The following is a 48,093-nucleotide window of genomic DNA, read 5'->3' on the forward strand; positions in this document are numbered from 1 at the left end:
CGGTCGCCCTGAGCGTCTCGGTCGCGGTGCTCGTCCGGGCGACCGGAGGAGCGGGCCGGGCGGCCGGAGCCGTCCGGCCGCCAACGGCCGGCACGGCGGCCACTCCGGCGGCCGCCCCGGGCCCGGACGTCGGGCGACGCATCCACACCGGCGGCTACGACCTCCAGCTGATCGTCCCGGCGGCGCCCCGCTGCGGCCTCACGTCGTACGGCGCCATGACGGCGCGGGAGGGCGGCCTCTGCGTGGTCACGTGGACGCTCCTGAACCTGGGCGGGGACGAGGCAGCGTTCGCGGCCGCCTCCCCGCGCCTCGTGGACGACCGGGGCGCGGACCACCCGGCCGGCGCCGCGTCGACCGCCTTCCCCGACGCCGTCCCCCCGGGCGCCCGGGCCGACGGCGTGCTGGTCTTCGACCTCCCTCCGGGCCGGCGGCCCGCGACCCTGGTGGTCGCCCGGGGCGTGGAGGTGCGGCTGTGAGACCGCCGTCCGTGCTGGCCGCCGTCGCCGCCCTGATCCTGCTCGCCGCCCTCCCGCCCGCAGCGGCGTCCCCGGCCCTCGCCCGTACGGACGGCTGCGCGGGGGCGGGCGCCGCCGACTTCGACGGCGACGGCACCGACGACGCCGTCGCCGGGGACCCGTTCGCCGGGGTGGGCGGCCTGGCGGGGGCGGGCGCCGTCCACGTGCTCCTCGACGCGGGACGCGGGGGCGTGCTGGCGCTGCACGCCCCCGTCCCCTCCGCCGGAGCCGCCTTCGGCTGGTCGGTGCGGACCGCCCATGTGGACGCCGACCGGTGCCTGGACGTCGTCGTCGGCGCGCCGTACGCCGACCAGGACGGCACGCGGGACGCGGGAGCGGCGTACGTCGTCTTCGGCACCCCCTCGGGCACGCCCCGGGTGGCCGTCCTGCGCCCCGATCCCGAGCGGGACGCGCACTTCGGCTGGTCGGTCGCCGCGGCCGAGCTCGGCGAGGGCGGCGCGCTCGTGGCCGTAGGGGTCCCGCACGCCGACAGCGACGGAGAGCGGGACTCGGGGGCCATCGACCTGTTCCGGGTGCGGGAGACCCCGGAACGGCTCGCGAGGATCACCCAGGACTCCGACGGCGTCATCGGCAACAGCGAGGCCGGCGACATGTACGGCTGGGCGGTCGCCCTCGGCCATCTCGGCGGCAGACCGGACGACCTCGACCTCGCCGTGGGCGTGCCGTACGAGAACGACGACGGCGCGGGCAGGCAGGTCGACACCGGCAGGATCGACGCGGGCATGGTGGGCGTCGTCTTCGACGTGGCCACGGCACGCGGGCACTACGGAAGCGTCAAGTGGGACCTGCGCCAGGCCACCGACGCGGTCCGGGAGAGCTCGGGCGACCGGTTCGGCTACGCGCTCGACTACGCGGAGTGGAAGGGCGACGGCTACCTGGCCGCGACCGCGCCGCTGACGGACGGCGGCACGAAGGACTCCGGCCTCGTGCAGGTGTTCGTCCGCAGGGGCGCCGGGCGGCTGGCGCCGCTGCGCGCCCTCGGCCCGGTGTCGGCCTGGAGCCTCGCCTGGTGGGACGCGGGCGGCGTCCTGTCGCTCGCCGCCGGCGCCCCCTACGCGCCGTCCGGGCCGGCGCGGGAGGCCGGCGTGGTGCGCGCGTTCGCCGACGCCGGTCAGAGCGCCGGGAACCGCCAGATCGTCGAGGGAAGCGGCAGGCAGCTCGCCGCGGGGAGCGCCGCGTACGAGCACCTGGGCGCGGCCGTCACGGACGTGGGCGGCGCCACGCCCTTCACGCCGGGCCGCACGCTGCTCGCGGGCGCCCCCGACCACGGGCCGACCGGCGCCGTCGCCCTCCTGGACGGCGGCCGCGCGACCTACCGGCCGCCGGGGACGGGCGTGTCGTCAGCCGATCTCGGCGCCGCCGTCGCGGGCTGACGCCGGGCCGATCGTCACCAGGCGCCGAAGGCCCGTTCGCCGTTGGCGCTGACGGCGGCGGCGAGCGCCGCCACGTCCATCCCCTTGACCTCGGCCAGGCAGCGGAGCGTCAGCGGGATCAGGTACGGCGCGTTCGGCCTGCCCCGGTGGGGGGTCGGCGGCAGGTAGGGCGCGTCGGTCTCGACCAGCATCAACTCGGGCGGCGCCACCGCCGCCGCCTCACGCAGATATCCGGCGTTCTTGTACGTCACCGGGCCCGAGAACGACATGTAGTAGCCGGCCTCGGCGCACTGCTTGGCCAGCTCGGCGTCGCCGGAGAAGCTGTGGAACACCACGACGTCGGGAGCGCCCTGATCGGCCAGCACGGCGATCACGTCGTCGTGCGCGTCACGGTCGTGGATCACCAGCGCCCTGCCGGTGCGCTTGGCGATCTCGATGTGCGCGCGGAAGCTCGCGTGCTGGTCCTCCCGCGACGCCCAGTCGCGGAAGTAGTCGAGCCCGGTCTCCCCCACCGCCCGTACGTGGGGCAGGCGGGCGAGCTCCTCGATCTCCGCGAGCACCTCCGGCGTCGCCGCGTGCGCCTCGTTGGGGTGGATGGCCACGCCCGCGTAGACGTCGCGGTGGTCGCCGGCCGTCTCGGCGTTCCACCGGGACGAGGGCAGGTCGTACCCGACGGTGACGAGCCGCGTCACGCCGACCGCCCGCGCCTCGTCGAGGATCGACTCGACCGTGGCGGCGGCCGCCTGGGCGGCCAGCGCCACGGGGTCGCCGGACGAGGCCTGCCGTCTAGCGACCATGATGTCCAGGTGGCAGTGGCTGTCGAACACCTCGCCCGGCAGCGGCTCGGGCGGCGGCGGGAGCTCGCTCACGACCGGCCCGTCAGGCGCTCTCGAGGCGCGGGAAGAGGATCTCGCCCTTGACGATCTCGGCCCCGGCGGGCAGCCGGCCCCAGGTGGCGGCGTCCGCGATGCGCTGGGCCGCGAGGGCGCCGAGATGCGGCTCGGCTCCCAGCGACGCCCAGAGCTTGGCGCTCGTCGTGGGCATGACCGGGTTGAGCAGGACCGCGATCGCGCGCAGCGACTCCGCCGCCGTGTAGAGGATCGTCGCCAGGCGCGCCCGGCCCTCGGGCGAGTCGTCCTTGGCGACCTTCCACGGGGCCTGCTCGCTCAGGTAGCCGTTGACCTGCTTCACGAAGTCGAAGACGGCGCCGAGGCCGCCCGCGAAGTCGAGGTGGTCGCCGATCATGACGTCCGCCCGGGCGACCGCCGCGGCCAGCCCGTCCGCGACCGCCTGCTCGGCGGGACCGGCGTCCGTGGCCTCGGGCAGTGTGCCGTCGAAGTACTTGCCCACCATCGCGGCCACCCGCGAGGCGAGGTTGCCGAAGTCGTTGGCCAGCTCGGAGGTGTAGCGGGCGGTGAAGTCCTCCCAGGAGAACGAGCCGTCCTGCCCGAACGGGATCGCCCGCAGGAAGTAGTAGCGGTAGGCGTCGACGCCGAAGTGGCCGGTCAGCTCGCGGGGCGAGATGCCGGTGAGGTTCGACTTGCTCATCTTCTCGCCGCCGACCATGAGCCAGCCGTTGGCGAAGACCCGCCCCGGCAGCGGCAGCCCGTTCGCCATGAGCATGGCCGGCCAGATGACCGCGTGGAACCTGAGGATGTCCTTGCCCACCAGGTGGACGTCGGCCGGCCAGGTGGTGTCGAACTTGGCCTGGTCCGCGCCGTACCCGACGGCGGTCGCGTAGTTGAGCAACGCGTCGATCCACACGTAGATGACGTGCTTGGGGTCCCACGGGATCGGGATGCCCCAGTCGAACGTGGAACGGGAGATCGACAGGTCCTGCAGGCCCTGCCGGACGAACTGGACGACCTCGTTGCGCGCCGAGGCCGGCTGGATGAAGTCCGGGTTGGCCTCGTAGAACTCCAGCAGGCGGGGGCCGTACTCGGAGAGCCGGAAGAAGTAGTTCTCCTCCTTCAGCCACTCGACCGGCCGCTTGTGGATGGGGCACAGGTCGCCCTCGAGCAGCTCGCCCGGCGACTTGTACTCCTCGCAGGGCACGCAGTAGGGCCCCTCGTAGCCGCCCTTGTAGATCTCGCCCTTGTCGTACAGGTCCTGCACGAACTCCTGCACGCGCTCGGTGTGCCGCGGCTCGGTGGTGCGGATGAAGTCGTCGTTGGCGATCTGGAGGTGCTCCCAGAGCGGCTTCCAGGACTCCTCGACGAGCTTGTCGCACCACTCCTGGGGAGTCACGCCGTTCGCCTCGGCCGTACGCATGATCTTCTGACCGTGCTCGTCCGTGCCGGTGAGGTACCACACCTTCTCGCCACGCTGGCGGTGCCAGCGGGTGAGCACGTCGCCCGCGACGGTCGTGTAGGCGTGGCCCAGGTGCGGGGCGTCGTTGACGTAGTAGATCGGCGTCGTCACGTAGAACGCCGACTCCCCGGATGCAGTCGTTCCTGTAGCCGCCATGTGCGAATCCTATCGGCCCACGGGAGATGACTCCTCGGGTTAAGACGCCGCGCGCCGCACACGCGGGCGACATCTCCCGGAAGGTCAGCCCGCGCGGCGGACGGCGGCCGGGGTCGTGCCCAGCCGGGCGCGCATCACCCGGGTGAGGTGTTCCCGGTGGGAGAAGCCGCAGCCGACCGCCACCTCGCCGATGGAGGAGCTCCCGGTGCGGAGCAGGCGGCATGCCCGCTGCAGGCGCAACCGCAGCAGGTACTGGTGTGGCGACTCGCCCGTGCTCACCTTGAACTGCCGGGTGAACTGGCTGACGCTCAACGAGGCCGCGGCGGCGAGATCCGCGACCGGCAGCGGTTCGGCGAGCCGCTGCTCCATCAGCTCCCTCACTCTGGACATCTGCCGCGGCGAAAGGCCGCTCGGGGTTCCGCGCCCCGGGCGCTCACGGCCCGCGCCATGCCGGTGCGCGAGCTGGGCGGCGAGCATCCCGGTCAGATGGTCCACATAGGTGCGGGCGGAGGGCTCCCAACGCCGCACGACACCGTGCAGCGCGAGCATGAGCTGCTCGACCATCGCGTCCTTGGTGCCCAGCTCCTCCCGCAGCTCCACCGGGCGGCCGTCGTCGGCCTCACGCAACGCCTCATCCGTGAGGTACGCGTGGACCGTGTCGAGCCCGCCCCCGAGCTCCACCGAGAGACTGCGGCGGGCCGGGTGGAGGAAGAGCCCTCCGGCCGGAACCTGCCGGGAGTACCAGGACCTCCCCTGGCCACGGCTCACGGTGACAGGGCCGTCGAGGTGCAGGATCAGCAGATGGGTGGGGGCGGGGGCGAACTCGGCGCGGTACGGCCGTTCCTGCTGGGCGGAGACGTACAGGTGCTCCCAGCCGAGGCCCGAACTGTCGCGCCGGGAGGTGATCCAGGGCTGCCGGAGTATGCCGCAGGTATCGACCAGGCCCAACTCCGCCATCTGCCGGACTCCTCATGCCCACATCTCCGGCGGCGGCCCACCGCCGGTCGTATCCGTGTCGCCGTCGGGAGCGTAGCGGGGCCACGTAACGGGCCTCCGCACCGCCGGCGGACAGGTCGGTCCCCGGGTGCCTGGCCGGTGTTTCCCCGGTTCTTTCTGCACGTTCGACGCGTTTGTCTGCCGGAAAACCGCACTGTTCCCGGCGAAGACGGCAGTGGGGTTCAGTAGATCGCTACGGTCGGCTCGTCACTCACCATTTATCCGGGGATAAATGCGTTTCCGTAGATCTTCCTGGCTGGGCCGCACCGGCTCCGCCGCACTGCTCACCGCCGCCGGCCTCGCCGTCACCGGGACTCCGGCGCACGCCGAGGACCAGGCGTACGTGGCCGTCATGCCGGAGAGCAGCCTGCTCGCACAGGGCGTCACACAGGCCCATGCCAAGCCGTTCCAGTTCGAGATCGTCAACTTCGTCGACTCCGGCACGACGGCGAAGAACGTCACCGTCACCGTCGATGTCAGCAAGCTCAACAGGACCCGTGTGGGCTACCTCGTTCCGAGCGGCTGAACGGCCACACGGCCGGATACACCTGCCGTCTGGGCGACATGTCTGGCTACTCCCGCGACTTCGGACTTCCGCTGTACAGCCTGGGCGAGCAGGGCGCGGCGGGCACGCTGTCGGTGAAGGTGTCCAGCACGACTCCCGACCCCTATCCGGACGACAACGGCGTCGAGGTGCCGGTCACCGTCGCTCCGCCGGGCTACGACCTGGTCACCTGGGCCCAGGACGTCTACGCCGACGTCGTGGTCGACGGCGACGACGCCGGGGAGACCGGCCTGACCCCGGTCAGGCGGGGCCACAGCGTCGTCTTCGACTGGGCGATCCGCAACCACGGCAGCCGCCCCGCCAAGGGTCTCAGGTACGGGATCAGCCTGCCGCCCGGCCTCACCTTCGCCAAGCAGCCCATGGGCTGCCGCGTCCAGCAGTCGGACGGCTTCACCGTGGCGGCCTGCGAGCAGCCGAACGTCACGCTGCAGCCCGGCCAGTCCTTCACCACGGATGTGAACCTGAAGGTCGGCGCGAACGCGCCCGTCGGCCAGCTCCACGGCCAGTCGTTCTACGTCGTGGACTACACCAGCGACGAGGTCGACCAGGGCGACGCGAACACCGATGTCCAGGTGTTCACCAGGCCCTGACGGGGCCCTGAGCCGGACCGGCTCCGCCCGTCGGCGGAGGTCGTCCACCGCCTGCCGGCCGGGCCGTTCACCTGACGCGAGAAGACGCGGCGGGGTGCGGAGCACCCCGCCGCGTCTTCGTCGTGTGGCTCACCTGAGGTGCGACGACGCACAGCGCGCGGCGAGGCGCGCTGCGGCGGGCGGCAGGAAGATCCAGCGGAGGTCTAGGCCACGGACTCGCGACCGGCGGCGGTCTCCGGCTCGCGGTTGACGGCCTGCGCGGCCTCCTCGGCGGCGGACGCCGCGATGTCCGCCGGGGTCTCCCGGGAACGGCGGATGCCGAGGATGCTGATGAACAGCGACGCGAAGATCGTCTGGAAGCTCATGACGAACGCGGTGGCCGACGGCACGACCAGGCGCAGCGACTCGGCCGGGATCAGCTCGCCGAAGTTGCGGCCACCCCAGTGGGCGAGCGAGGCGCCGAGACCGGCGAGACCGGCGATGGCCAGGGCGCCGCCCGCGAGCAGGCCCTTCTCCAGCGTGACGATGTCGACGAGCTTGCGGATGCGCCGGTCCTCGGGCAGGAAGCCCTCCTCGGCCGCGTACACCTTGGTGAACAGCGCGAACAGCACGGCCTGGAAGCCGATCACCACCATCGCCGACGCGCCGACGAGGGTGTCGACGTCGAAGGCGAGCTTGCCGATGTAGACCGGGCCGAACGTCAGCGCCGCGCCGGCCAGCAGGCCGAGGCTCATCAGCACCAGGCCCGGGATGAAGAACAGCCAGCGGGGGCTGTACAGCAGCAGGAAGCGCAGGTGACGCCAGCCGTCCCGCCAGGAGCGCAGGTGCGGCGGGCGGGAGCGGCCGTCGGGCGACAGCGTGGTCGGCACCTCGCGGACGTCCAGGCCCTGCAGCGTGGCCTTGACGACCATCTCGGAGGCGAACTCCATGCCGCCGGTCTGCAGGCCGAGCCGCAGGATCGAGTCGCGGCGGAAGCCCCGCAGGCCGCAGTGGAAGTCGCCGATCTCGCTCGGGAAGAACAGCCGGCCGATGAACGACAGGACCGGGTTGCCGAGGTAGCGGTGGAGCGGGGGCATGGCGCCCGGCGCGATGCCGCCGCGGAACCGGTTGCCCATCACCAGCTCCGCGCCGTCGCGCAGCTGCTCGACGAACGGCAGCAGGTTCGTGAAGTCATAGGAGTCGTCGGCGTCGCCCATGATGACGTACCTGCCACGGGCGGCCCGGACACCGCCGATCAGGGCATTTCCGTACCCCTTCTCGTCAACGTGGACGACACGGGCGCCCGCGTCGCGCGCGAGCTGCTGCGACCCATCGGTGCTGCCGTTGTCGGCGATCACCACCTCGCCGTCGATCCCGTGCTCGCGCATGCTGGTGAGGGCCTTGCGCACACAGATCTCAACGGTCTCGGCCTCATTGAGGCATGGCATGACAACGGTAAGTTCCACGTCGCAACTCCTCGCATATGACGGCAGGACACCAATGATGCCCGCTTCCCCGTAGGGCCCGAGTCAAGTCCACAAAACGGCTGGCATTCTGTAACCATGGTCGCGGTCGCGGATCCTCCTTCAGTGGACGCCTCCCCGGTCGGCCGTTGGAAGCGCGCGGTCGCGCTCCTGCGCCGTCACCGGGTCTTCGCGCTGACCTGCGCGGCAGCGGCCGTGCTCAGGGTCGTCACCATGCTCGGGTTCGGCCCGGCCATGTGGTTCAACGACTCCTACGACTACGTGTCGGTCGCGCTGCGCCCGCGGCCGCACCCGATCAGGCCCGACGGGTACAGCTTCTGGCTGTTGATCCTCAAGCCATTCCACAGTTTCGGGCTCGTCGTCTTCACTCAGCACGTCATGGGTCTCGCGGCGGCCGTGATGATCTATGCGTTGCTGACCAAGAGATTTGGCATCCCAGCTTGGGGGGCGACGCTCGCGGCCGCCCCCGTCCTGTTCGACGCGTACCAGATCGAGCTGGAACAGCTGGTCATGTCGGACACGATGTTCATCCTGCTGGTGGTGGGCGTCGTCACGCTCGTCCTGTGGCACCGGACGATGTCGTGGAAGACCGGGGCCGTCGTCGGGCTGCTGCTCGCGCTGACCGCCTTGACCCGGAGCATCGGCCTGCCGATCCTCGTGCTGATCGCGGCCTACCTGGTGGTGAAGCGGGCCGGCTGGCGGCCCGTCGTCGCGATGGTCGTGGCCTGCGCCGTCCCGGTCCTGGGGTACATGAGCTGGTTCAAGGCGGTGAACGGCCAGTTCGCGATGACCAACAGCGACGGCGTCATCCTCTACATGCGCACCGCGCTGTTCGCCGACTGCCACAAGATGAACATCGACTCCCGCAAGGAGCTCGAGCTCGCGCTGCTGTGCATCAACACGCCGCCCGACAAGCGGGCCCCGTCGGCCCAGGCGTACCTGTGGTGGGACGAGCAGAACCAGCTCCACGTCTTCGGCTCAGGCATGAAGTTCACGCCGCAGATCAACGCCGACGCGAGCACGTTCGCGAAGAGGGCCATCCTCTCCCAGCCCGGCGACTACGTCGCGGGGGTCGCCAAGGACTTCTTCCGCGCCTTCCGCTGGGACCGCCCGCAGTTCCCGGACGCCAAGACGTTCCTGCAGTACGAGTTCCGCAACGAGTACACGCGGAAGCTGCCGGCGTGGAGCTCCTACCACAGCACGACGGACCGGGACGCCGAGGCGTACGAGAACGGGCCGGCCGCCACCCACGTCGTCTCTCCCTGGTACGACATCATGGTCGGCTACCAGAAGGTGGTGCGCCTGCCCGGCATCGTGCTGGGGCTGCTGCTGCTCGTCGGCCTGTACGGCGTGGCCGTGCGGTGGCGCGAGCTCGGCGGGCCGGCGCTGCTGCCGTGGCTCGGCGCGGTGGGGCTCGTCCTCGCCCCGGCCGCGACGGCCGAGTTCGACTACCGCTACCTGCTCCCGGCCGTGCCGCTGGCGTGCATGGCCGCCGCCATCGCGCTCGCCGGCCTGCGGCGCCCGCGTCCCGAGGCGGTCGAGCCGCCCGCCGCCGCCGTCCCCGAGCCCGCCTGACCCGCCGTACGTCCGCCGTACGTCTGGCCTTGCCCGCGCGGCGGCGGGCCGTGTGCGGGTGGGCCGTGTGCGGCGGGCGTGGGCCGTGTGCGGCGGGCCGTGTGCGGGGGATCAGACGGCGTGGACGGCGTTGTACAGGTCGCGTTTGGGGACGCCGGCCGCCCTGGCCACGTCGGCGATCGCGTTCTTGCGCGGCACGCCCGACGCCTCCAGGCGGGCCACCTCGCCGACCAGGTCGTCGAGACTCGGCGGCGTGAGATCCGGCTCGCGCCCGCCCACGACCAGCGTGATCTCGCCCCTGACCTCGCCCGCCGCCCACGCGGCCAGCTCGCCGAGGCCGCCGCGCCGCACCTCCTCGTACGTCTTGGTCAGCTCGCGGCAGACGGCGGCGGGCCGGTCAGGCCCGAACGCCTCCGCCATCGCCTCCAGGCAGGCGTGCAGCCGGTGCGGCGCCTCGAAGAACACCATCGTCCGCTCCTCGGCGGCCAGGGCGGCGAACCGGCGGGCGCGCTCCCCCGCCTTGCGCGGCGGGAAGCCCTCGAAGCAGAACCGGTCGCTCGGCAGGCCCGACACGGCGAGGGCGGTCGTGACGGCCGACGGGCCGGGCAGTGCGGTGACCGGAATCCCCGCCTCGACGGCGAGGCGGGTCAGGCGGTAGCCGGGGTCGGACACGCCCGGCATCCCGGCGTCGGTGATCACCACCACGTCCTGCCCCTGGATCAGGGCCTCCACCAGCTCCTCGGCGCGGGCGGACTCGTTCGCGTCGTAGTAGGAGACGATGCGGCCGGTGAGGGCCACGTCGAGGTCGGACGCGAGCCTGCGCAGCCTGCGGGTGTCCTCGGCCGCGATCACGTCGGCCGCTCCGAGCACCTCGCGGAGCCGCGGCGACGCGTCCCCTGGCCTGCCGATCGGGGCCCCGGCGAGAATCAGCACCCGTCCACCCTATGGCTGTGTGAAACGTTCATCGGCGAAAGGCCGGATATCCACAATCGGCGCGTAGGCCGTGTTCGGGCGGGTGCCTCGCCAGTACTCTGTCCGGGTGGCCGTGACCGACTTCTCACACAAGCCGTTCGAGCAGCCCGAGGAGGGCCCGGAGGACGCGCCTCCGCCGTCCGTGCGGGACAGGCTCGTCCCCGCGCTGCCCGGCAGTGGCATGTGGGGGTGGATCGGCCCGATCGCCGTCGCCCTGTTCGGCGCCGTCCTGCGGTTCATCCACCTGGGCACGCCCGACTCGGTGGTCTTCGACGAGACCTACTACGCGAAGGACGCCTTCGCCACGATCAGGTACGGCGTCGAGCGGCAGTTCGTCGAGGGCGCCGACAAGCTGATGCTGGCCGGCAACCAGAACATCTTCAAGCAGTGCGCCCAGGTCGACCAGTGCGCCTCCTACGTGGTGCATCCGCCGCTCGGCAAGTGGCTGATCGGCGTCGGCGAGATGATCTTCGGCCTCAACCCGTACGGCTGGCGCTTCGCCGCCGCGCTGCTCGGCTCGCTGTCGATCCTCATCCTGGCGAGGACGGCCCGCCGGATGACCCGGTCCACGCTGCTCGGGTGCGCGGCCGGGTTCCTGCTGGCCCTCGACGGCCTCCACTTCGTGCTCTCCCGCACGGCGCTGCTCGACATCTTCCTGATGTTCTGGGTGCTCGCCGCGTTCGCCTGCCTGGTCGCCGACCGCGACTGGGCGCGGCGTCGGATGGCCGACTGGTACGAGAGCACGGCCGCGTCGGCCGACGGGTGGGGCCCGTCGCTCGGCTGGCGGCCCTGGCGGCTCGCGGCGGGCCTGTGCCTCGGCGCGGCGACGGCCACCAAGTGGACCGGCGTGCTCTACATCATCGCCTTCGCGATCATGTCGCTCGCGTGGGACATCGGCGCCCGACGGGCGGCCGGCATCAGCCGTCCGTACCTGGCGGTGCTCCGCCGCGACCTCCCACTGGCCGCCGTCTGGACCGCCGTGGTGCCCGTGGTCACCTACGTGGTGTCGTTCACCGGGTGGTTCGTCACCGACAAGGGATACGGCCGCAACTGGGCCGACGCCACCTCCGGCGGCCCGCTGCACTTCCTCAGCAGTTCCGTCGCGTCGTGGATCGACTACCAGCGGCAGGTCCTCAGCTTCCACACCGGCCTGGAGTCCACCCACCCGTACCAGTCGAGGCCCTGGCAGTGGCCGCTGCTGCTGCGCCCTGTGGCCTTCTTCTACGAGTCGCCCAAGACCTGCGGCGCGCCCTCCTGCTCGTCGGCCGTGCTCGGCGTGGGCACGCCGGTCATCTGGTTCGGCGGCCTGATCGCGCTGATCGCCATGATCGCGTGGTACGTGGCCACCCGGGACTGGCGCGCCGGCGCGGTGCTCGTCGGCTACGCCTTCGGCTGGCTGCCCTGGTTCTACTTCTCGCTCGCCGACAACCGGACGATGTTCCTGTTCTACGCCATGCCGATGGTGCCGTTCATGGTGCTCGCGATCGTGCTGGCGTTCGGGCTCATCATGGGGCCGGTGGACGCAGCCCGGCCTGGCCGGCGCGTCCTGGGGACGGTCGTGGTGGGCGCGTTCGTCCTGCTGGCCCTGGTCAACTTCGGCTGGCTCTACCCCATCCTCTCCGCCCAGGTCATCCCGTACGACGCCTGGCATGCGCGCATGCTCTTCCCGTCGTGGATCTGACCACCCGTAAGGTGGGGCGCGGGGGTGGTCGCCGGTGATACGCGGTCGTCGTCAACGATGGGTTCCATACGGCAGACTGCGGGTCATGCCTGCACCTGACGTCGCCGCGCTGCTGGCCCAGCTGGAGCGCTCCGAGCCGGACATCGCCGAGCCCGCGCGCGTGGCCGTCGAATGGCTGGCCGGCGGCGAGGCCCTGGAGACGATCAGCCAGCTCGACGTGTGCGAGTTCCTCTGGTACACGCTGCCGATCAAGGTGCCGGGCGACCAGACGACCATCGCGCGGGCGCTCGGCGAGCTGCTCAGGCTCGGCGGGATGGACCGCTACGCCGCCCTGTGCGACTCCCCCTCGACCGCCCGCATCCTGCGGACGTACGCGCGGGAGGGCGAGGAGGCCGGAGCCGCCGCCTACCAGGCCGCGCTCGAGGCCACCGGCGTGCTGCCCCCGGACATCCCCGAGCTGTCGTGGAGCTCGATCATGGGCCCGGAGGAGATGGGCGCCCACGTCGCCTGCGCCGCCGCCCTGGAGCTGGCCATCGTGTCGCGTGAGACCGTCGACCGCGAGGAGCTGACCCGGCGCTGGCTCACCGCCTCCCGCACGGAGCTCGGCGGCGACTGCTGGCTGCACCGGGTGCACGGGGAGCGGCTCAACCGGTGGGTGCTCGGGCGCGGCACCGCGCGGCGCGAGCTGGCCCAGCCGTTCGAGGTGCGGCTGCACGCCCCCGTCCCGGCGCCCGCCGAGCCGTCCCTGGAGCCGGTGCGCTGGCTGCTCGGGCTGGCCCGCGGCGGGCTGCGCCTCACCGAACGGCTCAACCTCGCCCGCGCCGTGGCCGTCGACGCCGCCGACCGGTTCGGCTGGGACACCACGGCGGGCCGGGCCGTACGCGGAGAGGCCGACGTCGCCCCGCTGGGCGCCCTCAAGGAGATCGCGGTCGAGGAGCTCAAGGCGTTGCGCCGCAGCGGCAGGAGGCTCGTGCTCACCCCCACGGGGCGCGCCCTGCTGGACGACCCCGAGCGGCTGTGGGACGCGGTCACTCCCGCGCTGCTCACCCCCGCGCCCGGCGAGCACGACTTCGAGGTCTCCATCCGGGAGTGCGCGCTGATGTTCCTCGTCGACAACGGCTCACTGCCGTACGCCGAGCTGGGCGACCGGGTCGCACGGGTGGTGAACGGCGAGGGCTGGCGCACGGCCGCGGGCGGCCAGGTGACGGCCGTCGACCTGGCGGGGCCGCTGGGCGAGCTGCGCCGCCGGCTCGACGCCCTCGGCCTGCGGGAGAGCTCGTCGTGGGACGCCCCGTGGCGGCTCACCTCTCCCGGCCGCTCCGCCGCCCTGGCCGCGCTGCGCGCCCAGGCCCTGCGCCCCCGCCAGTACGCCGGCCTCGGCTGAGGTCGGCGTTCCGGCCAGCGGTTGCGCGGGACCCCCGAGCGTGGGCCCGCCCCTCGGCTGAGATCGGCGCGGGACTTCAGGGGCGCCGGACGGAGCTCAGCCCTCGGCTCCGGTCGGCGTACCGGCCTGAGGTCGGCGCGAAAACCCGAGGCGCCGGGCGGAGCTCAGCCCTCGGCTCCAGTCGGCGTGGGACCTCCGGGGCGCCGGGGGTCAGCCCTCGGCGGAGACGGAGGTGTCGAGGCGCTGGACCTTGAGCTCGCCGGTGGCCTTGTCGACCTCCAGCCGCGCCTCGAACGGCCGGTCCTTGCCCGGCTCCGCGTCGGCGGTGGACCAGCCCTCGTCCCCCTGCGTGGCCGTGAACTGCCAGGACGGCCCGTCCTCGGACTCCACGACGATCTCCATCTGGACGTCGCCGGCGTCCTCCTTGTAGAGCGGGTCGATCGACGCCGGGTCGAGCCGCAACCGGAACCTGCCGCCGGCGTCCGTCCTGCCCTGGGCGACGACCTTCGTGGGGACGTCGGCGCCCTCCTGGATCTTGTCGAGCTCGCCGCTCTTCGGCCAGGCCACGGCGAACACCGGGATGTCCGGGCGGGGCTGCCCGCCGGCCACGAGCGTGCCGAGGGCCACCGTGTCGGCCGACGTCACCGGTTTCGCGGAAGCGGCCGGCGCGCCGGCGGACGTGGCGGGCTTCGCCGCCCCTGACGGCTCCGCGGGCGTGTCCGCGCCACACGCCGTCACGGCGAGCGCGACCGCCGCCCCCATCAGCACCGTGGCAACCCGCATGCCTCCGCCTCTCCGCTCAGATCGTCTCCGCACGGCGACACAGACTACTGGTCCTGTTGATCTCCTCGTCCGGAAATCTCACTTCATGTCCTGATGAACCGCACCGGCGCGCGCCGCCCAGTCGGCCCTGACCAGCTCGTACTCCACCTCGCCATGCTCGGAGCCCTCGATGGGATCGGGCCACGTCTCGTGGAAGGTCCGGACGTACCGCAGCCCGCACTTCTCCATGACCCGGCGGGACGCGGTGTTGACCGCCATCGTCATCGCGACGACCCGGAGCACGCCCAGGTCCGCGAAGCCCTTGTCGATCAGCGCTCGGGAGCCCTCGGTGGCGTAGCCCTTCCCCCAGGCCGCCCGGTTGAGGCGGTAGCCGAGTTCGACCACGGCCGGGTCGTCCTCGTCCAGGGGCCGGAACTCGAACCAGCCGAGGAACGCCCCCGTGGCCCTCTCCTCGGCCGCCCAGTAGCCCAGTCCGCTGAAGCGCTCGTAGTAGCCGAGGAAGCGGGGCAGGATCCGTCGCTCGACCTCCTCCCGGGGGATGGGCCGTCCCCCGGTCAGGAAGCGCATGACGGCGGGGTCGGCGTCCAGGGCGGCGAGGTCGTCCAGATCGGTCTCGGCGAACCGGCGCAGCCTCAGCCGGTCCGTCTCCAGAAAGCTCGGCACCGTCCGATGCTCACGTAACCCCGCCCTCGGGGCCAACAGGTTTTGCGGGAACCTCGTAGGCGGCGAGGACCGTGTCGAGCAGGCCGGGGAAGCGGCCGTCGAGGTCCTCCAGGCGCAGGGTCGTCCAGCGCCGGTTGCCGTCCTCGCGCTGGCGGATGAGCCCGGCCTCGCGCAGCACCCGGAAGTGGTGGGTCAGCGTCGAGGGCGCCACGTCCACGGGGAAGGTGCCGCAGGCCCGCTCGGGCTCGGCCCGCAGCGTGCGGACGATGGTCATCCGGGTCGGGTCGGACAGCGCGTGCAGTACGTCGAGCAGGTCGATCTCCTCGGCCTCCGGATGGACCAGCGCCGCTCGCCGCCGTTGCGTTCGGGGCATCCCGCACCTCTCTTTCGACATCCATAGTACATATGTGGTACGACTTTCGTCGTACGACGAACATCGAACAAGGAAGGCCGCCATGCGCGCGCTCGTGATGACCGGACCGTCCCAGGGCTCCCATCGCACCGAGATCCGGGAGATCGCCGAGCCCACGCCCGGGCCGGGAGAGGTGACCGTCGACGTCGCCCACGCCGGGATCAACTTCCTGGACGTGATGGCGCGCAGAGGCGACCCGGGGTACGTCGCCGCCTGGCCGTACGTCCCGGGCAAGGAGATCGCGGGCACGGTGCGGGAGGTCGGCCCGGGCGTCACGGACCTGTTCCCGGGACAGCGGGTGGCGGCGTTCATCCCCGGCGGCGGCCTGGCCGAGGTGGCGCTCGCACGGGCCGCGCTCACGGTCTCGGTGCCGGACGGCGTCCCGTCCGAGGTCGCCGCCTCGGCCCCGCTGATGCTGGCGAGCGCGCTGCTCCTGCTCACGGACGCCGGCCGCTTCAGGGCCGGGGAGACCGTGCTCGTGCACTCGGCCAGCGGCGGCGTCGGCTCGGCGGTCGCCCGGCTCGTCCCTGCCCTCGGCGGCGGACGGCTGATCGGCACGGTCGGCCGTCCCGGCAAGGTCTCCGCGGCCCTCTCGTCCGGCTACGACGCGGCGATCGCCCGGCAAGAGGCCGGGGTACGGCCGGAGACGCGAGGCGCGGCCGCCCCCGGCGCCCGCATCGTGCCGTTCGGCGACGCGGGCGGGGGCGCGAGCAGCGTCGATCCGGCGCATCGCGTCGATGGGGATGTCACGTGCGCGGACGGCGACCTGGCGGGGGCGATCCGGGCGGCGGCGGGCGGCGGGGTCGACCTGGTGCTCGACCCGCTCGGGACGGCCACCCTCGACCTCGACCTCGACGTGGCCGCCCCCGGCGCCCGCATCGTGCTGTTCGGCAACGCGGGCGGGGGCGCGATGGCCCCGCTCCCGTCGCAGGCGAGGCTGAGGAGCGGCAACATCGGCGTCGTCGGATTCAGCATCAGCAGCCTGTCGGCCACGGCGCCGCACCGCGTGGCCGCCGCCCTCCGCCGGGTGCTGGACCTGATCGCCGAGGGACGGCTGGACGTACCGGTTACCGAGGTCGGCTCGCTCGCCGAGGTGCCGGCCGTCCACCAGCTGTTGGCCGAGGGCCGGGGCGAGGGCAAGTACGCGGCCAGGGTCGGCCGTCCCTTCTCCTGACCCCTGCCGTACGGACGCGCCTGTGCGCGTCGGCCGGAAATCGGTTGCGGCCCTGTTCGGCCAGGTGGTGGAGTGCCCGCGTGACGGACACCGCGGCCGGCGAGGAGTTCTCCGCCCTGGTCGCCCGCATCAGGGCGGATCCGGCCGTCGCCGGCGCCGTTCTCAGCGGCTCGCGGGCACGGCGCGGCATGGCCACCCACCGCTCCGACTACGACGTCTACGTCATCACCGGCGGCGACGGCACCGTGGCCGAGGAGCGCCGTGACTCCCGGCTGGACGTCGTCGTGATGCCCCTGAAGGAGTTCCGCACGCACGCGATGCCGGAGTCGGGCTCGGAGTGGAACAGATACGCCTTCGCCCATGCCCACGTGCTGAAGGATCGGCCGGACGGCCTCATCGGCGAGCTCGTCGCCCGCAAGGCGACGCTGTCCGCCGAGGAGGCCGGCCAAACGGCCGCACACGCCGTGGACGGCTTCGCCAACGCCGTCTACCGATGGCTGAAGAACCACCGCGACGGGCGGGCCGTCGAAGCCCGCCTGGACGCCGCGGAGAGCATCCCTCCCCTGCTGACCTGTCTCTTCGCCCTCGAAGGCCGGGTCCGTCCCTACAACAAGTACCTGGCGTGGGAGCTGCGCACCCATCCCCTCGGCGCGCCCGCGTGGCGGCACGAGCGACTGCTGCCCCTCCTGGAGGCCGTCCTGTCGGACGCCGACCCGCGGACCGCCCGGCGGCTCTTCCTCGACCTGGAGCCACTGGCCCGCGCCGCCGGTCACGGCCCGGTGCTGGACGCCTGGGGCGACGACCTCAACGTCCTCCGCCACGGCCCGAACTGACCTCTACCAGGGCCTATACCTCGCCTATACCGGCCTGTCCGATGCTCTGGGCGAGGGTGGTGCGCCACTGCCACGCACAGGGGAGGTGGCAGTGATCGCCGGCCTCCGGCCCCCCGATCGTCGATCCGTGAGCCGTGACTCGCGGCCAGGGAGAGGAAAGCAATGACGACAGTGAAGAGACGTGCCGGCGCCGCCACCGCGGTGGCCGTGATGGCGATGACGGCCTCGGTGTTCATCATCGCCGAACCGGCCAGCGCGGTCACCTGCTCCGTCACTCCCGCGCCGGGAGTGAGCGCCGTCTCCATCCGGTCGCAGAAGAGCACGTCAACCGGCTACGTGACCGGCACGCTCTATGCGGGCCAGTACCTCCCTTCGCTGTGCCAGAGCGAGAGCGGCGGCTACTACAACTCGTGCGGCGGGTCCAGCTACTGGATCTACATCCCGGGGGAGCTCAACTTCCCGAGATGGGTCGCGGCGGCGTGCGTGCGGCTCGTGAAGGACCGGGTCGGCACCTGACCCGGCGGCGTGCGGCTCTTTCCCGGGCCTGAGGCATAAGATCCATTCCCTCGGCTGAGCACAGAGGCCGGTCCCGCGGCGCGGTACCGGCCTCGCCGGCTTCAAGGCGCGGGCACCAGGTCGGCCGACTGGTGTCTCCATCGCTCCTGGATGAGGGGAATTATGGATGAGCGGCTGTTAAAGGCACTCCTCGAAGACCTGGCCAGGGCGGTCGACGACTGGACGGCTACGGCGAGCACGATCCTGACGGATCCCGAGGCAGACCTCTCCTGGGCGGGCGACGAATCCACCCTCGGTCGAGTGCGGGGAGCCCTTTCTGCGCTAGATCGCAACGACGTCACCGCAGCTGTGTTCGAACTGATGCAAGGCCTGATGGCAATCAAGCCCAGTCGGCGCAAGGCAACGTGTGACCACGCCCAGCCGTACTCAGGCTGCCCTGTTCCGAACCTTGTAATGGCTTGCCCATCCACACCCGAATGAAGGGTGTGAAGCGAATCAAGTTCACAGCCTGGCGTGGGCCGTTTCGGCGCCGCTCCTCGATTCCGGCATTGACGGCCGAAGAAGTGGCCGCCCTGACGGCGAAGGACCGCGCGGAGCTACGGCATCAGCAAGTCCAGGGGCGCTTACAGATGGTGACTACGCTTACTGTGGTGCTCGGGGTCGCGTTCACGGCGCTGGGATTGATTTATACGGCGAGAACTCTCGAAGCCACACAACAAGCACAGGTCACCGACCGATACGCGAAATCCGTCGAGCAATTGGGAAACAAGGATTCCCTTGATTCTCGTATCGGCGCGATCTACGCGTTGGGACGGCTGGCGACAGACTCCGCGCGGGATGGAGAGACGATCGCCGAGGTCTTGTCTGCCTTCGTTCGTGAGCACGTTCGCAGGTACGCCCAGGGAAAGCGCCAGGCCGCACCCGTTCCCGACGGCGACGTCCTCGCTGCGCTCAGCGTCCTCGCGCGTCGTCTGAATCCGGACCACAAGTGGTCCATGGACTTGCAGGGGCTCGATGCGCACGGGCTCGATCTGAACGGTCTCGATCTGCGCAGGGCTGACCTGAACCACGCGCGCATGTCCGACGTTCATCTGGAGGGCGCACGCCTGGAGCAAGCCCGACTTGAACAGGCGGACCTCACGAAATCACATCTCGGAGACGTTCACCTGGACGGCGCTGACCTGCGCGGCGCCCGACTCATCGAGGCCTACTCGGGAGGCGGCGCACTGCCAGGCGCGGACCTGCGCGACGCCTACCTGAGTAAGGCGCACATTAAAGGGGCGGACATGCGACGTGTGCGGCTCGACGGCGCCGACCTGAACGGCGCCGTGCTAAGTGGCTCCGATCTTACCGGCGCCACCCTGACGGGCGCCGACCTCACCGACGCCGACCTCACCAACGTGAAGCTCACCAACGCCCGCCTGGATGACGCCAACCTGATTGGCGCCTCCTTATACGGAACCGATCTCCACGGCGTGACGGGAATCGACCCGGCCGAGGTGCGCCGGATCGCTAAGACCAATGCCACGACCAAGTTCTGATGCTCACCGGGCATTTGCTCCGGGCGGGGCCGGCGCGTAACGGTGCACGGACCACCCAACGGGTGACCCGATCGGCGCAGGCGAACAACCTGATCGCGTGGTGCCCGGCGCAGGGCGGTGCGGGCCGGGACCGGCACAGGCCGCATGTGCCTCAGACAGGCAGGAGCCTGCTGGTGAACCCGGCGTCTACGAGGCGCTGGTAGGCGGCTTCGACCTCGTCAGCCATCTCGTGGTGGATCGCGAAACCTTGTTCGGGGTATTCGATGTTCCGTTGCGTGCCGCCGACGATCATGTTGATGACACGGGCGCGACAAGGCCGGCCTGCCGGGTACGGCCGGCAACTCGACACGCTCACCGCTACACCCACCCCTCACGGGAGCGGAACAGCCGGGCTCGAACAGCGAAAAAGGCCCGCCAGGTGGATCACCTGACGGACCTTCATCGTGGTGGAGCTATGGGGATTTGAACCCCAGACCCCTTCGATGCGAACCCTGGTGGGACGTGCCGAGCCTGATGCCCGGATGGCATCCGGTGCCGTCAGATACCAGGACGATGCCATCTGCTGATCTCGGCTGCGCTCCCGTGTCAGCAGGTTCGCTGACTTTTCGCTGACTCCGCTCAGCTGTCCAACCACCGACGCGGGGAGCGCCCTGTTGCCGCGCTTCTCTCGGCCCTCCTGAACGTGTCAAAGCTACGGGGCACGGCTTCGCTAAGGGCAGCGAAGCCACATGACCAGGGGATAGGAGCCTCCGCTGGGGATCTCAACCCACCTGTATCCCGCCTCCACGCGGGCTCCCTGACTTCGATTCATCTTGTCGGACGGATCTTCATCCCACAGGCATGCAGGTTGGCTCCCCTCATGCCAGGTGCCGCTTCGATCGGCCCAGGGCACCTCTGCGGGGACACGGGCGGTGAGACCGGTGTCGGCCTGGAAGATGCCGTGGACACCTGTCCCGTTCAGCATGGCGTGTCCCTCGGCCAGCGTGAGGCGGACGTTACCGAGCCGCAGGTGAATAGCCGCGAGGCCGCCTATAACCAGAACAACGCCTATTAGAGCGAAACCCAAGCCCTTGGAGACGGTGACCTGACCTGTCAGCAGGCGCCGTGTGCGTTGGTTGAGGGACATGGACGAACAGTAGGGGAAATGCCCGGCACTGGCGATACACCCGCACTACCTCTCTGCTCGATCCTCCCGTCTGCCTCGGTCTTCCGGTGGGGGCTCCACCTTGACCCCTGGCCCTTCCGCTTGCCCCCGGGGGGACGGACGGTTACTGAGGACGTTGCTGATTCCGCTGCTGTACGGTGATCACAAGGGCCCTCTGAGCCGCGAGCCGCCTTGGAATCGAACCCCAGACCTTCTGTTCACAAGGAGAATCGGCGATGTGCACGGGTGTCCACCGCTGATACTGGCGTCCTGGTGGCGGACGCCTCCGAGTAGTGCCCAGTCCATGAGTTTCCAGGATCGTCCAGAGCCGTTGTTAGCATCAGCGTTAGCAAGATCACGCCCCCGAGACTCCCTCTGTCGCGTGCGCCGGCCCTTTTAAGGGGTCTCGCTACCTCGTCTCGGCGAACCATCTGAGCTGGCGCATCCGCTATCGGGCGCGCTTCCCTCTGTCCTCCGGGGCATGCATGGGGCACAGTCGCCTGCTACCGGCCAACCCCCGGAGTATCTCGATATCGGCGATATCCTTCTGCCGCCGTGGCCGGCCGTTGCGCAGGTGCGGGAACTGCTCCTTCATGGCGAGCATGCCGGAGACGCTCATGGCCAGCACCGGCGTGCCATCGACTGTCACGCCAGTCGGACCATCGCCCCGGGGACTGAACGATCCGTCTGACCACCGGTCAAAGTAGGCGGTGCCGAACGGCACATCGTCCAGCGTGAACTCGCAGGCCTCCTCTGGCGGTTGAGTCGTCAGAGCCGTGGCGCCAGCTCCTACGAGCACTGCCTTCGACCGCTCGGCGTGAATACGCTCAACCCCGAACTCCACGTCGCCATGCTCGCGCGTGATCCGGCCGATCCTCGCATCGAGTCCCCAGCCACCGAACAGCCACGCTGGGATATCGACTGCATCACCGGCTATCTCACTGCCCTCGCCATGCTGCTGTCGCGAACCATGGCCTTCCTTCCGTGTTTCAGCACAGAACTGGCCAGGCAAGCACTACTTGTGGGCTCTCGCGGACTCGCCCAGATCTCTGGACGCTCGTAGGTCAGCACAGCACCCCACCATCAGAGGGCCATTCACCGCCGCCACTTGAGAGTGTTATTGCGTACTCACCGGTCGAACCGTTCTCACTGTCGGCAGATACGGCGACATAGGCAAAAGCGGTGCCGCCTTTGACCGCTTTGCTGAAGCATACCTCTCTTGTGTTGGAAGTCGACGAGTCGCTAGGTAAATCGCCAGTTACCGCCTCCCACCCGTCACCCAAGGCGGCTTTTTTGTAGAAAGATAACATATCGCTCGCAGCGCCAGAGAAGGCGAATGCACGCCCTACGTAAACGTAGGCGTTATCTTGGTTGCAGCCGGAATGCCGATCGCCCTTTACCCTTGCCTCATCCGGATGCAATAGAAGTAATCTTTGTGAAGCTAATTCAGAAGTTAGTTGCTTGATCGACGAACAGGCATCACCGTCACTCACAAGCAACCATCCCCGTGTGTAGGCTATGCCCAAAAGCGTCATACCCAATAGGCCTATGGCCATTATGATTCCGACTGTCCGAACACTCATAATTTATAGATCCGGCATCCTTTCTCTATCCTCTGATACGAGCAGTCACTGACGAATGGCGTTCGAACTATCTCCAGTCGAAGAAGATGTCTGGATATTTCCGCACCACTGAATGCTCTAGCTCCTGGAACTCGCCATAGGGATCTCCAGTGACCGCATTTTTAGGAGCAGTGCAGGAAACCTTCTGGCCATTGACGTACGTGCCACACAGTCCACCCATGCCGGCCCTGAATACTACGGAGCCATCCAGGGGGAACGTTCATGACCGCCCCCCTCCGGCTCGTGCGGTCCTGGGAGCTTCTTGTCGGTGGGGTCGGGGAGCGACGTCCCTATGGCATTTGACCTGCGCCGAAGTCTATGAGCGTCTGCTGGCGTCGGGGCTCGTACATCCCGATCGTCACTCACCTGGTCACCCAGCGAAGCACCGACCGTGGCCTGAGCGATGCAGCTGAGTCGACTCACGGTGCAATGATGCCGCGAACGAGGACCGGGAGCAGCTCCTTTCGTCACACCTTCACCAATCCAGACATTAAGTAATGAACGGCCACAGAATAATCCATTCCGTTACATTGTGGCACAATCAAACAGATAATCACACCGCTGCGACCAAATTGTGATCTTCACAGCAGGACTGTGCTTGTACACAATGGGCAGGTGGAAGCAGTCGAAGTCTCACTCGAGGACGATTTTTCGGACTTTGCAACACTCACCCCTAACGGTTCTAAGGCGCGATTCGGAGTGGCATACCTCAAGACAGTATGCAGCCAGGCGGGTGTTGGCATATCAGAAACGCCTGCCGATGAGGACGTTAATGCTGTTGATTGTGCCATCGACTTCGAAGTCGGATCTGTCCGTGTTCAGGTCAAGTGCTCCGCTCAATTCCGAGTGGACGGGAGGTCGGCCAGTTGGCCAGTGGAGCCCACTTGGCGATCAAAATGGGCAAAGTGTGGCGTACCCGTATATCTGGTGCTGGTCATTGTCGGTAACGACGAAGCGCACCACTGGCTAGATCATCTACCCAAGGGAACTATGCAGCACGCCGCAGCATTTTGGGTTAGAGTCAACACCCTAAAACCTGACCAGACTCGTATCAATGTCCCAAAGAGCCAACGCTTGACTGCCACCACTCTGAAAACATGGGAGTCCGACCTCAACGCGTGCTTCGCCTGAACGGATGAGTACTATGACGCAAGTAACCCTTCCTCGACTCAGGGAAATCCGCAGTTTCTTACGCGACGTAGGTTGGAATGAAATCGGCCAGGGTGACGCCGGCTCTATGTGGATAAAGAACGACCGTAGGGTAGGCGTACCCTACGAAGAATATGCGGAGCCGAGTTCAGTCGTAGGAGCCTTACAGCGGATCGCTCGCATAGAAGAACTTAGCCCTGCAGATTTAGTGGATAAAATTCACTATCGCTTAATGGATCGCACCGAACTGGAAGCTGAAGCAGATCGAGACATCGTAGATACGATACCGCTACGCGCAGCGACCACCATGCTAGGGTCCGTACGATTCCTTCTCCGCTCAGCTGCAACGACAGCGATGTTTGAGAGAAGCGAGATCGCAGGGAATTACGCTACGAGGGGCGATGAGGTCGTTAAGCGTGCGCATATGGCTCACACCAAACGAGGCTCCTTCATCATCCCAATTCTCGTCCCCTTGCCCGATGTGAGCGAGATCGAATCACCTCAAGCTCCCATTGAAGGCATCGAGTATCAAGCTCCGCCAGAGCCGTTCGAGAGGCGCGTTACTCGAACTTTCGCACAATCACTCAATGCTCTGCAAGATACAGTGATAGAACCCGCACGAAGCCCTACCCCCGATACTCTTTACGAGTTAGTCGGCCGCGGGGTGAGTCGCGAATTCTGCTCCCACCTCGGAAAGATACTGAAGGAGCCCAATATAAACGGGCTCAAAGCGTCATTTGACTGGGCTAGCGGCGTGTCGACGTCGGTTAGCATCCCGCGTGAAGTAAGTATCGATGCGGGTGCCGTGGACCTGATTGAGATAACAGCCGAGAGACTCAAGCGTAGCAAAGTAGACCTGAGTCAGACATTCTCAGGTAACATTGTGGCACTTAGACATAACCCAAAGGATCCCGTGGGAGAAGTTGCCGTCGCGACAATTCGCCGCGGGCGTCCATGCGAGGTCTGGATAACTCTCCCACTTCGCGATTACTACGATGCGATTTCATGGCATCGTGAAGGGCGAATCATCCTCGCTGAGGGAGTCGTGCGCAGAGGTCCGGATCGACGACTAGAGGTAAGCGAACTGCGACGTCTTACACCGATTGAGGACATGTACATACCTGGCGTCACCGCTTCCTAGCCGCCTTTGGCGGGCGAAGCTGCGCATAGTGCCTGATCACCTCGTACGCCGTCGACCCACCGCGGAGCGGCAGCGGGCCGGGGACGGAGGGGCAAGGCCGGCCTCGCGTGTACGTCAACCTGGTCGTGGTTCCTCGGTCATCGGAAGCCATCGGTCACGGCCGACCTTGAGCCGGAGGAGCCGGTCTGCTGGGCTTGCCTGGGTCGATGGCGGGCGAGGCGATCAGGCTCCCCAGCCACCTACGGACCTCGGCTTGCGCGCCGTGATCACCTCGGGGCCGGAGATCTCCCGCCGGAGGCAAAGAAAGACCTCAGCCCGCTACGGCGCGTCCGTCTGGTCGCGGGGGTCGGTGGCGCGCTCGTCCTGGTGGTCACGCTTCCCGTGGGCGTCATGCGTCTGCCTGGGATCGGGCGCGGCTGGCGTCGGCGCGGACGGGACCGGCCCGAAGAGGCCGCACGCCCGGCCGCGTCCGGACGCGCCGCGCCACCGCCGCCCGGCACGGGCGGCGGCTTGAACCCGTAAGGCAACTTGTAACCACGGCGGACGCCAACGGTCGGCTCCGGTTGCGGAGCTGACGCCGTCTGGTGTTAAACGGGCAGGAGTCTGCTGGTGAATCCGGCGTCCACGAGTCGCCGGTATGCGGCTTCGACCTCGTCCGGCATCTCTTGAGGGATCGCGAAGCCGCGTTTCGGGTACTCGGTGATCCGCTGTGTGTCGCCCACGATCATGTTGAGGACGCGGGTCGCGTCGCCGATGCTCGCCACGTACTCCTCCAGCGGAAGGGGCCGGGATGCGCAGATCACGTACGGTTCCGGCCACAGCTTCTTGAGAGTGGCGTAGGCGCGCCGCTGCTGATAGGGGCGCGTGATGAGCATGATCGAGGCGGGGTGCAGGCCCTTCTCAACGAGGAGACGGCGCGTGAAGGTGACGTTCTCGCCGGTGTTCGTGGCGTTCGGCTCGACGAGGATGGCCTCAGAAGGCACGCCGAGTCGCATGGCTTCCTCGCGGTAGTGGACCGCTTCCCCTCGCGGGAAGCGGTCGATCGTGGTGGGGGCATTGGCGCCGCTGAACACGATGCGAGGGAACATGCCGCGGTGGTAGAGCTCGGCGGTGAAGACGGCGACGCCGATGTCGTGACTTCCCAGGCCCACGCCGACGTCGCAGGGACGCAGCTCGTGGTGCATGTCGTGGTAGTCCCACAGGATGCGCAGGTCGGACTTCACGGTCTCCGGGAGGGCTGAGAAGTCAGTCGGCATCGGCGTCACGCCCTTCAATCGGGAATTTTGAAGGTATAAGACCACTCGAAGTGGGACGCGGCGTGAACGCCACGCGCGAACTCGACTACCCGGCCGTCTCGTGTGCATGTCATGCGCTTGAGCACCATGACGGGCTCGCCCGTGGGGAGCTGGAGCTGCTCGGCTTCCTCAGGGCTGGGCATGCGGGCGTGGAGCGCCTCGGTGATGGCATCGGGCTCCAGCCCTTGGACGGTCAGGACGGCGAAGCCGCCGCCCCGCCCTGCGGGGCCGGCCGACCCGTCGACAAGCGGTGTGCCCTCGACGTCTTCCGGCCGGTAATAGCTCGTGAGCGTGTGGGTGGGGGTGTCGCCGTCCTTGACCAGCCGGGCACGCTCGTACACCGGAGCGCCTGGCGCAACTCCGAGGGCTTCAGCGACCTCGGCATCCGCCTCGACTCGGCGGACGGTGTTGGTCTGGTCGCCGGGTGACCAGGCCCGGCCGGATGCCTCTCGATCGGCGGCGAAGGCGACGAGGCCGAACTTCCACTTGCTCTTGGCGTACCGCTCAGCACCGAGACGTTTCATGGGTGGCCGCGAGCGGACGACGGTTCCGCGGCGCCTGACCGGCGTGACCAGTCCCTCGCTTTCGAGTACACGGATCGCCTGGCGGACGGTCTTGATGTTCACGCCGTAGGTCTCGGCGATCTCGTCTTGCTTGGGCAGCGTGGTCTGTGGAGGGTAGTCGCCCCGTTCTATGGCCGAGCGCAGCACGCCAGCCAGCTCGCGGTACCCGATCCCCATGTATGCCTCCTTGCTCCTGAAATAAGGCTAGCGCTACCGGCCCGGAGCTGAACATGGTCTTAATAGAGCTAGTTCTATTGACAGTACCATCCCCGCTGATGCTCAATAGAGCTAGCTGTAACCGACGCCCCAAGGAGGCAAGCAAGATGCGCAACATCCCCGTGGACCTGTCGGCCCTGTCGTTCACCGTCGCAGGCGAGCCCGAGCCGAAGATCGTGGACCGGGCGACCGGTGAGATCAAGAAGGACGCGGAGGGGCGGGACCTGTACACGATCCCGCTGCTGCCCAAGCCGAACGACGACCGGCGTAACCCGGTGATCGTCGTGACGTTCCCCGCCGAGACCTTCCCCACCATCCCCGAGGGGGTCCAGGTCCGCCCGGTGGGCCTGTCGGCGTTCTTCTGGCAGATGAACGGCCGGTCCGGGCTCGGCTTTCGGGCCGAGGCGATCGTCCCCGCCGCCGTCAAGGCCGCCTGACCGGCGACCAGTCGTGTGTGGTGCCCCGGGAGTGGCCCTAAGCCTGCCAGCTCCGCCGCTCCCGGGGCGTTCCCTTCGCTCACCGAAGAGAGGTCTCCAGTATGACCGCTGACGCGCTCGTCTACCTCCTCCCGTGCCTGTTCACCCTCGCCGTGATCCTGGGCCTGGTGACGTGGAACCGGCTGCACCCGGTCTCGTTCTGGCTGCTGGTCGGCTACCCCCGTAAAGCCGCCTCGGTCTACCTGACCTGGGGGAACGTCGCGGCCGGATGCGCCCTGACGACCAAGCGGCGCCGCTGGCGGTGGACCTTCGACGGCGTCCCCGCCCTTGGGTCGGCCCTGCATGCCGGCGCCGCCCTGTCCCACAACCGCAAGCTGCGGCGGGTGGCGGTCGACAAGCCGCCCCGGCTGGGGTTCATCCGCCCCCTGCCGAACGGGTTCCGCGTTACGGTGGGCCTGGCGGACGGGCAGACGCCGGAGGACTACACGGCCAAGCTGCCCAACCTCGCCCACGCCTGGCGCGTCCACTCCGTACGCGTGCTGGACTGGCGGCCCGGCCGGGTCACCTTGCAGGCCACCCGCCGCGACCCCCTCACCAACGTCGCTATACCGGTGCTCGCCGACGGACTCCTGCGGGTCCGTGTCGGGCTGCTGGAGACCGCCGCCCCCTGGGTCATCGACTTCCGCACGGTGCCGCACTGGCTGATCACCGGGGCCACTCAGTCGGGCAAGTCCACCCTGCTGAACGCGTTGATCTGCGGCCTGGCCCCGCAACCGGTCGCGCTGATCGGGTTCGACCTCAAAGGCGGCGTCGAACTCACCCCCTACAGCGAGCGCATGACCGAGCTGGCCACCGAACGCGCCGAATGCGTCCAGGTCCTCAACGACCTGGTGGCCGAAATCAAACGCCGCATGGCCCTGTGCAAGCAGTACCGGGTTCGCAACATCTGGAAACTCCCCGAGCACCTGCGGCCGGTGCCGGTCGTGGTCCTGGTCGACGAGGTCGCCGAACTGTTCTTGATGGCCGACAAGTCCGAGAAGGACGAGATCGCCACGACCGCCGTGCAGCTGATCCGCCTGGCCCAGCTCGGCCGCGCGTTCGGCCTGTATCTGCTGGTGTGCGGGCAGCGGGTCGGCTCCGACCTCGGCCCCGGCGTCACCGCCCTGCGCGCCCAGCTGTCCGGGCGGATCTGCCACCGGGTCAACGACCCGGAGACCGCGAACATGACCCTGGGCGACATGGACCCCGCCGCGCTCCAGGCCGCCCGGCTCATCCCGGCCAACCAGCCCGGGGTGGCGGTCCTGGCCGCCGATGACGGCCGCTGGTACCGCGTCCGCTCCGCCTACATCAGCGAGGAGCAGGCCGAGCACGCCGCCGCTGCCTACGCGCACATGCGGCCCTCATGGGCCGACATGACCTCGGTCACCGTCGCCCCGGTCACCGATGCCGAGTTCGCCGACTACGTCCCCGATCCGGCGGCCGAGTCCGACCCCGTCTGATCGTCGCCCATCAGGGCGCGGCGCCCGCCCACCTGTGCGCCATGTCCCTACCCGGCCCATGCCGAAATCCTGGAAGGAGGTACGTGATGCGTGCCCGTCGCTCCAGCGGTGTCCGGTCCGCTCTGGTGGACTCCGGCCCGGTGATCGTGCTCGCGGCCATCGCCGCCGTGGGATCGTTCACCCACATCAGCCACCTGGCCGCCCGTCACGGGCAGCAGGGCTGGCAAGCGTGGGCGGTCGCGGTCTGCATCGACCTGATGTGCGTCATGGCCGCCCGCGAGCTGCAGCGCGACAAGCGCACCGGCCGCCGCCGTCGCGGGCTGATCTCCTGGCCCGGCCTGGTCCTGGCGGGCGGGATCGTGCTGACGCTGGCGGCCAACCTCGCCCAGGCCGAACCCTCCTCCTGGGGCTGGATCACCGCCGCGACTCCGGCCGTGGCCTTCCTCGTCGCCGTCTCCATGCTCGAGCGCCGCGCCTCCCACGGGACAGAGCCGGTGCCCGAGGTCGACCCCGCCCCCGCTCTTGAGCTGGTCGAGACGGTCCCGGTGGGGTTGGCCCTGGCCGTTTCTGATGCGGCCGGGCCTGCGGCCGACGTGGTCCCTGCTTCGGCCGATCTCGTGTCCGCTCCGGGAGCCGCGCCGTCCCCGGTGCCGGCCACCGGCCCGGCTGACGCATTGGTGGCCTACGCCCGCCGCATCGCCACCGAGCACGCCACCACGCACGGCTCCCCGATCACCCGCGACGCGCTGCGGCAGCGCCTTCGCGTCTCCCCCGAGCTCGCCGCCGACCTGCTCACCCAGATCCAGACCGCACCCGACCCCGCCTGACCAGGAAGGTGTCATGCCCAAAACCACCAACAAGACCGCCCCGGCCCCGGCCGTCTGCCCCACCTGCCAGGGCGAGGGCCAGGTTCCCGACTTCCTCATCATCGGCCGTGGCAAAACCGGCACCCGCGTCGACACCTGGGCCTTCTGCTTCGACTGCTGCGGCACCGGCCACCCCACCACCAGTGAAAGGAGGTGAACCCGATGAGCCTGATCCCGCACTACCGCTGCTGCACCTGCGGCGGCACCGGCCTGGTCAACGACGACCACAGCGAGGCCGCCACCTGCCGCGACTGCGACGGCACCGGCATCGACAACCACGGCGCATAGACGCCCTCACGTGCGGCCCCGCCTGCCAGCTCCCGGCCGCCACCACTCACCGCAACCCGCATCGCTCACCACGAGGAGAACCACGATGAAGCACTTCCGTCTGCTGCGACGCCGCCCCTGCCCCATGTGCGGCGGCCACGGAACCATCGCCTACGGCACGACCCGCGGCACCTGCGGCGTCTGCAACGGCTCCGGCTACCTCAACTAACCGCCGGCCACTCCCCCTGACCTGAACCCCTCGGCGCGGGGCGGTCCACGCCTGCCAGCTCCACCGCCCCGCCCGCTCACCCAACCCAGCTCACCAGGAGACCCGTCATGCCCAAAGACACCGCCCCCTGCTGCCGCAACTGCGGCGGCCACGGCTCCGTCGTCGTCCGCCAGGCCAACAACACGACCGGCACCTACACCCTGGCCACCGTCACCTGCCCCGCCTGCTCCGGCACCGGAACGGAGGCCCGGTGACCCAAGCCCCCGAACTTCCCGCCCGTATCGGCGATCTGGTCGGCCCCATCATCCGCGACCTGACCCGCCGCTCCGGCCACGACCTCACCCGCTGGCTCCAGCAGGTCCACCGCCTCGGCGGCTGCCGCGAACCCATCCGCCTGACCGGACACACCCACACCCTCGACACCCACACCGGCGAAATCCTCGGCCACTACAGCACCCGCGCCGAACCACACGGACAGCTGCTCATCCGCTGCGGCAACCGCCGCGCCACCCGCTGCCCCGCCTGCGCCGAGGTCTACCGCCGTGACACCTTCCACCTCATCCGCTCCGGCCTGCTCGGCGGCGACAAAGGCGTCCCCGAAACCGTCCGCACCCATCCACGCGTGTTCGCCACCCTGACCGCTCCGTCCTTCGGGCCGGTGCATCGCGGCCCCGGCAAGGACAGCCAGGCCGTCATCTGCCACCCGCGCCGTACCGGCCCGGCCTGCTTCGAACGGCACGCCGCGGGCGATCCACGCATCGGCCAACCCCTCGATCCAGACACCTACGACTACACCGGCCACGTCCTGTGGAACGCCCACGCCGGGAACCTGTGGCGCCGCTTCACGATCTACCTGCGCCGCCACCTGGCCGCCTCGGCCGGGCTCACCCGCAAGGACTTCGACCGCATGGTCCGGGTGTCCTTCGCCAAGGTCGCCGAGTTCCAGGCGCGCGGGGTCGTCCACTTCCATGCCGTGATCCGGCTCGACAGCCGCAGCGAGACGGGCGTCATCCCGCCCCCGGCCTGGGCCACCGTCGAACTGCTCACCGATGCCATCCGCACCGCCGTCAAGGCCGTACGGCTCGATGCTCCCGATCTCGGCCAGCCGACCCGGCACCTGGTGTGGGGCGAGCAGGTCGACGTACGGCCGATCGACCCCGGCGACCTCCACGATGGACAGCACCTGTCCGAGCGTGCCGTGGCGGCCTACGTCGCCAAGTACGCCACCAAGGCGGCGGAGACCTCCGGCACGCTCGACCGGCGGGTCAAGCCGCGGGACCTGCCCACGCTCCACGAGCAGGGTGTCTCCGAGCACGCGGCCCGGCTCATCCGCACCGCCTGGACGCTCGGCGACCCCGACACCCACCCGGTGCTGGCCGGGCTGCGGCTGCGGGACTGGGCGCACATGCTCGGGTTCCGCGGCCACTTCTCCACCAAGAGCCGCACCTACTCGACCACGCTGACCCGGTTGCGCCAGGCCCGGGCCGACTTCCGCCTGCGCATGACCTTCGCCCGGCTGCCCTACGACCCCGACAGCACGCTCGTCGTCGGCTCCTGGGCCTATGCCGGCCAGGGCTTCACTCCCGGCGAGGCGGCGCTCGCCATGCAGCTCACTGACGACGCAGCAGGAGGTAACTCGTCATGAACAACGTGATCTCGCTCGTTCCGAGGCAGGACGCTCCTGCCGCCCAGGCCGCCGAGGACGACCGGGCCGTCTACACGGTGCCGGAGGTCGCGCGGCTGCTGTCGCTGTCGCGGGGCAGCGCCTACACCCTCGTCCGGGAGGGCACCATTCCGGCCCTGCGGATGGGCGGCCGGTGGATCATTCCGAAGCGGCGGTTTCATGCCTGGCTGGACGGTCTGATCGAGGAAGGGCGCCGCTGAGATGGGGCACATCGTGAAGACCAAGGCGGGCACCTATCGGGCCAACTGGCGCGACCACACCGACCGCCAGCGGTCCAAGACCTTCGCCACGAAGAAGGAGGCCGCCGCCTTCCTCGCCGAGATCAGCAGCTCGCTCAACCGCGGCACCTACGTCGACCCACACGCGGGGAAGACCAAGTTCGGGCCGTACGCGCAGACCTGGTTGGCCTCGCGTAATCATGAGCTGGCCACCGCCGCCCGTGACGCCTCGATCATGAAGACGCACGTCCTCGCGAGGTGGGCCGACCTGGCGCTCGGAAAGATTGACCACTCGTCGGTACAGGCGTGGATCACCGATCTCGGCAAGCGGCTCGCCCCGGCCACCGTGATCGAGTGCCATCGGCTCCTCTCCGGCGTGCTGCGCTCGGCCGTCCGGGATCGCCTCATCGGCGCCAACCCCTGTGAAGGCGTCCGACTGCCCAAGCGCAGGCGGCAGGCCGACGATGACCGCACGATCACCCGTGAGGAGTTCGCCAAGCTCCTCCTCCAGGTGCCGGAGCGCTATCGCGCCCTGGTCGCCCTCGCCGCCGGCACCGGCCTGCGCTGGGGTGAGTGCGCTGGTCTGCGCTGGGACGCGGTCGACCTCGGCGCCGCCACACTCCGCGTGCTCCGGGTGGTGGTCGAGGTCGATGGGCACGTGAGCGTGAAGCCCTACCCGAAGTCCAAGGCCGGTCGACGGGAGGTCCCGCTACCCGGTTTCGTGGTCGAGCTGCTCACCGCTCACCGTGACCGCTACGGGCCGGGGCCGCTCGGCGAGGTCTTCACGAACTCGACCGGGGGCGCGCTCAGCCGTCACGTCTTCCGGGCTCGGGTCTGGCGCCCCTCCCTCGTCCGGGCCGAGCTCCTCGGCTCCGTAACGCCCCTCGGCTCCGAGCGCTTCCTCGGCACCTGGACGGACCGCAAGGGCAGTGAGCAGAGTGAGGTGTTCCGCAGCCGACAGGAAGCGATCGCGCACGTGGCCAAGCACGCGGGGGAAGGACTGAGGTTCCACGATCTCCGGCACTGCTACGCCACCTGGCTGATCTCTGATGGCGTGCCGGTGAACGACGTGGCCGGGCTCCTCGGACACGGCCAGACCTCGACCACGCTCAACCGCTACACGCACCCCTCGCGCGAGCGGAACAGCCGGGCTCGGGCGGTCTTCGCTGATTTCCCGCTCATAGCCGACAGTCAGAAGCGGTAGCAACCCGCAGAGAGTGACTCGCGATCAGAAACGGGGCGGAGAGTAGCAAAGGCCTGCCAGGAAATCACCTGGCGGGCCTTTGTTTGCGCCCAGCGCGTCACTAAGTCGGGTACGTGAGGCACATCTGCGATGGCGCTAATCAGTTTTTGCGCAATTGATCAATGACTCTGCCCACGCGTATGCCGATCTTGGCTCCGAGAGTCACTCCGGCCCCTACGGCAGGAACGAAGGCGTGTGCGCCTGCCACGGTTCCTGGTCCAGGAGCCGCAACCGATGCGGCCGTGGCAACTGCGCTTCCACCGAAAATGCCAGCCACCAGGCCCAAAACCCCACCAATGGTTCCGCACACGGTCTCTGTCGGAGACTTTGCTTCGGCCATAGCCGCGGCCGCCTTGCGGCTTACCTTGGCAGCGGCGATTCCAGAGTGCACGACGCCTCCCCCGTTTTACGGGTTCTTTGCCGTCAGTGTGTGCCGCGCAATCGTTCACGTCAAGGGTCGGCCCGGTGTCGGCCGTCGGCCAAAGCGCTTTCAACCCGCGCCTGGAACAGGACGGGTCGCCTCCGGGGCCCTCCGCTGACTTTTCGCTGACTCGCAACGCTCCGTGGCTGGCGGTAGCCATACCGGCACCCGTTCAAGATGACCGGCCCAGAGAGCAGCGGCAAGGCCCTGAACAGCAAGAAGGCCCGCCAGATGGATGACCTGACGGGCCTTCGTCGTGGTGGAGCTATGGGGATTTGAACCCCAGACCCCTTCGATGCGAACGAAGTGCGCTACCGGACTGCGCTATAGCCCCAACGACTCGACTAGGTTAGCAAACTCTTGGGGCTCCTCGCGCCACTCGCTCAGTCTCCGACGGCGCGCCGCCCGTCGGCGTACTGGTCGAAGACCTGGGCGCGCCTGCGCGCCTCGAACTGGATGATCTCGGCCTCCCTGGCCAGGGCGGCCAGCGCGCGGCGGCGCTCCCGCTGCCGGCGCAGATGCTCGGCCCGCACCTGCGCCGCCCTCTCCCGCTGCTCCCGGTCCATCCGTACCGCGATGCGGAGGACCAGCAGGTACGACACGAGGAGGACGCCCGAGGGCGCGACGGCCCACCAGGGCACGACGCGGACGGCCGCGGTGACGACCGAGGCGACCACGAGCAGGATGCTCCACAGCAGGCGCCTGCGCCGCCGGGCCAGGATGCGGGCGCGGCGGCGGCCGGCCTTCGTGCGCGGGCGCGCGGGAGCGTCGGACGGCGCCGGCTCCGCCTCTCCCGGCTCCTCCGAAGGGTCGTCCTCGGCCGTTTTGGAGCGGTCCCCGGCGGGTGCGTCCACGACGGTGTCCGCCTCGGCGACGGAACTGTCGGTGGGCTCGGGTACGGTGCCGATGTCCGGGTCGCCCGAGGCGTCCACCAGGTCGTCGTCGGCGTTCCGGTCCCGCCGCAGCCACATGGGGAGGAGGACGCTGAGCCACATCACGACGATGGCGAGATAGAGGAAGGCGCTACCCATGCGGCCGCCTCAGGGCATGGTGAACACGTCCGGGGACCTGTGTCGTCGGAGAGGTGTTCACGTCACGCACCGTAGGACTGCGTGTCACTGATTGACGAGCATTGAGTCCGGTGTGTCGCGAGATCGTCAAAGCTGTTCATGTAATTCGATCCCGTGCGGGCCCCGGAAACGGCACTCCGTGCTGCCCTCGTACCGCCACCTGAACCAGACCGCGCCGGCTCAGCCCGGGCTCGGCTCGCTTCGCTTGGCCGCGGAGCCGCCCAGCGTCCTGCGCCACTGCACGAGCAGCCCGCGCGGCACGTCCTCCACCGTCAGCGCGTAGCAGATGTGGTCCCGCCAGGCCCCGTCGATGTGGAGCTGGCGCCGGCGGATGCCCTCCTCGCGGAACCCGAGCTTCTCCACGACCCTGCGGCTGGCGTGGTTCTCCGGGCGGATGTTGGCCTCCAGACGGTGTAAACCCGTCGTGAAGAAGCAGTGGTCGACGGCCATGGCCAGAGCGGTGGGGATGATCCCGCGGCCCGCGAGAGCGCCGTCGATCCAGTATCCGACCTGGGCGGAGCGGGCCGACCCCCAGACGATCGCCCCCACGGTGAGCTGCCCGGCGAAGGCCCCCTCGTACGTGACGACCCAGGGCATGGCGAGCCCCTGCCGGGCCTCGCGGCGGAGCGTGCCGACCATGGAGACGTACGGCCCGAGCCCGGTCTTGAACAGCGGCGTCTCCGGGTTGCTGGGCTCCCAGGGGCGCAGCCACTCGGCGTTGCGCAGCCGGGTGTCGCGCCAGTCCCTGACGTCACGCAGGCGCAGCGGCCGGAGCGTGACGGGCCCCTCGACCAGGGTCGCCGGCCAGCCGCGAAGTCGATCCATTAGTCAATCATCCACCGGAAGACGGTCAACGCGCCACGTGGGTCCTCACCCGCTCAGCGGGCGTGGTCGCCGCCGTGGATCTGGTCCACCACGTGCGCCAGGATCGGGCCCAGCACGGCCATGCCGTCCCGGACTCCGCCGGACGACCCGGGCAGGTTGACGATGAGCGTGGACCCCGCCTGCCCGGCGAGGCCCCGGGACAGTATCGAGGTCGGCACCTTGTCTCGGTTGACCTGCCGCACAGCCTCGGCGATGCCGGGAATCTCCCGGTCGATCACCCGGCGGGTCATCTCGGGCGTCAGGTCGAGCGGCGTGACGCCGGTCCCCCCGGTGGTGACGATCACGTCGTACCCGCCGGCGACGCCCTCCCGGAGCGCCGTCTCGACGGGCGGCCCGTCGGCCACCACGGCGGGCCCGTCCACCTGCTCGCACCCCGCGTCGCGCAGCAGGCCGGCCAGGAGAGGCCCGGAGCGGTCCTCGTACACGCCCGCGGACGCCCTGTTCGACACGGTCACCACCAAGGCCCGCAACGGGGCTCCTCTCGCTGACGTCAGGACCCGGAACGGGTCCAGTGGCCGGTCTTGCCGCCGGTCTTCTCCTCGACCCGGACGCCGGTGATCACGGCCTCCGGGTCGACGGCCTTGACCATGTCGACCAGGGCCAGCGCGGCGACGGTGACCGCCGTCAGCGCCTCCATCTCCACCCCCGTCCGGTCGGCCGTGCGGACCCGCGCCGCGATGTCCACGCCGTCGTCCGCCACGGTGAGGTCCACCTTCACGCCGTGCAGGGCGATCGGGTGGCACAGGGGCACCAGGTCGGGGGTGCGCTTGGCGCCCATGATCCCGGCGATCCTGGCCACGCCCAGGGCGTCCCCCTTGGGGACCTCCCCCGAGCGGAGCAGCGCGACGGTCTCGGGCGACAGCAGGACACGCCCGGTCGCGACCGCCGTGCGGGCGCTCACGTCCTTCTCCGAGACGTCCACCATCCGGGCAGCGCCCGACTCGTCGATGTGGGTGAGTTTCACAGCGGGATCACCTCCACCTCGGCCCCCTCCGGCAGCTCGGTCACGTCCTCGGGGACCACCATGAGCGCGTTGGCCCCCGCCAGGGCCGCGAGCTGGTGCGACCCCTGTCTCCGTACGGGCGACACCTCAGCGCCGGACAGCACGGCCCGCAGATAGGAGCGGCGGCCGGCGGGAGACCGCACGGGCGCCGTGCTGACCGCCCGTACGGACGAAGGCGGCTCCGCGGGAAGCCCCTGCATCCTCCGCAGCGCCGGCTTCACGAACAGGACGAACGACACGAACGACGACACCGGGTTGCCGGGCAGCGTGAAGATCGGGACGCGGTCGGGTCCGACGACGCCGAAGCCCTGCGGCATGCCCGGCTGCATCGCGACCTTCTCGAACGTGACCGTGCCGAGCGGCGCGAGGGCCTCCTTGACCGGCTCGTACGCCCCCATGGACACGCCGCCGCTGGTGATCACGGCGTCCGCCCTGATGAGCTGGGCGTCGAGCCTGTCCATGAACTCCTTGGGGTCGTCGGTCACGGCCCCCGCGCGGAACCCCTCGGCTCCGGCCTCCCGTACGGCGGCCGCGAGCATGAAGCTGTTGGACTCCCAGATCTGCCCGTGGCCGAGCGGGGTGCCCGGCTCGGCCAGCTCGGCGCCGGTCGACAGCACGACGACCCGGGGCCGGGGCCGCACGGTCACCCGGCGGCGGCCGACACCGGCGAGGATGCCGAGCTGGGCCGGGCCGATCAGCGTGCCCTCGGGGAGCACGGTGTCGCCCGCCGCCACGTCCTCGCCCGCGCGCCTGATCGCGTTGCCCGGCTCGGCGGGCCTGTCGATCCGCACCCGGATCGTGCCGCCGTCCGTCCACTCGACCGGGACGACCGCGTCGGCGCCCGCGGGCAGCGGCGCGCCCGTCATGATCCTCGTGACGAGGCCGGGGCCGATGGCGTGCAGCCCGCCGTCCCCCGCCGGCACGTCCTCGATCACCGGCAGCGTGACGGGGACCCCGGCGACGTCCGCGGCGCGCACCGCGTACCCGTCCATCGCGGAGTTGTCGAACGGCGGCAGCGGCACGGGCGAGACCACGTCCTCGGCCAGCACGGCGCCGAGGGCGGCCTCGAGCTCGACCTCCATCGGGGCGAGCGGCCGCACCACCGCGAGGATGTCGGCGAGGTGGCGGTCGACGGGCTTCATCGGCTCAGGATCCGGTCTGGTCGAGGAACTCGCGCAGCCAGGGCAGGAACTCGGGGGCGAGGTCCTCCCGGTTGGCCGCGAACTGGACGACGGTCTGGAGGTACTCGAGCTTGTTGCCCGTGTCGTAGCGGCGTCCGCGGAACAGCACCCCGTGCACCGGCCCGCCCTCCTCGGGGCTCGTCGAGGCCAGGGTCCGGAGGGCGTCGGTGAGCTGGATCTCGCCGCCGCGGCCCGGCTCCGTCTTCTCCAGCACGGCGAACACGGCCGGGTCGATGACGTACCGCCCGATGATCGCCCAGTTGGACGGGGCCTCGTCGGCCGGCGGCTTCTCCACGAGGTCGGTCACGCGGACCACGTCGTCCTCCTCGGTCGGCTCGATGGCCGCAGCGCCGTACAGGGAGACGTGCTCGCGCGGCACCTCCATGAGCGCGATCACACTGCCGCCGTAGGTGGCCCGTACCTCGATCATGCGCCTGAGCAGCGGGTCGCGCGGGTCGATGATGTCGTCGCCGAGCAGGCACGCGAACGGCTCGTGGCCCACGTGCTGCTTGGCGCACAACACGGCGTGGCCGAGGCCCTTCGGCTCGCCCTGCCGCACGTAGTGCATCGTGGCGAGATCGACTGGCTCCTTGACCTGCGAAAGCCTCTCCTCGTCCCCCTTGGCGCGCAGCGCGTCCTCGAGCTCGTACGCTACGTCGAAGTGATCCTCGATGGAACGCTTGTTCCGGCCGGTCACCATGAGGACGTCGAGCAGCCCGGCGGACACCGCCTCCTCGACCACATACTGGATGGCCGGTTTGTCGACGATCGGCAGCATCTCCTTGGGGGTCGCCTTGGTCGCGGGGAGGAATCGAGTGCCGAGACCAGCCGCGGGGACCACTGCTTTCGTTACAGGATCGAAGTCAGCCATGGTTGAACACTAACGGAGCAGGCAATGGACAAGACGAACCTGCGTCGGCGGATCCTGCGCGACCGCGCCGCGCTCGACCAGGCCACCCTCCGGGAGTCCTCCGCCGCCGTGCGGGAGCTGCTCCTCGACCAGCCGTGGGTGCAGATGGCGGGGCTGGTCGCGTGCTACTGGTCGTTCGGCACCGAGCCGTCCACCCACGGGCTGGTCTTCGCGCTGTGGAAGCACGGCGCCACCGTGATCCTTCCGGTGCAGCGGCCGGACGGCGATCTCGACTGGGCCGTGTACGACGGGCCCGACTCCCTGGCGCCCGGCCCCGGCGGGTTCATGGAGCCCGTCGACACCCGTCGCGGCGTGGACGCCATCCGCACCGCCGCGCTCGTCCTCGTGCCCGCCCTCGCCGTCGACCGGACGACCGGGGTACGGCTCGGCCGCGGCCGCGGGCACTACGACCGGGCCCTGACCCGCGTGGGGCCCAACGTGCCGACCGTCGCCCTGCTGCACGAGGGCGAGCTCATCGAGGGTGTCCCCGCCGAGCCCCATGACCAGCCCGTACGGCTCGCCGTGCAGCCCAGTGGCATCGCCCACTTAGTGCGTATGTGACAAGATTGCCCCAGGTCGCGGCGAAGGGAGCGGGTAGGTCTGAACGTCTGGCTCCTCCTGTCCGCCGCCGTCGTGATCGCGGCCATCGCGTCCGTCCGGATCGCGCACCGCACCGGCCTCCCCAGCCTGCTGATCTACCTGGGGCTCGGCCTGTTCCTCGGCCAGTCGGGACTCGGGGGAGTCCACTTCGAGAACGCCCAGCTCGCCCAGCAACTCGGCCTCGTCGCCCTCGCCGTCATCCTCGCCGAGGGCGGCCTGACCACCAACTGGAGCCACGTCCGCGACGCGGTCCCCGCCGCGCTGGTCCTCGCGACGGCCGGGATCGCGGCCAGCATCGGCGCGATGGCCGTCGCGGTACACGCCCTGCTCGGCCTGGACTGGCGGCTGGCGCTGCTGCTCGGCGCCATCCTGGCCTCGACCGACGCGGCCGCCGTGTTCTCCGTGCTGCGGCGGCTGCCGCTGCCGCCCCGGCTGGCCGGGATCCTGGAGGCAGAGTCGGGGTTCAACGACGCCCCGACCGTCATCGTCGTGATGATGCTCAGCGAGGCCGCGGCCGGGGCGCCCTCGATGGGCGGAACCCTGCTGGAGACCATCTCCGAGCTGGCCATCGGCAGCGCGATCGGGCTGGCGGTGGGACCGGCGGGGGTGTACGCGCTGCGCCGGGTCGCGCTGCCCGCCTCGGGCCTGTACCCCATCGCCGTGCTCGCGCTCGCGTTCGTGGCCTACAGCGGCGCCGCCCTCCTGCACGGCAGCGGCTTCCTCGCGGTGTACGTCGCTACGCTGGTGCTCGGCAACGCCCGGCTCCCCCACCGGGCCGCGACGCGCGGCTTCGCCGAGGGGGCGGCCTGGCTCGCCCAGATCGGCCTGTTCGTCATGCTCGGCATGCTGGCCACCCTCGCCGAGCTGCCGCAGGTCCTCGTGCCTGCCCTGGTCGCGGGCCTGGTCCTGGTGCTTTTCGCCCGGCCGGTGTCCGTCGTGGTGTCGGCCGTGCTGGTGCGGCTGCTGCGGATCGGCGTCCTGTCGTGGCGCGAGCAGGTGTTCCTGTCGTGGGCCGGGCTCCGCGGGGCCGTGCCGATCGTGCTGGCCACCATCCCCTGGGCCGCCGGGATGCCCGGGGCTAAGGGGCTGTTCAACGACGTCTTTGTCATCGTCGTGGTGTTCACGATCGTCCAGGGGCCGACGCTGCAGTACCTGGCCCGCCTGCTCGGGGTGTCGGCCGAGGGCGAGGCCCGCGACCTGGACGTGGAGTCGGCCCCACTGGAGGAGCTGAACGCCGACCTCCTCCAGGTCCGGATCCCGCCGGGCTCGCTGATGCACGGCGTGGAGATCTTCGAGCTCCGCCTGCCCGCGAACACCATGGTCACCCTCGTCGTACGGAAGGGCCGGTCGTTCGTCCCGACGGACTCGACGCAGCTCATGGCGGAGGACCAGTTGCTGGTAGTGACCACGGCCGCCCAGCGGGAGACGGTCGAGCGCCGCCTGCGGGCCGTGAGCCGGCGCGGCAAGCTGGCCGGCTGGTACGGCGAACGCGGCGCCTGAGCGGCGGTGGTCGGCAAACGTCGTGGTCCGGGGTTTGGCGGAGTCGCTTGTGGCGGTGACGAGGGCGGACCCGGGGTGCTTGGCGGAGCCGCTCGGGGCGGTGACCAGGGCGAAGCCGGGGTGCCGCGGCACGAGTCGCAGGCGGCGCCGAGCGGCCTGCGGGTGCTGGGCCGGGTGGCATAAAGCGGGGTGGAGTGGCGTTTGGGCTCCTAGATTGCCTACCATTAGCAATCGACCCGGTCGAGTGCCAGTCTCAGGAGGAGCGCGTGCCCACCTACCAGTACGCCTGTACCGCTTGCGGGGAGCAGCTGGAGGCCGTTCAGAAGTTCTCTGACGACCCGCTCACGGAGTGCCCGGCCTGCCAGGGCCGTCTCCGCAAGGTCTTCTCCGCCGTCGGCATCGTCTTCAAGGGCTCCGGCTTCTACCGCACCGACAGCCGTTCCTCGGGCTCGTCGACGTCCACCACCTCGTCGAAGCCGTCGAGCGACTCCTCGAAGCCGTCCGGCGACGGGGCGAAGAAGGAGCCGGCCGCGGCGTCCGCCTCCTCGTCCTCCTCGTCCTCCTCGTCTTCGGCGTCGAGCTCGTCCGGTTCGTCGGGCTCGTCCTCGGGTTCGACGGCCGCCGCCTGACGGTCGGGCGCCGGCCTCAACCGGGGAGGCCGGCTGCCGGCTCTTCGTAGTTATCCACAGGCTCCGGCCGGACGGCGTCGTGGACCGCCTGATTCGCTAGGGTCGGCCGCATGGTCAATCGCGCAGAGATCGGGGTCATCGGCGGCTCCGGGTTCTACTCCCTGCTGGAGGACGCCGAGGAGATCGGCGTCTCCACGCCCTACGGACCGCCCAGCGACACGATCACCGTCGGTCGCATCGGCGAGCGGCAGGTGGCCTTCATCCCCCGGCACGGCCGGGGGCACGTCCATCCCCCGCACCGCATCCCCTACCGCGCCAACCTGTGGGCACTGCGCTCGCTCGGCGTCCGCCAGGTGCTCGCGCCGAGCGCCGTCGGCTCGCTCCGGGCCGAGATCGGGCCGGGCGCCCTGGTGGTCCCCGACCAGCTCGTCGACCGCACCGCCGGCCGCGTGCAGACCTACTACGACGCGGGCGGCGCCGTCCACGTGTCGTTCGCCGACCCCTACTGCCCCCTGGGCCGGGCGGCGGCGACCGCCATCGCCCGCGACGCCGACTGGGACCTGGTCGACGGCGGCACCCTCGTCGTGGTCGAGGGCCCCCGGTTCTCCACCCGGGCCGAGTCCCAGTGGTTCCAGTCCGCGGGCTGGTCGATCATCGGCATGACCGGGCATCCCGAGGCCGTCCTCGCCCGCGAGCTGGCCCTGTGCTACACGACGCTGGCCCTGGTCACCGACCACGACGCCGGCGTGGAGGCCGGCGAGGGGGTCACCCACGAGGAGGTCCTGGCGTTCTTCGCGGCCAACGTCGAGCGGATGCGCTCGCTCGTCCGGGACGTCGTCCAGGCCCTGCCCCACGAGCGCACCTGCCCCTGTGGCGACGCCCTCGACGGCATCAAGCTCCCCTTCGAGCTCCCGTAGCCCGTGGTGCCCGCTCCGAGCCGCCTGCTGGCCCGTCACCGCCGCCCGATCGCCGCGATCCTCGCGGGGCTGGCGGTGACGTGCGGCCTGCTCGCCGTCCGGTCCCCCGCCGGGGTGGAGGTCCTCGCCGCCGCCCGCGACCTGGCCGGAGGCAGGCTGTCCTCAGCAGACCTGATGGTCGTGCGACTCCCGGCCGATGCGGTGCCCGACGGCGCCCTCCGTCCGGGGACCGAGGTGGCCGGCCGGGTCGTGACCGGGCCGGTCCGGCGGGGCGAGCCGCTGACCGACGCCCGGCTGCTGGGCCCGGCCGTGCTGGCCGCCGGAGGCCCGGGGATGGTCGCCGCCCCGGTCAGGGTCGCCGATCCCGACGCCGCCAGGTTGCTGTCCCCCGGCGACGTGATCGACGTGCTGGCCGCGTACGAGGGCGAGGGACGGCAGGCGTACCCGGTCGCCCAGCAGGTGCGAGTGCTGACCCGCCCGCCCAGCCGCGCTGACGAGGGCGGAGCGCTGCTCGTGCTGGCCACCACGCCCGTACAGGCAGCCCAGCTGGCCCAGGCCCAGGCACAGGGACGGCTGTCAGTGGCCATCCACCCGCGCTGAGCAGGTCGTCAGAGCTGCGCCCCCAGCTTGGGGTCGTACTCCCAGTGCCACGGCTCGAAGGGGCTGTGATACGACCAGTCCGGGTGGATGAAGCCGAACCGCTTGCTGTTGGCCTCCAGCCAGTTGAACTGCACCGACCGGAAGGCCTGCACGCCCCCGCAGAGGTCGACGGCGAGGCCGAGGCCGTGGTTGCTCCTGCCGGGAACGGCGGCGAAGCCCGGACGCTGGTAATAGACGGCCTGCTGCGCCGAAAGGCTGCGGTAGCTGCTGGAGATGCACATCGGCTGCCCGAAGTGGCTCTTGTAGGCCAGGTTGAGGTCGGCGAAGGCGATCGCGGCGTCCGCGCGCAGCTCTGCGCCCTTCTGCGGCAACGGACACAGGAAGCTCTTGGGCAGCAGGCCGTTCGGATACTGGTCGGCCTCGGTCACCCGAGTCGGGTCACAGGCACCCGGGCCGCGGTTCCCCTGGTTGACGTCCACGCCGAGCTTCGTCAGCGTCCGGGTCAGCGACTTGACCAGCTTGGAAGACTTCGCCCGGAGCAGGTCGATCTGCGCGTCGAGCTGGGCCTCCTCCAGCAGGTTGGCGGCCCGCAGTTCCTGCGCCTCGCCGGCCAGTTGCTGCTGCTGCTGGAGCAGCTTCAGAGCGTCGGACAGCACGATGTTCCGCCCGGCCACGAGGTAGTCCATGTCGCTCATGGCCCGCAGGGTGGTGGCGCCGTCGCCGCCCGTGAGGAACGGGCTGAGCCCGCTCATCGACGGATCCTGATAGAGGGACGACACGAGGTCAGAGAGCGGCTTGCGCATCTTGTTGAGCTGCAGGGTGGCCGTCTGGAGCTGCGTCAGCTTCGTCGCCAGCTCCCGCTGTGACGCGTCGAACTGCTTCTGCCGCGCCTGCAACGCCTTTGTCGCGTCCTCGATGCCCTTGTACGCCTGCTGTGCCTGCCGCCGCAGCTGGGTCAGGGAGACCGGGTCCTTGCCCTTCGCCGCGGCGGCGGATCTCGGCGCTCTCACAACCCGGACCCGCTCGGTCCCCGCCGTCGCAGCCCTGAGGATCCGCGTTCCGGCCGTCGTGACGGTAGGGGTCGTGCCGGCGGATCGGGCCGTCGTGCCGGTTTGGGTCGTGCCGGCGGTGTGGGTCGTATCGGCGGATTGGGTCATGGGGGCGATTTCGGACACCGCGCCGTCGGTCATGGCCGTGCTCGTGACGGTGGTCGCGCTCGTGGCCGTCGCCGCCGCGGCCGTGCCGTACGGCATCGCACCGCTGAGCGAAGTCATCGCCGTGACGACCGCGATCAGGCGCGCTGATCGAGGAGAGGGCACGCTCGACTCCTCCGTTTGCCAACTCGTGACCTGGGTCAGGGACGCACGTTACTACAGGGTTCATCCTGTCCGGGCCCGAGTTGGCATACGCGCTATCTCCCGATCAAGCACCTTTCGGGTATTTCCAGGCCTGATTTCGGTCCTGTCACCGGCCTCACAGCTGCGCCTCGTGGTCCTGGCACAGCTCCCACAGCCACGTGTCCCGCCACTCAGGAGGGCACATCAGCGGCGGCTCCTGCGGGTGCGCCTCCTCCGTCCGAGGCTGCTCCCGCACCCGCCGTCCGGGGGCCGGTCCCAGCGCCGGCGCCTGAATCTGCGGCTGGTCGATCCGGATGAGCCCCTCGTAGATCCGCGCCGGCCCGTACGGCTCGGGCATCGGGGTGGGATCCAGCAGACCCTGCTGTACGGCTCCCGCCTGCTGCTGAGTGGCCCCGGCCTGCTGTCCACCTGTGGACTGCTGCTGAGCGTTGGTCACCTGCTGCTGTGCGGCGCTGGCCTGCTGTCGCGGGTTAGCCACCTGCTGCTGTCCGGCCGTGGATTGCTGCGCGGCACCAACCTGCTGTTGCCCGCTGGCCACCTGCTGCTGAACCGTCCCCGCATGTTGTTGCGCGTTGGCCACCTGCTGCTGTGCGGCCGTGGACTGCTGCGCGGCACCAACCTGCTGTTGTGGGTTGGCCACCTGCGGCTGAGGCTGTTGGGCGAGCCCCGCCTGCTGCTGTGCGAGGCCCACCTGTCGCGACGCGCCCGCCTGCTGGTCCTGTCCCGATATCGCCGGCTGATGTGCGTCCGGCACCTGCCCCTGCCGGGCAGCCCCGGCGTACAGGCTGTTCCGCCCGGCGGTCGGGCCGCTCCCGGAAGCCTGGCCGGCGGACGCGTTCGGCACCTGATCGTGTGCCGCAGGAAGACCGAAGAGCGTCGCGCTCCCCATCCCGCCCTGCCCGGTAGCTGCGTTGCCGGAGAACCCGCCCGACCCGCCCTGCGCGGCCGCCCCCGCGCCGAGCGCCAGCACCCCGGCCGGGCCGGCCTGCACGGGCACCGGCGCGGCCTTGCGCTTCCCGTGCCTGCCCTTCCGGTGCTTGTGACGCCGCGCGTGCTCGGCCGGCCGGCGATCGGCGAGCCTCTTCACGTTCAGTACCCGGGTCGGCCGTAGGGGCTCGGAACCCATCTGCTCGGGAATGCCGGGCATCACCCCCGGAGCCATCACGGCCGGTGGCTCCACCAGTGGCCCGTCATCCGGCACGGGAGCCACGGGCCCCTGCACCCTCGCGGACTTCGTGCCGACCTGGCTTCCCCGCTCCTCGGCGGCGCTGCCCCGCGCCATCTTCTCGTAGCCGGAGAACTGCGCCGCGAGCAGGCCCGAAGCCAGGATCGCCGGCGCGATCATCGCCGCGACGAGCACCATCGGACGGAGCCCGCGCACATACCTGCGTCGCGTTGTGGTCACGGACAGTGACGGTAATCAGCGCCCGCAAGCGCGGACACCCGGACTTGCCAGGCCTTTACCGCACGTCAGCCTGCCGATGACCGGCGAGCTTCGAGCCACACCCCCTCTCGGCGCGCGAGGCACCCCAACCTTTCGCTAGGCTTACAGGGCACATTGCACGCCTCCGTAGCTCAGGGGATAGAGCACCGCTCTCCTAAAGCGGGTGCCGCAGGTTCGAATCCTGCCGGGGGCACCGTCTTCGACGGCCAGTAGCGGATCTCCTTGACCAGCGGAGACGCCAGTCAAGGCTGAGGTGCCGGGTGAGCTACGGTGGTGTCATCGTTCAGCTGCGGGCGTTCTTTCCTAATGCCCTCCCATGACGATCAGCAGCCTGGTGGGCACGACCGCTTCCATTACGACCGTTGATCAGCCGATATAGCGGCCGCATGGCCCTCGGGGCGCTCCGGCTCGGCCTCTTTGGTGGGTGACGACTGCTGTGCCACCGCTGGTCGCCTGTGCAGCAGGAGTGCGGTCAGGCCGCCCGCGACCAGGCCCCAGAACGCGGCGCCGATGCTCAGGATCGTCATCCCCGACGCGGTGACCACGAAAGTGACCACCGCGGCCTCCCGGCCCTCCGCCTCGTTCACCGCGCCGGCCAGGGACGAGCCTAGCGCCGGGAGCAACGCGAGGCCGGCCACCGCGACGACCAGCACGGGTGGGGAGAGCAGCACCAGCGCCATGGCCAGGCCTGCGCCGAGCCCGAGCGTCAGCTGCCCGGCGCCGAGGGCCACCGTGGCGATCCACCGGCGGCGGGGGTCGGGGTGGGTGTCCGGGCCGGCGGTCAGCGCCGCGGTGATCGCGGCCAGGTTGACGGCGTGACCGCCGAACGGCGCCGCCGCCGCGCTCGCCAGGCCGGTCGCGACGAGGACCGGGCGCAGAGGCGGAATATACCCGTACGTCGCCATGATCGCCATACCGGGCACGTTCTGCGCGGCCATGGTGACGAGAAACAGCGGGATGGCGATGCTCACCACCACCGACGGGTTCAGCGTCGGGGTGGTCAACTCGACCGCGGGCCGTAACGACGCGCCGGACAGGCCGTTGCCCGGCCCGTGCACCGCGATGGCGACGACCGCCACGACGAGCGCGCCCGGAACGGCCCACTGCCGCAGATATCGCTGCAACACCGCCCAGGTCAGGATGACGGGCACGGCCAACAACGGGATGTCGACGACGGCGCGGACCGGTGCGGTGCACAGGCTGAGGATGACGCCCGCCAGCATGGCACCGGCGATCGGCCGCGGGATGGCGGCGATCGCCCGGGCCGGCCAGGGCGACAGGCCGGCGAGGACGACGAGCCCGGCACAGACGATGAACGCGCCGACCGCGGCCGGGAAGCCGCCGGGCGCGGGACCGGTCGCCACCAGCAGCGCCGCGCCGGGGGTGGACCAGGCGATGCTGATCGGCATGCGGTAGCGCAGCCCGAGGACGACCGCCACCGCCCCGACGCCGCAGCAGAGGGCGAGCAGCCCGGACGCGGCCTGCCCCGGCGTCGCCCCGACCGCGCGCAGCCCCGCGAGCACGACGGTGAAGGAACTGGCGTAGCCGACCACCGCACTGACCAGCCCCGCCATGACGGCCTGCACCCGCACGCCCGCCCCCTCACCGTCGCTTGTTCCGTTTACGGAACGAACCATAGTCACGTGACCATCGCGGGACAAGCGGCGGAATGCAAGGATTGCCGGGTGGACGGCCGTGACACGGATATCGGGAGCCGGCTGCGGCGGTTGCGGGAGGCCCGCGGCATCTCCCTGTCGGCGCTGGCCCGCAGCGCCGGCATCGGCAAAGCCACCCTGTCCGGCCTGGAACTGGGCACCCGCAACCCGACGCTGGAGACGCTCTACTCGGTGGCAGGGGCCTTGGGCGTACCGTTGACCGCCCTGGTTCTGGAGCCCGGCGCACCGCCGGCAGAGGCCGTCCGCGTGCCCGGCGCCGCCGTGACGGCCACACTGCTGGAGGTCTTCGAGGAGCCGACCGCGACGTTCGAGTTGCTGCGCATGCACGTCCGTCCCGGCATCGTGCAACACTCGCCGCCCCACGCCCCCGGCGTGACCGAACACGTCACGGTCTACGCGGGCGTGCTGCGCGCCGGCCCTGCCGACGCCCCCCTGGTGGCTGCGCCGGGCGAGCACATCTCCTGGCAGGCCGACGTCCCCCACGTCTACAGCACCGTCGGCCCGGACGAAGCCCTGGCCACCCTGCTGATCCGCTCCCCCCGGCTGGCCTGAGCAACCGGATCACGCCGAACGGCGGCCACGGGCTGTACACGTGGTCGCGGCGGGCTCGGCATACAGCCGAGCCCGCCGCTCCAGTTCCTTACGGTCCTGACCTGGGCCAGGACCGGGTCAGGACCGGGTCAGGCCTTAGCGCTGCAGGGTGAGCAGGCCGGGCCGGTAGGGCAGCAGGCCGTAGTCGCCGCCGGAGTTGGTGGCGCGGCCCTGGTACAGCAACTGCAGGTTGCACGCGTCCACGGTGAAGG

The 48,093-nt window shown here is 70.1% G+C and carries 51 protein-coding genes and 2 tRNA genes; 30 read left to right on the forward strand and 23 right to left on the reverse strand.

What is annotated here, in order from left to right; all coding sequences use genetic code 11:
- Nucleotides 1–476 (forward strand): hypothetical protein (locus tag MPTA5024_RS43025; protein ID WP_198167595.1); only part of this gene is annotated, 476 nt, incomplete at its 5' end.
- Entirely contained in the window at nucleotides 473–1,909 is a 1,437-nt protein-coding gene (locus MPTA5024_RS43030; RefSeq protein ID WP_198167596.1) for an integrin alpha, read from the forward strand. The genes MPTA5024_RS43025 and MPTA5024_RS43030, both read left to right, overlap by 4 nt.
- A gap of 14 nt (nucleotides 1,910–1,923) precedes the next feature.
- On the opposite strand, the gene MPTA5024_RS35995 is transcribed toward MPTA5024_RS43030, so the two are convergent.
- From MPTA5024_RS35995 to MPTA5024_RS36005, 3 genes are all read right to left on the reverse strand, one after another.
- Entirely contained in the window at nucleotides 1,924–2,778 is an 855-nt protein-coding gene (locus tag MPTA5024_RS35995; protein WP_036332522.1) for a TatD family hydrolase, read from the reverse strand.
- A 10-nt stretch (nucleotides 2,779–2,788) separates the two neighbouring features.
- Complete coding sequence (gene metG / locus MPTA5024_RS36000) at nucleotides 2,789–4,375, reverse strand: methionine--tRNA ligase (protein ID WP_036332524.1); 1,587 nt, start codon at nucleotides 4,373–4,375, stop codon at nucleotides 2,789–2,791.
- An 84-nt stretch (nucleotides 4,376–4,459) separates the two neighbouring features.
- A complete protein-coding gene (locus tag MPTA5024_RS36005) occupies nucleotides 4,460–5,332 on the reverse strand; it encodes a helix-turn-helix domain-containing protein (protein WP_036332526.1) in 873 nt (290 codons plus the stop codon).
- A gap of 271 nt (nucleotides 5,333–5,603) precedes the next feature.
- On the opposite strand from MPTA5024_RS36005, the gene MPTA5024_RS36010 reads away from it, so the two are divergent.
- Together MPTA5024_RS36010 and MPTA5024_RS36015 are read left to right on the forward strand one after the other, a co-directional pair.
- Nucleotides 5,604–5,897, forward strand: coding sequence for a hypothetical protein (locus MPTA5024_RS36010; RefSeq protein ID WP_051459087.1), 294 nt, complete (start codon nucleotides 5,604–5,606; stop codon nucleotides 5,895–5,897).
- Between the two features lie 38 nt (nucleotides 5,898–5,935).
- The gene (locus MPTA5024_RS36015) at nucleotides 5,936–6,526 is read left to right on the forward strand and encodes a hypothetical protein (RefSeq protein ID WP_051459088.1); all 591 of its coding nucleotides are present in this window, start codon (nucleotides 5,936–5,938) and stop codon (nucleotides 6,524–6,526) included.
- A gap of 203 nt (nucleotides 6,527–6,729) precedes the next feature.
- Here the strand turns inward: MPTA5024_RS36015 and MPTA5024_RS36020 are convergent, their stop codons facing one another.
- Complete coding sequence (locus MPTA5024_RS36020) at nucleotides 6,730–7,971, reverse strand: glycosyltransferase (protein ID WP_063794845.1); 1,242 nt, start codon at nucleotides 7,969–7,971, stop codon at nucleotides 6,730–6,732.
- A gap of 96 nt (nucleotides 7,972–8,067) precedes the next feature.
- Between MPTA5024_RS36020 and MPTA5024_RS36025 the strand changes: the two genes are divergently transcribed.
- A complete protein-coding gene (locus MPTA5024_RS36025; protein ID WP_051459090.1) occupies nucleotides 8,068–9,564 on the forward strand; it encodes a hypothetical protein in 1,497 nt (498 codons plus the stop codon).
- 111 nt (nucleotides 9,565–9,675) lie between these two features.
- On the opposite strand, the gene rsmI is transcribed toward MPTA5024_RS36025, so the two are convergent.
- On the reverse strand, nucleotides 9,676–10,497 hold the full coding sequence (rsmI, locus tag MPTA5024_RS36030) for a 16S rRNA (cytidine(1402)-2'-O)-methyltransferase (protein ID WP_036332528.1): 822 nt from the start codon (nucleotides 10,495–10,497) through the stop codon (nucleotides 9,676–9,678).
- Between the two features lie 106 nt (nucleotides 10,498–10,603).
- On the opposite strand from rsmI, the gene MPTA5024_RS36035 reads away from it, so the two are divergent.
- On the forward strand, nucleotides 10,604–12,217 hold the full coding sequence (locus MPTA5024_RS36035; RefSeq protein ID WP_051459091.1) for a dolichyl-phosphate-mannose--protein mannosyltransferase: 1,614 nt from the start codon (nucleotides 10,604–10,606) through the stop codon (nucleotides 12,215–12,217).
- 85 nt (nucleotides 12,218–12,302) lie between these two features.
- The gene (locus MPTA5024_RS36040; RefSeq protein ID WP_036332530.1) at nucleotides 12,303–13,601 is read left to right on the forward strand and encodes a hypothetical protein; all 1,299 of its coding nucleotides are present in this window, start codon (nucleotides 12,303–12,305) and stop codon (nucleotides 13,599–13,601) included.
- Nucleotides 13,602–13,811: 210 nt separating this feature from the next.
- Here MPTA5024_RS36040 and MPTA5024_RS36045 read toward each other — a convergent pair whose 3' ends face one another.
- The 3 genes from MPTA5024_RS36045 to MPTA5024_RS36055 form a co-directional block, all read right to left on the reverse strand.
- Nucleotides 13,812–14,384, reverse strand: coding sequence for a hypothetical protein (locus tag MPTA5024_RS36045; RefSeq protein WP_036332532.1), 573 nt, complete (start codon nucleotides 14,382–14,384; stop codon nucleotides 13,812–13,814).
- A gap of 78 nt (nucleotides 14,385–14,462) precedes the next feature.
- A complete protein-coding gene (locus MPTA5024_RS36050) occupies nucleotides 14,463–15,047 on the reverse strand; it encodes a GNAT family N-acetyltransferase (protein ID WP_036332534.1) in 585 nt (194 codons plus the stop codon).
- A 10-nt stretch (nucleotides 15,048–15,057) separates the two neighbouring features.
- Nucleotides 15,058–15,420, reverse strand: coding sequence for an ArsR/SmtB family transcription factor (locus MPTA5024_RS36055; protein ID WP_036332536.1), 363 nt, complete (start codon nucleotides 15,418–15,420; stop codon nucleotides 15,058–15,060).
- Between the two features lie 82 nt (nucleotides 15,421–15,502).
- Between MPTA5024_RS36055 and MPTA5024_RS36060 the strand changes: the two genes are divergently transcribed.
- The 5 genes from MPTA5024_RS36060 to MPTA5024_RS36075 all read left to right on the forward strand — a co-directional run bounded on the left by MPTA5024_RS36060 (nucleotide 15,503) and on the right by MPTA5024_RS36075 (nucleotide 19,523).
- Nucleotides 15,503–16,633 carry a quinone oxidoreductase family protein gene (locus MPTA5024_RS36060; protein WP_036332538.1) on the forward strand — a complete coding sequence of 377 codons (1,131 nt, stop codon included), beginning with the start codon at nucleotides 15,503–15,505 and terminating at the stop codon, nucleotides 16,631–16,633.
- 80 nt (nucleotides 16,634–16,713) lie between these two features.
- Nucleotides 16,714–17,466: a hypothetical protein gene (locus tag MPTA5024_RS36065; protein ID WP_051459092.1), complete on the forward strand. Its 753-nt coding sequence runs from the start codon at nucleotides 16,714–16,716 to the stop codon at nucleotides 17,464–17,466.
- A 162-nt stretch (nucleotides 17,467–17,628) separates the two neighbouring features.
- The gene (locus tag MPTA5024_RS36070; protein ID WP_036332540.1) at nucleotides 17,629–17,982 is read left to right on the forward strand and encodes a hypothetical protein; all 354 of its coding nucleotides are present in this window, start codon (nucleotides 17,629–17,631) and stop codon (nucleotides 17,980–17,982) included.
- A gap of 162 nt (nucleotides 17,983–18,144) precedes the next feature.
- The gene (locus tag MPTA5024_RS41615) at nucleotides 18,145–18,462 is read left to right on the forward strand and encodes a hypothetical protein (protein ID WP_157099910.1); all 318 of its coding nucleotides are present in this window, start codon (nucleotides 18,145–18,147) and stop codon (nucleotides 18,460–18,462) included.
- Complete coding sequence (locus MPTA5024_RS36075; protein ID WP_084370271.1) at nucleotides 18,459–19,523, forward strand: pentapeptide repeat-containing protein; 1,065 nt, start codon at nucleotides 18,459–18,461, stop codon at nucleotides 19,521–19,523. The genes MPTA5024_RS41615 and MPTA5024_RS36075 overlap by 4 nt, the downstream gene beginning before the upstream one ends.
- A gap of 151 nt (nucleotides 19,524–19,674) precedes the next feature.
- On the opposite strand, the gene MPTA5024_RS41620 is transcribed toward MPTA5024_RS36075, so the two are convergent.
- From MPTA5024_RS41620 to MPTA5024_RS41625, 3 genes are all read right to left on the reverse strand, one after another.
- Nucleotides 19,675–19,878 carry a hypothetical protein gene (locus tag MPTA5024_RS41620; protein ID WP_036332542.1) on the reverse strand — a complete coding sequence of 68 codons (204 nt, stop codon included), beginning with the start codon at nucleotides 19,876–19,878 and terminating at the stop codon, nucleotides 19,675–19,677.
- A gap of 1,237 nt (nucleotides 19,879–21,115) precedes the next feature.
- A complete protein-coding gene (locus tag MPTA5024_RS36080; RefSeq protein ID WP_084370272.1) occupies nucleotides 21,116–21,679 on the reverse strand; it encodes a nucleotidyltransferase domain-containing protein in 564 nt (187 codons plus the stop codon).
- 52 nt (nucleotides 21,680–21,731) lie between these two features.
- Nucleotides 21,732–22,160 carry a hypothetical protein gene (locus MPTA5024_RS41625; RefSeq protein ID WP_157099912.1) on the reverse strand — a complete coding sequence of 143 codons (429 nt, stop codon included), beginning with the start codon at nucleotides 22,158–22,160 and terminating at the stop codon, nucleotides 21,732–21,734.
- Between the two features lie 828 nt (nucleotides 22,161–22,988).
- On the opposite strand from MPTA5024_RS41625, the gene MPTA5024_RS44775 reads away from it, so the two are divergent.
- A complete protein-coding gene (locus MPTA5024_RS44775) occupies nucleotides 22,989–23,420 on the forward strand; it encodes a DUF4365 domain-containing protein (protein WP_442922123.1) in 432 nt (143 codons plus the stop codon).
- A 1,746-nt stretch (nucleotides 23,421–25,166) separates the two neighbouring features.
- Here the strand turns inward: MPTA5024_RS44775 and MPTA5024_RS36085 are convergent.
- A complete protein-coding gene (locus MPTA5024_RS36085) occupies nucleotides 25,167–25,835 on the reverse strand; it encodes a YdcF family protein (protein ID WP_036332941.1) in 669 nt (222 codons plus the stop codon).
- 14 nt (nucleotides 25,836–25,849) lie between these two features.
- On the reverse strand, nucleotides 25,850–26,614 hold the full coding sequence (locus tag MPTA5024_RS36090; protein ID WP_036332546.1) for a GntR family transcriptional regulator: 765 nt from the start codon (nucleotides 26,612–26,614) through the stop codon (nucleotides 25,850–25,852).
- A 146-nt stretch (nucleotides 26,615–26,760) separates the two neighbouring features.
- Between MPTA5024_RS36090 and MPTA5024_RS36095 the strand changes: the two genes are divergently transcribed.
- The 10 genes from MPTA5024_RS36095 (at nucleotide 26,761) to MPTA5024_RS36125 (ending at nucleotide 33,057) form a co-directional block, all read left to right on the forward strand.
- A complete protein-coding gene (locus MPTA5024_RS36095) occupies nucleotides 26,761–27,090 on the forward strand; it encodes an SCO3933 family regulatory protein (protein ID WP_036332549.1) in 330 nt (109 codons plus the stop codon).
- Nucleotides 27,091–27,191: 101 nt separating this feature from the next.
- Nucleotides 27,192–28,589 (forward strand): FtsK/SpoIIIE domain-containing protein, encoded by a 1,398-nt coding sequence (locus MPTA5024_RS36100; protein WP_036332551.1) that lies wholly within the window; start codon nucleotides 27,192–27,194, stop codon nucleotides 28,587–28,589.
- Between the two features lie 86 nt (nucleotides 28,590–28,675).
- On the forward strand, nucleotides 28,676–29,416 hold the full coding sequence (locus MPTA5024_RS36105; RefSeq protein ID WP_036332553.1) for a DUF2637 domain-containing protein: 741 nt from the start codon (nucleotides 28,676–28,678) through the stop codon (nucleotides 29,414–29,416).
- Nucleotides 29,417–29,429: 13 nt separating this feature from the next.
- A complete protein-coding gene (locus MPTA5024_RS36110; protein WP_036332555.1) occupies nucleotides 29,430–29,612 on the forward strand; it encodes a hypothetical protein in 183 nt (60 codons plus the stop codon).
- Between the two features lie 5 nt (nucleotides 29,613–29,617).
- A complete protein-coding gene (locus MPTA5024_RS44460) occupies nucleotides 29,618–29,743 on the forward strand; it encodes a hypothetical protein (RefSeq protein WP_269750663.1) in 126 nt (41 codons plus the stop codon).
- Nucleotides 29,744–29,828: 85 nt separating this feature from the next.
- Complete coding sequence (locus MPTA5024_RS44465) at nucleotides 29,829–29,951, forward strand: hypothetical protein (protein ID WP_269750664.1); 123 nt, start codon at nucleotides 29,829–29,831, stop codon at nucleotides 29,949–29,951.
- 107 nt (nucleotides 29,952–30,058) lie between these two features.
- A complete protein-coding gene (locus MPTA5024_RS41630) occupies nucleotides 30,059–30,205 on the forward strand; it encodes a hypothetical protein (protein WP_157099913.1) in 147 nt (48 codons plus the stop codon).
- Nucleotides 30,202–31,596 carry a replication initiator gene (locus MPTA5024_RS36115; RefSeq protein ID WP_051459094.1) on the forward strand — a complete coding sequence of 465 codons (1,395 nt, stop codon included), beginning with the start codon at nucleotides 30,202–30,204 and terminating at the stop codon, nucleotides 31,594–31,596. The genes MPTA5024_RS41630 and MPTA5024_RS36115 overlap by 4 nt, the downstream gene beginning before the upstream one ends.
- On the forward strand, nucleotides 31,593–31,835 hold the full coding sequence (locus MPTA5024_RS36120; protein WP_036332557.1) for a helix-turn-helix domain-containing protein: 243 nt from the start codon (nucleotides 31,593–31,595) through the stop codon (nucleotides 31,833–31,835). The genes MPTA5024_RS36115 and MPTA5024_RS36120 overlap by 4 nt, the downstream gene beginning before the upstream one ends.
- Nucleotide 31,836: 1 nt before the next feature.
- Entirely contained in the window at nucleotides 31,837–33,057 is a 1,221-nt protein-coding gene (locus MPTA5024_RS36125; RefSeq protein WP_036332559.1) for a tyrosine-type recombinase/integrase, read from the forward strand.
- 717 nt (nucleotides 33,058–33,774) lie between these two features.
- Here the strand turns inward: MPTA5024_RS36125 and MPTA5024_RS36130 are convergent.
- The 7 genes from MPTA5024_RS36130 to galU form a co-directional block, all read right to left on the reverse strand.
- Nucleotides 33,775–33,851 (reverse strand) — tRNA-Ala (locus MPTA5024_RS36130).
- Nucleotides 33,852–33,900: 49 nt separating this feature from the next.
- Nucleotides 33,901–34,548, reverse strand: coding sequence for a divisome protein SepX/GlpR (gene sepX, locus MPTA5024_RS36135; RefSeq protein ID WP_036332561.1), 648 nt, complete (start codon nucleotides 34,546–34,548; stop codon nucleotides 33,901–33,903).
- A 219-nt stretch (nucleotides 34,549–34,767) separates the two neighbouring features.
- Nucleotides 34,768–35,412, reverse strand: coding sequence for a GNAT family N-acetyltransferase (locus MPTA5024_RS36140; protein WP_036332564.1), 645 nt, complete (start codon nucleotides 35,410–35,412; stop codon nucleotides 34,768–34,770).
- 53 nt (nucleotides 35,413–35,465) lie between these two features.
- Nucleotides 35,466–35,942, reverse strand: coding sequence for a MogA/MoaB family molybdenum cofactor biosynthesis protein (locus tag MPTA5024_RS36145; RefSeq protein WP_157099914.1), 477 nt, complete (start codon nucleotides 35,940–35,942; stop codon nucleotides 35,466–35,468).
- Between the two features lie 20 nt (nucleotides 35,943–35,962).
- Nucleotides 35,963–36,436, reverse strand: a complete 474-nt coding sequence (gene moaC, locus MPTA5024_RS36150; protein ID WP_036332566.1) for a cyclic pyranopterin monophosphate synthase MoaC — start codon at nucleotides 36,434–36,436, stop codon at nucleotides 35,963–35,965.
- Nucleotides 36,433–37,617: a molybdotransferase-like divisome protein Glp gene (glp, locus tag MPTA5024_RS36155; RefSeq protein ID WP_036332567.1), complete on the reverse strand. Its 1,185-nt coding sequence runs from the start codon at nucleotides 37,615–37,617 to the stop codon at nucleotides 36,433–36,435. Before glp ends, moaC begins: the two co-directional genes overlap by 4 nt.
- 4 nt (nucleotides 37,618–37,621) lie before the next feature.
- Nucleotides 37,622–38,527, reverse strand: a complete 906-nt coding sequence (gene galU / locus MPTA5024_RS36160) for a UTP--glucose-1-phosphate uridylyltransferase GalU (RefSeq protein WP_036332568.1) — start codon at nucleotides 38,525–38,527, stop codon at nucleotides 37,622–37,624.
- Nucleotides 38,528–38,551: 24 nt separating this feature from the next.
- On the opposite strand from galU, the gene MPTA5024_RS36165 reads away from it, so the two are divergent.
- The 5 genes from MPTA5024_RS36165 (at nucleotide 38,552) to cpaB (ending at nucleotide 42,812) form a co-directional block, all read left to right on the forward strand.
- Entirely contained in the window at nucleotides 38,552–39,127 is a 576-nt protein-coding gene (locus MPTA5024_RS36165) for a 5-formyltetrahydrofolate cyclo-ligase (protein ID WP_036332569.1), read from the forward strand.
- Between the two features lie 39 nt (nucleotides 39,128–39,166).
- Nucleotides 39,167–40,666 (forward strand): potassium/proton antiporter, encoded by a 1,500-nt coding sequence (locus MPTA5024_RS36170; protein ID WP_036332570.1) that lies wholly within the window; start codon nucleotides 39,167–39,169, stop codon nucleotides 40,664–40,666.
- A gap of 266 nt (nucleotides 40,667–40,932) precedes the next feature.
- A complete protein-coding gene (locus MPTA5024_RS44780; protein WP_084370274.1) occupies nucleotides 40,933–41,295 on the forward strand; it encodes an FmdB family zinc ribbon protein in 363 nt (120 codons plus the stop codon).
- A 110-nt stretch (nucleotides 41,296–41,405) separates the two neighbouring features.
- Complete coding sequence (locus MPTA5024_RS36180) at nucleotides 41,406–42,212, forward strand: S-methyl-5'-thioadenosine phosphorylase (RefSeq protein ID WP_036332574.1); 807 nt, start codon at nucleotides 41,406–41,408, stop codon at nucleotides 42,210–42,212.
- 6 nt (nucleotides 42,213–42,218) lie between these two features.
- Entirely contained in the window at nucleotides 42,219–42,812 is a 594-nt protein-coding gene (gene cpaB / locus MPTA5024_RS36185; RefSeq protein WP_232326791.1) for a Flp pilus assembly protein CpaB, read from the forward strand.
- Between the two features lie 8 nt (nucleotides 42,813–42,820).
- Here the strand turns inward: cpaB and MPTA5024_RS36190 are convergent, their stop codons facing one another.
- The gene (locus tag MPTA5024_RS36190; protein ID WP_232326792.1) at nucleotides 42,821–44,131 is read right to left on the reverse strand and encodes a M15 family metallopeptidase; all 1,311 of its coding nucleotides are present in this window, start codon (nucleotides 44,129–44,131) and stop codon (nucleotides 42,821–42,823) included.
- A 154-nt stretch (nucleotides 44,132–44,285) separates the two neighbouring features.
- Nucleotides 44,286–45,533: a hypothetical protein gene (locus tag MPTA5024_RS36195; protein ID WP_036332578.1), complete on the reverse strand. Its 1,248-nt coding sequence runs from the start codon at nucleotides 45,531–45,533 to the stop codon at nucleotides 44,286–44,288.
- A 201-nt stretch (nucleotides 45,534–45,734) separates the two neighbouring features.
- Between MPTA5024_RS36195 and MPTA5024_RS36200 the strand changes: the two genes are divergently transcribed.
- A tRNA-Arg gene (locus tag MPTA5024_RS36200) sits at nucleotides 45,735–45,807 on the forward strand.
- Between the two features lie 160 nt (nucleotides 45,808–45,967).
- Here MPTA5024_RS36200 and MPTA5024_RS36205 read toward each other — a convergent pair.
- Nucleotides 45,968–47,206 (reverse strand): benzoate/H(+) symporter BenE family transporter, encoded by a 1,239-nt coding sequence (locus MPTA5024_RS36205; RefSeq protein ID WP_232326793.1) that lies wholly within the window; start codon nucleotides 47,204–47,206, stop codon nucleotides 45,968–45,970.
- 93 nt (nucleotides 47,207–47,299) lie between these two features.
- Here MPTA5024_RS36205 and MPTA5024_RS36210 point away from each other — a divergent pair, with 93 nt between their 5' ends.
- Entirely contained in the window at nucleotides 47,300–47,842 is a 543-nt protein-coding gene (locus tag MPTA5024_RS36210; RefSeq protein ID WP_036332581.1) for a helix-turn-helix domain-containing protein, read from the forward strand.
- Nucleotides 47,843–48,093: the final 251 nt, after the last annotated feature.

Source organism: Microbispora sp. ATCC PTA-5024, from assembly GCF_000511135.2.
GTDB classification, from domain to species: Bacteria; Actinomycetota; Actinomycetes; order Streptosporangiales; family Streptosporangiaceae; genus Microbispora; species Microbispora corallina.

What these genes read in the sequence shown, in the direction of transcription:
- MPTA5024_RS36045 (WP_036332532.1), bottom strand. Translation starts at nt 14,384, where the DNA reads ATGCGGGTTGCCACGGTGCTGATGGGGGCGGCGGTCGCGCTCGCCGTG.
- MPTA5024_RS36090 (WP_036332546.1), bottom strand. Translation starts at nt 26,614, where the DNA reads ATGGGGATCGGGTACCGCGAGCTGGCTGGCGTGCTGCGCTCGGCCATA.
- MPTA5024_RS36075 (WP_084370271.1), top strand. Translation starts at nt 18,459, where the DNA reads ATGAAGGGTGTGAAGCGAATCAAGTTCACAGCCTGGCGTGGGCCGTTT.
- MPTA5024_RS36105 (WP_036332553.1), top strand. Translation starts at nt 28,676, where the DNA reads ATGCGTGCCCGTCGCTCCAGCGGTGTCCGGTCCGCTCTGGTGGACTCC.
- MPTA5024_RS36095 (WP_036332549.1), top strand. Translation starts at nt 26,761, where the DNA reads ATGCGCAACATCCCCGTGGACCTGTCGGCCCTGTCGTTCACCGTCGCA.
- MPTA5024_RS36025 (WP_051459090.1), top strand. Translation starts at nt 8,068, where the DNA reads ATGGTCGCGGTCGCGGATCCTCCTTCAGTGGACGCCTCCCCGGTCGGC.
- MPTA5024_RS36140 (WP_036332564.1), bottom strand. Translation starts at nt 35,412, where the DNA reads ATGGATCGACTTCGCGGCTGGCCGGCGACCCTGGTCGAGGGGCCCGTC.
- MPTA5024_RS36070 (WP_036332540.1), top strand. Translation starts at nt 17,629, where the DNA reads ATGACGACAGTGAAGAGACGTGCCGGCGCCGCCACCGCGGTGGCCGTG.
- MPTA5024_RS36055 (WP_036332536.1), bottom strand. Translation starts at nt 15,420, where the DNA reads ATGCCCCGAACGCAACGGCGGCGAGCGGCGCTGGTCCATCCGGAGGCC.
- MPTA5024_RS36085 (WP_036332941.1), bottom strand. Translation starts at nt 25,835, where the DNA reads ATGCCGACTGACTTCTCAGCCCTCCCGGAGACCGTGAAGTCCGACCTG.
- MPTA5024_RS36100 (WP_036332551.1), top strand. Translation starts at nt 27,192, where the DNA reads ATGACCGCTGACGCGCTCGTCTACCTCCTCCCGTGCCTGTTCACCCTC.
- MPTA5024_RS36180 (WP_036332574.1), top strand. Translation starts at nt 41,406, where the DNA reads ATGGTCAATCGCGCAGAGATCGGGGTCATCGGCGGCTCCGGGTTCTAC.
- MPTA5024_RS36040 (WP_036332530.1), top strand. Translation starts at nt 12,303, where the DNA reads ATGCCTGCACCTGACGTCGCCGCGCTGCTGGCCCAGCTGGAGCGCTCC.
- metG (WP_036332524.1), bottom strand. Translation starts at nt 4,375, where the DNA reads ATGGCGGCTACAGGAACGACTGCATCCGGGGAGTCGGCGTTCTACGTG.
- MPTA5024_RS36195 (WP_036332578.1), bottom strand. Translation starts at nt 45,533, where the DNA reads ATGGTGCTCGTCGCGGCGATGATCGCGCCGGCGATCCTGGCTTCGGGC.
- MPTA5024_RS36060 (WP_036332538.1), top strand. Translation starts at nt 15,503, where the DNA reads ATGCGCGCGCTCGTGATGACCGGACCGTCCCAGGGCTCCCATCGCACC.
- MPTA5024_RS36015 (WP_051459088.1), top strand. Translation starts at nt 5,936, where the DNA reads ATGTCTGGCTACTCCCGCGACTTCGGACTTCCGCTGTACAGCCTGGGC.
- MPTA5024_RS44460 (WP_269750663.1), top strand. Translation starts at nt 29,618, where the DNA reads ATGAGCCTGATCCCGCACTACCGCTGCTGCACCTGCGGCGGCACCGGC.
- MPTA5024_RS36110 (WP_036332555.1), top strand. Translation starts at nt 29,430, where the DNA reads ATGCCCAAAACCACCAACAAGACCGCCCCGGCCCCGGCCGTCTGCCCC.
- MPTA5024_RS36010 (WP_051459087.1), top strand. Translation starts at nt 5,604, where the DNA reads ATGCGTTTCCGTAGATCTTCCTGGCTGGGCCGCACCGGCTCCGCCGCA.
- glp (WP_036332567.1), bottom strand. Translation starts at nt 37,617, where the DNA reads ATGAAGCCCGTCGACCGCCACCTCGCCGACATCCTCGCGGTGGTGCGG.
- MPTA5024_RS36165 (WP_036332569.1), top strand. Translation starts at nt 38,552, where the DNA reads ATGGACAAGACGAACCTGCGTCGGCGGATCCTGCGCGACCGCGCCGCG.
- sepX (WP_036332561.1), bottom strand. Translation starts at nt 34,548, where the DNA reads ATGGGTAGCGCCTTCCTCTATCTCGCCATCGTCGTGATGTGGCTCAGC.
- MPTA5024_RS44465 (WP_269750664.1), top strand. Translation starts at nt 29,829, where the DNA reads ATGAAGCACTTCCGTCTGCTGCGACGCCGCCCCTGCCCCATGTGCGGC.
- MPTA5024_RS41615 (WP_157099910.1), top strand. Translation starts at nt 18,145, where the DNA reads ATGGATGAGCGGCTGTTAAAGGCACTCCTCGAAGACCTGGCCAGGGCG.
- MPTA5024_RS36005 (WP_036332526.1), bottom strand. Translation starts at nt 5,332, where the DNA reads ATGGCGGAGTTGGGCCTGGTCGATACCTGCGGCATACTCCGGCAGCCC.
- MPTA5024_RS36125 (WP_036332559.1), top strand. Translation starts at nt 31,837, where the DNA reads ATGGGGCACATCGTGAAGACCAAGGCGGGCACCTATCGGGCCAACTGG.
- galU (WP_036332568.1), bottom strand. Translation starts at nt 38,527, where the DNA reads ATGGCTGACTTCGATCCTGTAACGAAAGCAGTGGTCCCCGCGGCTGGT.
- MPTA5024_RS41630 (WP_157099913.1), top strand. Translation starts at nt 30,059, where the DNA reads ATGCCCAAAGACACCGCCCCCTGCTGCCGCAACTGCGGCGGCCACGGC.
- MPTA5024_RS36120 (WP_036332557.1), top strand. Translation starts at nt 31,593, where the DNA reads ATGAACAACGTGATCTCGCTCGTTCCGAGGCAGGACGCTCCTGCCGCC.